Origin of the sequence: Providencia vermicola (assembly GCF_020381325.1) — a bacterium.
GTDB lineage: Bacteria > Pseudomonadota > Gammaproteobacteria > Enterobacterales > Enterobacteriaceae > Providencia > Providencia vermicola.
Genome location: NZ_JAGSPI010000002.1, coordinates 115,343 through 173,013 on the forward strand (window position 1 = coordinate 115,343; position 57,671 = coordinate 173,013).

55 protein-coding genes, 1 pseudogene and 1 riboswitch (2 of these 57 running past the window's edge) are annotated in these 57,671 nt (G+C 42.8%); of the genes and pseudogenes, 19 read left to right on the forward strand and 37 right to left on the reverse strand.

The annotated features are described in order from the left end of the window. A riboswitch (FMN riboswitch) is annotated at positions 1–78 on the reverse strand (it extends 74 nt beyond the left edge of the window). A gap of 272 nt (positions 79–350) precedes the next feature. Together KDJ85_RS03075 and ubiK are read left to right on the forward strand one after the other, a co-directional pair. Next, positions 351–1,049, forward strand: coding sequence for a DUF3592 domain-containing protein (locus tag KDJ85_RS03075; RefSeq protein ID WP_225818432.1), 699 nt, complete (start codon positions 351–353; stop codon positions 1,047–1,049). 181 nt (positions 1,050–1,230) lie between these two features. Next, positions 1,231–1,497, forward strand: coding sequence for a ubiquinone biosynthesis accessory factor UbiK (gene ubiK / locus KDJ85_RS03080; protein ID WP_206083691.1), 267 nt, complete (start codon positions 1,231–1,233; stop codon positions 1,495–1,497). Positions 1,498–1,531: 34 nt separating this feature from the next. Here the strand turns inward: ubiK and KDJ85_RS03085 are convergent, their stop codons facing one another. The 5 genes and pseudogenes from KDJ85_RS03085 to KDJ85_RS03105 form a co-directional block, all read right to left on the reverse strand. Next, positions 1,532–1,888 carry a type II toxin-antitoxin system HicB family antitoxin gene (locus tag KDJ85_RS03085; protein WP_225818433.1) on the reverse strand — a complete coding sequence of 119 codons (357 nt, stop codon included), beginning with the start codon at positions 1,886–1,888 and terminating at the stop codon, positions 1,532–1,534. After that, a pseudogene (locus KDJ85_RS03090) lies at positions 1,881–2,154 on the reverse strand (type II toxin-antitoxin system HicA family toxin). The gene KDJ85_RS03085 and the pseudogene KDJ85_RS03090 overlap by 8 nt, the downstream one beginning before the upstream one ends. Positions 2,155–2,314: 160 nt before the next feature. Continuing rightward, positions 2,315–3,742: a bifunctional D-glycero-beta-D-manno-heptose-7-phosphate kinase/D-glycero-beta-D-manno-heptose 1-phosphate adenylyltransferase HldE gene (gene hldE, locus KDJ85_RS03095; protein ID WP_225818434.1), complete on the reverse strand. Its 1,428-nt coding sequence runs from the start codon at positions 3,740–3,742 to the stop codon at positions 2,315–2,317. 90 nt (positions 3,743–3,832) lie between these two features. Then, positions 3,833–6,679 (reverse strand): bifunctional [glutamate--ammonia ligase]-adenylyl-L-tyrosine phosphorylase/[glutamate--ammonia-ligase] adenylyltransferase, encoded by a 2,847-nt coding sequence (glnE, locus tag KDJ85_RS03100; protein ID WP_225818435.1) that lies wholly within the window; start codon positions 6,677–6,679, stop codon positions 3,833–3,835. 12 nt (positions 6,680–6,691) lie between these two features. After that, entirely contained in the window at positions 6,692–7,654 is a 963-nt protein-coding gene (locus KDJ85_RS03105) for a CYTH domain-containing protein (RefSeq protein WP_225818436.1), read from the reverse strand. 280 nt (positions 7,655–7,934) lie between these two features. On the opposite strand from KDJ85_RS03105, the gene KDJ85_RS03110 reads away from it, so the two are divergent. Next, positions 7,935–8,549 (forward strand): TIGR04211 family SH3 domain-containing protein, encoded by a 615-nt coding sequence (locus tag KDJ85_RS03110; RefSeq protein ID WP_225818437.1) that lies wholly within the window; start codon positions 7,935–7,937, stop codon positions 8,547–8,549. Between the two features lie 12 nt (positions 8,550–8,561). After that, positions 8,562–9,806, forward strand: coding sequence for a multifunctional CCA addition/repair protein (locus KDJ85_RS03115; protein WP_225818438.1), 1,245 nt, complete (start codon positions 8,562–8,564; stop codon positions 9,804–9,806). Between the two features lie 40 nt (positions 9,807–9,846). On the opposite strand, the gene folB is transcribed toward KDJ85_RS03115, so the two are convergent. Then, the gene (folB, locus tag KDJ85_RS03120) at positions 9,847–10,206 is read right to left on the reverse strand and encodes a bifunctional dihydroneopterin aldolase/7,8-dihydroneopterin epimerase (protein ID WP_206083684.1); all 360 of its coding nucleotides are present in this window, start codon (positions 10,204–10,206) and stop codon (positions 9,847–9,849) included. Positions 10,207–10,313: 107 nt separating this feature from the next. On the opposite strand from folB, the gene plsY reads away from it, so the two are divergent. Together plsY and KDJ85_RS03130 are read left to right on the forward strand one after the other, a co-directional pair. Beyond that, a complete protein-coding gene (plsY, locus tag KDJ85_RS03125) occupies positions 10,314–10,970 on the forward strand; it encodes a glycerol-3-phosphate 1-O-acyltransferase PlsY (RefSeq protein WP_206083683.1) in 657 nt (218 codons plus the stop codon). 437 nt (positions 10,971–11,407) lie between these two features. Next, positions 11,408–12,940 (forward strand): methyl-accepting chemotaxis protein, encoded by a 1,533-nt coding sequence (locus KDJ85_RS03130; RefSeq protein WP_225818439.1) that lies wholly within the window; start codon positions 11,408–11,410, stop codon positions 12,938–12,940. Between the two features lie 61 nt (positions 12,941–13,001). Here KDJ85_RS03130 and tsaD read toward each other — a convergent pair whose 3' ends face one another. Further along, the gene (gene tsaD, locus KDJ85_RS03135) at positions 13,002–14,021 is read right to left on the reverse strand and encodes a tRNA (adenosine(37)-N6)-threonylcarbamoyltransferase complex transferase subunit TsaD (protein WP_225818440.1); all 1,020 of its coding nucleotides are present in this window, start codon (positions 14,019–14,021) and stop codon (positions 13,002–13,004) included. Between the two features lie 454 nt (positions 14,022–14,475). On the opposite strand from tsaD, the gene rpsU reads away from it, so the two are divergent. The 3 genes from rpsU (at position 14,476) to rpoD (ending at position 18,649) form a co-directional block, all read left to right on the forward strand. Next, positions 14,476–14,691 carry a 30S ribosomal protein S21 gene (rpsU, locus tag KDJ85_RS03140; protein WP_001144069.1) on the forward strand — a complete coding sequence of 72 codons (216 nt, stop codon included), beginning with the start codon at positions 14,476–14,478 and terminating at the stop codon, positions 14,689–14,691. Positions 14,692–14,860: 169 nt separating this feature from the next. Then, complete coding sequence (gene dnaG / locus KDJ85_RS03145; protein WP_225818441.1) at positions 14,861–16,606, forward strand: DNA primase; 1,746 nt, start codon at positions 14,861–14,863, stop codon at positions 16,604–16,606. 105 nt (positions 16,607–16,711) lie between these two features. Next, positions 16,712–18,649, forward strand: coding sequence for an RNA polymerase sigma factor RpoD (gene rpoD / locus KDJ85_RS03150; RefSeq protein WP_225818676.1), 1,938 nt, complete (start codon positions 16,712–16,714; stop codon positions 18,647–18,649). Positions 18,650–18,712: 63 nt separating this feature from the next. On the opposite strand, the gene KDJ85_RS03155 is transcribed toward rpoD, so the two are convergent. From KDJ85_RS03155 to KDJ85_RS03165, 3 genes are all read right to left on the reverse strand, one after another. Next, entirely contained in the window at positions 18,713–20,173 is a 1,461-nt protein-coding gene (locus KDJ85_RS03155; RefSeq protein WP_225818442.1) for an MFS transporter, read from the reverse strand. Positions 20,174–20,340: 167 nt separating this feature from the next. Beyond that, entirely contained in the window at positions 20,341–20,739 is a 399-nt protein-coding gene (locus KDJ85_RS03160; RefSeq protein ID WP_225818443.1) for a hypothetical protein, read from the reverse strand. After that, entirely contained in the window at positions 20,740–22,071 is a 1,332-nt protein-coding gene (locus KDJ85_RS03165; RefSeq protein WP_225818444.1) for an MFS transporter, read from the reverse strand. It lies immediately after the preceding gene. Between the two features lie 100 nt (positions 22,072–22,171). Here KDJ85_RS03165 and KDJ85_RS03170 point away from each other — a divergent pair, with 100 nt between their 5' ends. Further along, positions 22,172–23,071, forward strand: a complete 900-nt coding sequence (locus KDJ85_RS03170) for a LysR family transcriptional regulator (RefSeq protein ID WP_225818445.1) — start codon at positions 22,172–22,174, stop codon at positions 23,069–23,071. A 43-nt stretch (positions 23,072–23,114) separates the two neighbouring features. Here KDJ85_RS03170 and KDJ85_RS03175 read toward each other — a convergent pair whose 3' ends face one another. From KDJ85_RS03175 to KDJ85_RS03230, 12 genes are all read right to left on the reverse strand, one after another. Continuing rightward, positions 23,115–24,410 (reverse strand): MFS transporter, encoded by a 1,296-nt coding sequence (locus KDJ85_RS03175; protein ID WP_206083674.1) that lies wholly within the window; start codon positions 24,408–24,410, stop codon positions 23,115–23,117. Between the two features lie 91 nt (positions 24,411–24,501). Next, the gene (locus KDJ85_RS03180) at positions 24,502–24,963 is read right to left on the reverse strand and encodes a RidA family protein (protein ID WP_225818446.1); all 462 of its coding nucleotides are present in this window, start codon (positions 24,961–24,963) and stop codon (positions 24,502–24,504) included. Positions 24,964–24,972: 9 nt separating this feature from the next. After that, complete coding sequence (locus tag KDJ85_RS03185) at positions 24,973–26,133, reverse strand: M20 family metallopeptidase (protein ID WP_225818447.1); 1,161 nt, start codon at positions 26,131–26,133, stop codon at positions 24,973–24,975. Between the two features lie 15 nt (positions 26,134–26,148). After that, positions 26,149–27,216, reverse strand: a complete 1,068-nt coding sequence (locus KDJ85_RS03190) for an alanine racemase (RefSeq protein WP_225818448.1) — start codon at positions 27,214–27,216, stop codon at positions 26,149–26,151. Positions 27,217–27,227: 11 nt separating this feature from the next. Then, complete coding sequence (locus KDJ85_RS03195) at positions 27,228–27,887, reverse strand: helix-turn-helix transcriptional regulator (RefSeq protein ID WP_206083670.1); 660 nt, start codon at positions 27,885–27,887, stop codon at positions 27,228–27,230. A 265-nt stretch (positions 27,888–28,152) separates the two neighbouring features. Further along, positions 28,153–29,262 (reverse strand): ABC transporter substrate-binding protein, encoded by a 1,110-nt coding sequence (locus KDJ85_RS03200; RefSeq protein ID WP_225818449.1) that lies wholly within the window; start codon positions 29,260–29,262, stop codon positions 28,153–28,155. Between the two features lie 240 nt (positions 29,263–29,502). Then, positions 29,503–31,704 (reverse strand): TonB-dependent siderophore receptor, encoded by a 2,202-nt coding sequence (locus KDJ85_RS03205; protein ID WP_225818450.1) that lies wholly within the window; start codon positions 31,702–31,704, stop codon positions 29,503–29,505. A 228-nt stretch (positions 31,705–31,932) separates the two neighbouring features. Beyond that, complete coding sequence (locus tag KDJ85_RS03210) at positions 31,933–32,703, reverse strand: class I SAM-dependent methyltransferase (RefSeq protein WP_225818451.1); 771 nt, start codon at positions 32,701–32,703, stop codon at positions 31,933–31,935. A 14-nt stretch (positions 32,704–32,717) separates the two neighbouring features. Continuing rightward, positions 32,718–33,068, reverse strand: a complete 351-nt coding sequence (locus KDJ85_RS03215) for a cupin domain-containing protein (protein ID WP_225818452.1) — start codon at positions 33,066–33,068, stop codon at positions 32,718–32,720. 47 nt (positions 33,069–33,115) lie between these two features. Further along, on the reverse strand, positions 33,116–33,856 hold the full coding sequence (locus KDJ85_RS03220) for an ABC transporter ATP-binding protein (RefSeq protein WP_225818453.1): 741 nt from the start codon (positions 33,854–33,856) through the stop codon (positions 33,116–33,118). Next, entirely contained in the window at positions 33,853–34,872 is a 1,020-nt protein-coding gene (locus KDJ85_RS03225) for a FecCD family ABC transporter permease (RefSeq protein WP_225818454.1), read from the reverse strand. The genes KDJ85_RS03220 and KDJ85_RS03225 overlap by 4 nt, the downstream gene beginning before the upstream one ends. Continuing rightward, complete coding sequence (locus KDJ85_RS03230) at positions 34,865–35,953, reverse strand: ABC transporter substrate-binding protein (RefSeq protein WP_225818455.1); 1,089 nt, start codon at positions 35,951–35,953, stop codon at positions 34,865–34,867. The genes KDJ85_RS03225 and KDJ85_RS03230 overlap by 8 nt, the downstream gene beginning before the upstream one ends. 95 nt (positions 35,954–36,048) lie before the next feature. Here KDJ85_RS03230 and KDJ85_RS03235 point away from each other — a divergent pair, with 95 nt between their 5' ends. Next, the gene (locus KDJ85_RS03235; RefSeq protein ID WP_225818456.1) at positions 36,049–36,765 is read left to right on the forward strand and encodes a Crp/Fnr family transcriptional regulator; all 717 of its coding nucleotides are present in this window, start codon (positions 36,049–36,051) and stop codon (positions 36,763–36,765) included. Between the two features lie 281 nt (positions 36,766–37,046). Here KDJ85_RS03235 and KDJ85_RS03240 read toward each other — a convergent pair whose 3' ends face one another. Continuing rightward, complete coding sequence (locus tag KDJ85_RS03240) at positions 37,047–39,101, reverse strand: TonB-dependent receptor family protein (RefSeq protein ID WP_225818457.1); 2,055 nt, start codon at positions 39,099–39,101, stop codon at positions 37,047–37,049. A 265-nt stretch (positions 39,102–39,366) separates the two neighbouring features. Between KDJ85_RS03240 and KDJ85_RS03245 the strand changes: the two genes are divergently transcribed. Beyond that, positions 39,367–40,929, forward strand: a complete 1,563-nt coding sequence (locus KDJ85_RS03245; RefSeq protein ID WP_225818458.1) for a S8 family serine peptidase — start codon at positions 39,367–39,369, stop codon at positions 40,927–40,929. 26 nt (positions 40,930–40,955) lie between these two features. On the opposite strand, the gene KDJ85_RS03250 is transcribed toward KDJ85_RS03245, so the two are convergent. The 6 genes from KDJ85_RS03250 to KDJ85_RS03275 all read right to left on the reverse strand — a co-directional run bounded on the left by KDJ85_RS03250 (position 40,956) and on the right by KDJ85_RS03275 (position 46,844). Continuing rightward, a complete protein-coding gene (locus KDJ85_RS03250) occupies positions 40,956–41,582 on the reverse strand; it encodes an ATP-binding cassette domain-containing protein (RefSeq protein ID WP_377210622.1) in 627 nt (208 codons plus the stop codon). Beyond that, positions 41,579–42,355, reverse strand: coding sequence for an ATP-binding cassette domain-containing protein (locus tag KDJ85_RS03255; protein ID WP_225818459.1), 777 nt, complete (start codon positions 42,353–42,355; stop codon positions 41,579–41,581). The genes KDJ85_RS03250 and KDJ85_RS03255 overlap by 4 nt, the downstream gene beginning before the upstream one ends. Further along, entirely contained in the window at positions 42,349–43,161 is an 813-nt protein-coding gene (locus tag KDJ85_RS03260) for an ABC transporter permease (protein ID WP_225818460.1), read from the reverse strand. Before KDJ85_RS03260 ends, KDJ85_RS03255 begins: the two co-directional genes overlap by 7 nt. Beyond that, positions 43,158–44,141: an ABC transporter permease gene (locus KDJ85_RS03265; RefSeq protein ID WP_377210618.1), complete on the reverse strand. Its 984-nt coding sequence runs from the start codon at positions 44,139–44,141 to the stop codon at positions 43,158–43,160. Before KDJ85_RS03265 ends, KDJ85_RS03260 begins: the two co-directional genes overlap by 4 nt. After that, complete coding sequence (locus KDJ85_RS03270) at positions 44,126–45,679, reverse strand: ABC transporter substrate-binding protein (protein ID WP_225818678.1); 1,554 nt, start codon at positions 45,677–45,679, stop codon at positions 44,126–44,128. Before KDJ85_RS03270 ends, KDJ85_RS03265 begins: the two co-directional genes overlap by 16 nt. A gap of 277 nt (positions 45,680–45,956) precedes the next feature. After that, complete coding sequence (locus tag KDJ85_RS03275; protein WP_225818462.1) at positions 45,957–46,844, reverse strand: helix-turn-helix transcriptional regulator; 888 nt, start codon at positions 46,842–46,844, stop codon at positions 45,957–45,959. 452 nt (positions 46,845–47,296) lie between these two features. On the opposite strand from KDJ85_RS03275, the gene KDJ85_RS03280 reads away from it, so the two are divergent. The 7 genes from KDJ85_RS03280 to ureG are packed head-to-tail and all read left to right on the forward strand — an operon-like array spanning position 47,297 to position 52,320. Continuing rightward, a complete protein-coding gene (locus KDJ85_RS03280) occupies positions 47,297–48,133 on the forward strand; it encodes an urease accessory protein UreD (RefSeq protein ID WP_225818463.1) in 837 nt (278 codons plus the stop codon). A 22-nt stretch (positions 48,134–48,155) separates the two neighbouring features. Then, positions 48,156–48,458: an urease subunit gamma gene (locus tag KDJ85_RS03285; protein WP_206083661.1), complete on the forward strand. Its 303-nt coding sequence runs from the start codon at positions 48,156–48,158 to the stop codon at positions 48,456–48,458. Between the two features lie 8 nt (positions 48,459–48,466). After that, on the forward strand, positions 48,467–48,790 hold the full coding sequence (locus KDJ85_RS03290; RefSeq protein ID WP_219244484.1) for an urease subunit beta: 324 nt from the start codon (positions 48,467–48,469) through the stop codon (positions 48,788–48,790). Between the two features lie 2 nt (positions 48,791–48,792). Continuing rightward, entirely contained in the window at positions 48,793–50,496 is a 1,704-nt protein-coding gene (gene ureC, locus KDJ85_RS03295) for an urease subunit alpha (protein ID WP_225818464.1), read from the forward strand. A gap of 22 nt (positions 50,497–50,518) precedes the next feature. Beyond that, a complete protein-coding gene (gene ureE / locus KDJ85_RS03300; RefSeq protein WP_225818465.1) occupies positions 50,519–51,004 on the forward strand; it encodes an urease accessory protein UreE in 486 nt (161 codons plus the stop codon). Between the two features lie 21 nt (positions 51,005–51,025). Then, positions 51,026–51,691, forward strand: a complete 666-nt coding sequence (locus KDJ85_RS03305) for an urease accessory protein UreF (RefSeq protein ID WP_225818466.1) — start codon at positions 51,026–51,028, stop codon at positions 51,689–51,691. 11 nt (positions 51,692–51,702) lie between these two features. Next, positions 51,703–52,320 carry an urease accessory protein UreG gene (ureG, locus tag KDJ85_RS03310; protein WP_004908472.1) on the forward strand — a complete coding sequence of 206 codons (618 nt, stop codon included), beginning with the start codon at positions 51,703–51,705 and terminating at the stop codon, positions 52,318–52,320. A 44-nt stretch (positions 52,321–52,364) separates the two neighbouring features. On the opposite strand, the gene hypE is transcribed toward ureG, so the two are convergent. The 8 genes from hypE to hybC form a co-directional block, all read right to left on the reverse strand. After that, entirely contained in the window at positions 52,365–53,390 is a 1,026-nt protein-coding gene (hypE, locus tag KDJ85_RS03315; protein WP_225818467.1) for a hydrogenase expression/formation protein HypE, read from the reverse strand. Next, on the reverse strand, positions 53,391–54,503 hold the full coding sequence (gene hypD / locus KDJ85_RS03320; protein ID WP_225818468.1) for a hydrogenase formation protein HypD: 1,113 nt from the start codon (positions 54,501–54,503) through the stop codon (positions 53,391–53,393). Next, a complete protein-coding gene (hybG, locus tag KDJ85_RS03325; RefSeq protein WP_225818679.1) occupies positions 54,487–54,783 on the reverse strand; it encodes a hydrogenase maturation factor HybG in 297 nt (98 codons plus the stop codon). The genes hypD and hybG overlap by 17 nt, the downstream gene beginning before the upstream one ends. Further along, the gene (gene hypB / locus KDJ85_RS03330) at positions 54,774–55,853 is read right to left on the reverse strand and encodes a hydrogenase nickel incorporation protein HypB (protein WP_225818469.1); all 1,080 of its coding nucleotides are present in this window, start codon (positions 55,851–55,853) and stop codon (positions 54,774–54,776) included. The genes hybG and hypB overlap by 10 nt, the downstream gene beginning before the upstream one ends. An 89-nt stretch (positions 55,854–55,942) precedes the next feature. Next, entirely contained in the window at positions 55,943–56,284 is a 342-nt protein-coding gene (gene hypA, locus KDJ85_RS03335; protein ID WP_225818470.1) for a hydrogenase maturation nickel metallochaperone HypA, read from the reverse strand. Further along, positions 56,284–56,769 carry a hydrogenase-2 assembly chaperone gene (gene hybE / locus KDJ85_RS03340; RefSeq protein WP_225818471.1) on the reverse strand — a complete coding sequence of 162 codons (486 nt, stop codon included), beginning with the start codon at positions 56,767–56,769 and terminating at the stop codon, positions 56,284–56,286. Before hybE ends, hypA begins: the two co-directional genes overlap by 1 nt. Beyond that, positions 56,762–57,256: a HyaD/HybD family hydrogenase maturation endopeptidase gene (locus KDJ85_RS03345; protein ID WP_225818472.1), complete on the reverse strand. Its 495-nt coding sequence runs from the start codon at positions 57,254–57,256 to the stop codon at positions 56,762–56,764. Before KDJ85_RS03345 ends, hybE begins: the two co-directional genes overlap by 8 nt. Next, on the reverse strand, positions 57,256–57,671 hold the final stretch of the coding sequence (gene hybC, locus KDJ85_RS03350; RefSeq protein WP_225818473.1) for a hydrogenase 2 large subunit. The gene runs 1,288 nt beyond the window's last position; 416 of the gene's 1,704 nt are visible here — the last part of the coding sequence; its start codon lies off the right edge, out of view; its stop codon occupies positions 57,256–57,258. Before hybC ends, KDJ85_RS03345 begins: the two co-directional genes overlap by 1 nt.

Below are 57,671 nucleotides of genomic sequence, written 5' to 3' on the forward strand. Positions count from 1 at the left end.
ATGATAAAGCGCTCGCGGGCTTCATGCGCGTTGCATGTTACCGCCGGTGGGGACTTTCACCCCGCCCTGAGATAAACGCAATTAATATAACGCCAATAATTCAACTACGCAACGGTGTCTTTCAAAACTGGCGAGCCTCTCACACTTTTGGCCAAAAAACATGAATAAAAACCTATAGTTATCAGGGGTAATTAAAATGTAGGCATAACCTGTTACCACCAAGGCATAAAAAATCGCAATAAGACGTAAATTGTCCTAAATATCAGTCTAAAAATCACACTTAACTAAAATAATTTATTGACTTGTATAATAATAACCAGCAAGAAAAATATCATTAAAGGAATACTAGGGTGAAAAAGTACCGTTTTATCTTTCCCATCTTTTTAGTCATCGGCCTCTTATTTTTGGTCGGAACTGCTTTTGCGCTTTATTCTGGTATGGATATGGCAAAAAATGGTATTAAAACAACAGGAATAGTCACCGATCTCGACATTAGTGTTTCGGAAGATAAATCAAAAACCTATTTTCCCATTATCGAGTTTACGACCCTAGAAAATCAACAAATTGAGTTTCGCTCGTCAATGGGGAGTAGCAGTTATCGAAACAGCATCGGTCAATCCATTGATGTACTTTATAATCCAACAAATCCACAAGATGCCATCATTGATTCACTCTTTGGTGTATATGGACTGAGTATCATTTTAGGTATTTTCGGCGGTGTATTTACATTAATTGGTGGCGTTCCTGTTATGTTCGGCATCACCAATAAGAAAAAAAGTACCCGTTTATTGCGCGAAGGTACGCCAATTCAAGTAAAAATCACAGGTGTTGAAGAAAATACTATGATCCAAGTGAATAGACGTTCTCCTTATCAAATTATTGCGGATGTCCATGATAAAGATACAAATACAATTAAGCGTTATAAAAGTGAGAATATTTATTTTGACCCATCCCCTTATATTGATAGGGAAAATGTGACTATTTATCTCGATAGAAGTAATGCCAATAAATATTATATGGACATCCGTTTTTTACCTGAATTGAAATAACGTTAAATTGACCATCTTGGGTAATTCCGCCCTTAAGGTGGTCATTTCTCCTTCAGTCTCATTCCCCCTTGCCTCCTTGTGCGCCAAGTATCATAAGGAAACAGGAAAAGAGTTTATTACCGCGACAAGAGGTATTACACTACCCCCAACTCATTTCTCAAAAAAATTTAAGGACCCGCGAATGCTCGATCCGAAAAAACTTGAACAAGTTGCTCGTCAAATTCAAGGTGCTTTACCCCAAGGCGTACGTGATTTAGGTGAAGATTTTGATAAAAAACTGCGCTCACTGTTACAGTCACAGCTTGGCAAATTAGACTTAGTCAGTCGCGAAGAGTTTGATATTCAAACTCAAGTGTTGTTACGCACTCGCGAAAAATTAGCCAAAATGGAACAACGCATTAGCGCCCTTGAAGCCAGCCTAAGTACTGAAGAAAAAACAGCTGAGTAAACCGAACAGTGACGCCCTAATTGGCGTCACATTTTTATTTATTAGACACTAACTCGCGTTCTAATAACTGTACGATATACTGGTTTTTAGAGATATTATGCGCGGTTGTCGCCGCATTTAAATAAGCTTCCAAACGGCTAGGGTAGCGTAACGTAAATGACTTCACCGTGCCTTCATCTTTAAATGGCGGTATTCCTTCCTCACGACAGCTTTCAATATAATCACTTAATGAGATTTGCCCTTCTTTTTTCAGCCCTTCAATGCTATCGGAAACAAAATCGCAATAACCGCTCACATCCAAAAACTGGCCACGAAAGGCTTTAATGTCTGCTTCATAGGTGACAGAAGCAGGATGCCCATTAATTGTCATGACATTACCGCCTTTAATCATATTCTACCCCTATTATATTTTCTAACCATTCACGTAACCCATTAACAGCGCCCTTATCCATCGTATTACCTGGATGAGGTTGATGTGTCAGAAGCAGTGAACCAAATAAACTTGCGCCGTGATCCATTGCCATTTTTAATTTTACCGCCTAGATGATTGATTAAACTGATCACCTCATCCCATCTAATGGCCGATTTAGGTGGGATAGTCAGTATATCAACCATGGTTTTACGGTGCTTAGCACTCAATTCCCTGATTTTGATCATCGGCTATTCCATGACGTCATTAACTGATATCAAATTAAAATAAAAAAACAATGACGTCAACGTGTGACGTCACTGTTTTTTAAACGTTGAATAATAAAAAACCCAGCTTTAGCAATATCACCAAAGCTGGGTTATCAATAATTAACAAACTAATCAGTAATTAGCTGGTTTTCATAATATTTTTAATAATGTTCGTCGTTGAAATGCCATCTTCGAAATTAAGCACTTTAACTTCACCACCCGCAGCCCAAACCTCAGCACTGCCTGCAATGTCTTCAGGGCGGTAATCACCACCTTTAACCAGAATGTCAGGGAGAACTTCTGCAATTAAACGTTGCGGGGTATCCTCTTCGAAAGCGACGACCCAATCCACCGCACCTAGTGCACCTAAAACTGTCATGCGCTGCTCTAATGGGTTTACAGGACGTGTTTCACCTTTAAGTCGACGAGTTGATGCATCGCTATTTACCGCAACAATCAGTCTATCACCCAATTTACGTGCATTGGCTAAATAGGAAACATGGCCTGCGTGCAGAATGTCAAAACATCCGTTAGTCATCACTACGCGCTCACCACGTTGCCTTGCGTTGGCAACTGCTTGTTTGAGTTCGCTTTCGGTCATAACACCAAAACCCGTATCCGCACGGCCACGGATCGCGTTTTCCAATTCAATTGGAGAAACAGTGGATGTCCCTAATTTGCCGACAACAACACCAGCGGCGGCATTCGCTAGTGCACACGCTTCATGTAGCGGACGACCAGAAGCAATTGATGCCGCTAATACACCAATCACCGTATCACCTGCACCTGTCACATCAAACACTTCTTGTGCCTGTGTAGGTAAATGTAATGGCGCTTCATCACGGCGAATAAGGCTCATGCCTTGCTCTGAGCGCGTAATTAATAATGCTTTTAATTCCAAGGTATTTAGTAACGCTATCCCTTTTTCTTCAACATCTTGATTTGTCTTGCAAGGCCCAACGATGGCCTCAAATTCAGACATATTTGGCGTCAATAACGTGGCACCACGGTAGCGTTCAAAATTGTTCCCTTTAGGGTCAATCAATACGGGCACCCCCGCTTTGTTCGCTAGCGCGATCATTTTTTCAACGTGAGTTAATGCCCCTTTTGCATAGTCAGATAGCACTAATGCACCGATATGCGGCAACGCTTGCTCGATACGCTCTAAAACGGGTGCCACATCGACATTGTCGAAACCTTCTTCAAAATCAAGACGGATCAGTTGCTGGTTACGAGACAGAACGCGTAATTTTGTAATCGTTGGATGCGTTGGAATAGCAACAAAATCGCAGCGGACTTGCACGGCATTTAAGTTTTCTGTCAATGCTTTCGCCGCATCATCAATCCCTGTTAAGCCGACAAGACGGGAATTTGCACCTAGTGATGCAATATTCATCGCAACGTTCGCTGCTCCGCCTGGACGCTCTTCAACCATCGTTACTTTAACCACTGGTACAGGGGCTTCAGGAGAAATACGGTTTGCGGGGCCATGCCAATAACGGTCTAACATCACGTCGCCAACCACCAGCACACCGGCTTTTTTGTAATCCGGAAGAGTTACTTTCATCCTGCACTCCAGTTTTAAAAAGGAAATTTGATCATAATTAGCGAAATATTAGCATATTGCACTAATTAGCTAAATAAAATACGTTTTAACTCATTCACCAAGCCATTTTTTCCAGCTAGATAACACTTGCTCACGTTGCGGCGCAAATTGGCGTATATCCACGCGACTTGGTAATGATTGCAAGGCTAAGTGATGAAGTTCATTGCGCATGGCGACGTATGCTTGGGTTAATGCGTTGGCTTCTTCTTCCGACATAAAATCGTACTGTGCCATCAGTTCAAAAATCCGTACGTTATCTGACCAGCGTGTTAACGCCTTGTTTTGCGAAGCAAAACGTAATACTAAATATTGCGCAATAAACTCAATATCCGTGATCCCACCAGGGTCAGCCTTTAAATCAAACTCATTAGCTTGGTGGCTACCTAAATGCTGGTGCATTTTCACTCGCATATCCCGCACTTGCTGTTGCAGTGTGTGTGCATCTCTCGGCAAGCACAAGGTTTCATGGCGAATTCGAGTAAATTGCTGTTGTAATTCAGCGTCGCCAAACACCATCCGAGCACGAATAAGTGCTTGGTGCTCCCACGTCCATGCATCATTTTTTTGGTAATCATCAAAAGATTGAATGGTGCTGACCAACATCCCTGATTCCCCCGATGGCCTTAAGCGAGCATCCACTTCATACAAAATCCCTGATGCCGTACGCGTACTGAATAAGTGAATAATGCGCTGCGCAACACGCAAATAAAACTGCCTTGCATCAATAGCGCGTTCACCATTAGTGACCACATTTAAAGGGCAGTCAAACAGAAAAACCAGATCTAAATCAGAGCTATAACCTAGCTCCCAGCCACCTAACTTGCCGTAGCCTAATACAGCAAACCCATATTGCTTGCTATCACCCTGCGCTAAATGGGCCGGTTCACCGTAGCGTTTCACCATTTTTTGCCAAGCCTGATGAACAACGGCATCAATAATGGCTTCTGCAAGGTAGGTTAGGTGGTCACTCACTTTCATGACAGGCAGTACACCTGAAATATCTTCTGCCGCAATACGTAAAAGCTGCGCCTGTTTAAATTGACGCAATGCTTCCAATTGTTGCTCTTCATCTTCTTCTGGTACACGCATCAAATATTGGCGTAATTCATCGCGGTAAGCCGTTAATGGAAGAGGCTGATAAAGCGATTTCGGGTCGAGAAGTTCATCAAGAAGTAATGGGTGACGAGATAGCTGCTCGGCAATCATTGGAGAGGCAGCACACAAACGGATAACGTGGGTCAGTACCTCGTCAAATTCAAGCATCAACTCAAGGTAAGTCGTTCTACTCACGATGCTCAGCAGTAGCGGTGTAATACGCTCAAGAACTTGCCCTGCATCATCTCGCTCACCAATTTTCGCCAATAATTTCGGCATGAGCTCATCAAGCACATCGCGCCCTCTTGGCCCGATGGTTCGCTTGTTCAGGTCATGGCGAAACATTAAAATGCCATGAATTATCCGCTGTGCAATGTCTTCATCCTGAGAGGGTAAATAAGCGGCAAGTTCTTCTTTAGACAGGTCGCTTTGCCATAACGTGATGTAAATTTCATCGAAGTTATCTGCATCTTCGTCATCATCATCTTGCCCAATTTGCTCAGCAAATATTTGGTGGACAGCCGCCATTTTTTGGCTTAAAGACGCGTAAAAATCCGCCCAGCAGGCAAAATTCATCCCCCATGCTAAACGCGTTTGGTTGAGCGGATCATCAGGGAGAGTCTGGGTTTGTTGATCGTCGATACTTTGCAATAAGTTTTCTATTCTACGCAGGAAAATGTAGCTATCTTGTAGAATATCGAGCTGATTATCGGGTAATAAAGCGAGTTCGCGGATCCCCTGAAACGTGGTAAACAGCGATTGTGATTGTAAAACGGGCTCTCGCCCCCCACGGATCAGCTGAAAAACTTGGGAGATAAATTCGATCTCACGGATCCCTCCTGCGCCCAGTTTGATGTTATTCACCAAACCACGACGGCGAACCTCTCGCTCAATCATATTTTTCATATTGCGCAGAGACTGAATCACACTAAAATCAATATAGCGGCGATAGACAAACGGGCGCAGTAATTTGCGTAGACTTTCAGCGTAATGCAGGCTATCGGGCCCCATAATCCTCGCTTTAACCATCGCATAACGTTCCCAATCGCGTCCTTGCTCTTGGTAATAATCTTCCAACGCAGAAAAACTAAATACTAGCGGACCACTGTCGCCAAAAGGCCGTAAACGCATGTCCACCCGATAAACAAAGCCATGGACAGTGACTTGATCGAGCATGCGAATCAGTTTTTGCCCTAAACGAGTAAAGAATTGAGCGTTATCCAATTCTTTACGGCCGCCTTGTGTGACACCGTTTTCAGGGTAAGCAAAAATCAGGTCAATATCGGAAGAAAAATTCAGCTCTCTTCCTCCCAGTTTCCCCATCCCTAGCACCAATAGCGGTTGTGGTTTTCCTTCGTGATTACAAGGGGTTCCCCACTGCTGACTATATTCCTGATATAGCCAGTCCCTTGCAGCAACAATCAAGGTTTCTGCTAACACACTCAGTTGATAAATGGTGTCTTGTTGCGAACACACTGCCAATACTTGCATCCACGTACAGCGCACCAACATTTGGTGACGAAACGTGCGTAGCACCTGCATTAAATGATCTTCGTTTGAAACAGATGAAACACACTCCGCAAGCCAAGTTGCATAATGTTGCCACTCGTCGGCCTTTGGTGGATCCGTGCGGATATCCAATAAAAACCGTGAATGGGCAAGAACCTGTTTAAGTGCAAAATCACTAAAAGAGAGTACTTGGGCTTCATCTTCACTCAAAGGCAATAAGTCAAGCGCTTGGCTAGCTAACTGATTTAAAACACGTTCTTTTTGGGCTTGCAGTAAATCAGGCAGTGGATGCATGTTGTTTAAATCCTAGTGAGCTTCTTGGTAGGTTAATGCACTTAACCATTGAATAAAGGCCAGCTTACATTTTAACCACTGGCTGCTATAACAAAAATCATCCGCACTTATGTTTTCATTAGCAATATCTAACCGTAATTGGTCTAACGGCGTATCATGAATAAAATGTGGGGCAGAGTTTTGATAATGCACCAAAAAGGCTTGAACAAAACGTAGGAACTCGACAAAACCTTGGCGCGCATCATTTGCCCCTGCTAACCAATAGGTTTCATGTTGTTGGCACAGCAACTGCATATGCGTCAGCGATTTTTCAATCGGCTGCTCTTCGTAATCAAATAACGAATCAGGGCGAGTTAATGGTGTTTTAGTTGGTGAAAGTAGGGAATAACCCCGAGCGGCTTTACTTAGGGAAGATAGATACAGCCCATCAATATCTGCAAACTTTTTCGCTAAATTAAGAACATCCGCAATAAAACCTTTTTTCAGTTCTAATTCAAACTCTTGAATAGGTAAATCTTTTGCACCCGCAGAAATTTCACCTTGGTCAAGCACCACCTCAATTTCGCTATCTTCAAAAGTCACTAACCATTTTTCACGGGTAAAATTGGTGCTAAACAATACGCTCAATTCAGATTGTAATGCCGTAATATCAGTGCCTTCTGGCCAAATGTCTTCAGGAAAAGCGGCAAGGTTCAGTTCAGGGGAATCAATGTCAACATTGTATTCAGGCCTCTGATGTAAACCACTAATTGTCTGCCCCGCCGTTTTCATCGTCATTTCATAGTGCCCATCACAGCCACGAATACGCAGCCCCATATCCCATTGACGTAATTGTCTATGCGGCGTATCAAAATAAATATTCGTTAGCTTTGTTGGCTCACTATATTGATGGGGCAATGTCGATATACTCTGACGAACAGCCTCTATGGCCTCACTTTTAGCGGCTAATTTGAGTTCAACCTCGACGTGGCTCATACATATCCTTATTTGATAATTTCACTGTACTCATCTTACCCCAATCAAGCGATGCTGAGAAAAGAATCTGTATTGAAATCAAAAATTCTCTCTGTCAGATTTCTTTTAGAGAGTTATCTTGAAAAAAGGGTAAAAATAAGGGTAATTTAGGCAGTTAGGATAGTTCTCATTATCCTTTAGAGAACCAGGACATCGGTGTTTAGGGTTTGCACCCTGCCACTTTACTTATTAGTATTCAATGAATACCACATTCATTCACCACCAAAAGACTGTAAATACCATGCGAAAAATTCCATTATTATTAATTTCAATCATGGGGCTAGGCCTTTCCTTAAACACACAAGCAGCAGAAAAGCGTTATGTTTCAGATGACTTATCAACATATGTTCATAGCGGCCCAGGCACAAAATATCGTATCGTAGGAACGCTCAATGCAGGGGACGAAGTTGAACTGATTTCCACTGACAATAAATTTGCTCAGGTACGTGATGATAAAGGCAGAGCAGTTTGGCTACCTGTTGACCAGCTTAGCAATAAGCAAAGCATGAAAACCCGTATTCCAGAGCTTGAAGCCGAAAATCAAAAGCTCCGCCAGCAGCTCGATAATATTGATGGTACGTGGAACACACGCACTGCCGATATGCAGCAAAAAGTGGCAGACAACGACAATCTTGTTCGCCAACTGAAAGCAGAAAATGAAAAATTAAAGAATGAATTAATCAAATCAGGTAAAAAACTCGAAATTGCTGAGGTGAACCTTGATGATCGCCGCCGTGAACTGATTTTACAATGGTTTATGTATGGTGGTGGTGTGGCGGGTGCTGGCTTAATTTTAGGGTTAATTTTACCACACCTCATTCCGCGCCGTAAAAAACGTAATGATGGCTGGGCATAATAAGGTTATTCGATGAAAGTGTATCTGGTCGGTGGTGCCGTCCGTGACCAACTCCTAGGACTGCCTATTTCTGATAGGGATTTTGTGGTCGTTGGCACAACGCCTGAAGCTATGCAGGCAGAGGGTTTTCAACAAGTTGGAAAAGATTTTCCTGTCTTTTTACACCCGAAAACCCATGAGGAATACGCATTAGCCCGAACAGAACGCAAAATCGGGGTGGGCTATACTGGGTTTAACTGCTATAGCGCCCCAGATGTCACTATCGAAGATGACTTATTACGTCGCGATCTCACCATTAATGCCATCGCACAAAATGATTCAGGGGAGATTATCGACCCGTTCAATGGCGTAAATGACCTCGAAAAACGGGTTCTACGCCACGTTTCAGATGCGTTTGCAGAAGACCCATTACGGGTTTTACGAGTCGCACGCTTTGCCGCACGTTTTTATGAACAAGGCTTTACAATCGCCCCTGAGACACTGGCGCTAATGCAGTCAATGGCGATGACGGGAGAGTTATCGCACCTAACAGCAGAGCGCGTTTGGGTTGAAACTGAAAAGGCTCTTAAATCAACCGCACCGCAAGTTTATTTCGAGGTTTTACGCCAATGCGGTGCGCTCGCAGTGCTGTTCCCAGAAATTGATAATTTATTTGGCGTTCCCGCCCCTGAAAAGTGGCACCCTGAAATCGACACAGGGGTTCACACTTTGATGGTGATGAAAGTGATTGCTACGCTGTCTAATGATGTGAATATTCGTTTTGCAGCATTATGCCATGATCTGGGCAAAGCCCTTACTCCACCAGATGTGTGGCCAAGCCATCCTAATCATGGGGAGGCAGGTATCCCACTTATTGAGCAGCTTTGTACTCGCCTTCGAGTCCCGATAGATGCGCGAGATTTAGCATATTTAGCGGCACGATATCATGATAAAATTCACGTAATCAATCGGTTATCGGCTAGTGATTTAGTCGCTATTTTTGATGGTTTAGATAGCTGGCGCAAGCCAGAACGTATTATACAACTCAGTTTAATCAGCGAAGCCGATGCCAGAGGTCGACTTGGCCTTGAACAGCACGCCTATCCACAAGGTGAGTTTCTGCGCCAAGCATTTGCTATCGCGCAGTCTGTCGCGGTAAAACCCATTGTTGAGCAAGGGTTTAAAGGGGCTGAAATTCGCCAAGAATTGACACGCCAGCGTATTGAGCGCATCGCTTGCTGGCAACAACAGCAGCAAATTATTGATATGAACCTATAGATATGGCTGATACTGGCGATAAAACACCGCCAGCCATCTTTTAAGCCGTTTTTGTGCCTCTTTCGATTACAACACCGACTTGGTGAGCGCGTGCAACTGCGCCTGGTTTAGCGACTTTAATGCGTACCCATGGACTATTGAATTTTGTCATTAAAAGTTGGGCGACTTCTTCAGCAACACGTTCAACTAAACCAAATTTATTTGTTTCTAAATGGTTGATGAGAGTTTGGCTAACCTGAGCATAATCTAAGCAATGTTCAACATTATCGCTCAAAGACGCGCGCTTGTTATCCCATCCCATTTCGATATCGAGCACTAATTTCTGCTCAATAGTTTGTTCCCAGTCATATACACCAATCGTGGTGATGACTGATAATTGTTCAATAAATACGATATCCATCACGTCATTTTCTCGTTTATGTACTGAATTAATACCACTTCAGCAAAAATATGCGTATTATCCAAGACTGAAGTGAATATATGGTCTCAATCGTTTTGGAGTTAGCTATGAGTGCAACCGCGCTTGGCATGATAATCTTCGCTTATCTTTGTGGATCAGTTTCCAGTGCAATACTGATCTGCCGTATAGCGAGACTACCCGATCCCCGTCAACACGGCTCTGGTAACCCTGGTGCAACTAACGTCTTACGCGTTGGAGGTAAAGCCGCCGCCGCCGCAGTACTACTTTGCGACGTTTTAAAAGGGATGATCCCCGTTTGGCTGGCTTATTACCTCAATGTACAACCATTCTATCTTGGCTTTGTCGCAATTGCAGCCTGCCTTGGGCATATTTATCCTGTTTTCTTTCATTTCAAAGGGGGAAAAGGGGTAGCAACTGCATTCGGTTCTATCGCAGCTATTGGCTGGGATCTTTCAGGATTAGTCGCAGGAACATGGTTACTCACTGTCCTACTCAGTGGTTATTCATCTCTTGGGGCGATTGTTAGTGCACTCTTAGCCCCCTTTTACGTTTGGTGGTTTAAGCCTGAATTTACCTTTCCTGTCGCCATGTTATCGTGCTTAGTGTTAGTTCGTCACCACGGTAATATTCAACGTCTATGGCGCGGGCAAGAAAGTCGTATTTGGCAGAAATTGAAAAACAAAAAGCAAAAAACGAACAAAGAGATTGCTCAAGAAACCAAAGAACAAGAACTCGACGACTAAATATTCATTCCCACTTCCTTTAAAAGAGCTGAAATCAGCTCTTAGGTTGTTGACAAAGCAGGATAAAAGCGTGGTTTTTCCTGCTTTGTGTTATCAGCCGAAAATCAATAAATTGATTTTCCTCGTCTATTTTCAAAACCTATCCAACCTGCCGCCAAACCTAATCGGCTTGTCAGCAGTCTGAGAGCTGAAAATCAGCTCTTTTTTTATACCTAATACTTGCTCAAAGTTTCCTAAAAAACACCGTAAAAATAACAGCAGCGTAAAATCCCTCCCTAAAACTGTACTAGTAGCAATTTGTGCTGTTGTTACATTTTCACTTTAGCTAGCGCACACTTTTAAAAAAAAGTTAATTTATTGCAAATTTATTACTAATGAATATTTAAAAGCTGTCGACTATATAAAAGGAAAACTAAACAATAATAATGGTATTTATCATGAGCAGAACTCCTTATATCACTCAAAATGAACATATCTTAGATGAAGATATTACTCTAATGACAACTAGCGACCTGCAAGGAAACATTGTTCACGCTAATGATTTCTTTGTTCAAGTTAGTGGTTATGAATTAGATGAATTATTAACACAACCCCATAATATTATCCGACATCCTGACATGCCTAAACAGGCTTTTGCAGATATGTGGGCAACACTCAAACAAGGTGAACCGTGGACGGGGATTGTCAAAAACAGACGGAAAAATGGTGACCATTATTGGGTTAGAGCCAATATTATTCCTATGGAGCGCAAAGGCGTTATTACGGGTTATATGTCGATTCGAACTCGTGCTACCCGCCAAGAAATCGCTGCTGTTGAACCCCTGTATGCAGCAATGAATGAAAATAGGAGCCAAAAAAAAATCTTTAAGGGCATTGTGCTTTCCAAAAAGTGGCCTTTTCACCTATCAACTCTCTCAACGCGGTGGCGAATTCGGCTCACCATAAGCATATTATTTGCGTTTTGGATGGCGATAGCGAGCTTAGCTGGGTTGCAAACCCTCCCATTACTCATTGCAAGCTTGTGTACCTTTGCCACCTTGTTAATTGGGAATATTATCCTTGAACGAATATTGGCCACTCCCCTTGAAAACATTATGACTCAAGCACTCGGTATCGCTCGCGGTAACCGTCACAGCGTCAATCATATGCAACGCACAGATGAAATTGGCCAGCTATTACGCTCTGTTGGGCAACTTGGCTTGGTCTGTCGTTGGCTAATAAAAGATGTGTCAGAACAGGTGGATAACGTCCGCAAAGGTAGCCAATCTTTAGTTGCTGACTGCAATGAGCTAGATACACACACACTGCGCACGGTGGGTTATATGCAACAAACAGTCGCAACAATGAACCAAATGGCTGTTTCTGTAAAAATGAATGCAGACAATACCATTCAGGTTGACCAACTGTCGAATGCAACCAGTGAAACTGCAGTGAGTGGAGGCGCGATGATGGAGGCCGTCGTTGGCACCATGGATGAGATTGTTCATAGCACTAGTAAAATTAATTCAATCACTGATGTCATTAAAGACATTGCCTTTCAAACCAACATATTAGCATTAAATGCTGCCGTCGAAGCTGCCCGTGCAGGAGAGCAAGGCAAAGGGTTTGCGGTGGTAGCTAATGAAGTTCGCAGCTTAGCCAGCCGCAGTGCTAGTGCCGTCAATGATATCCGTGAATTAATTAATGACTGCGAGAAAAAAGTGAATTCTGGAAAAAATCAGGTACATACTGCGGGGAACACAATGAGAAATATTGTAGACCAAGTGCAAAATGTGACCCAGCTAATCACGCATATTAGCCAAGCAACATCTGAACAAGCGGCGGGTATTTCTGATATCACCCAAGCGGTGAGCGAATTAGAAACGATTACACAGCAAAGCACGCTACTGGTTGAACAAAGCACAGAGACATCTAATATGGTAAAAGACCGTTCGATACGCCTTGAAGAGGCGGTGATTGTTCTACATTAATTTTTGACTTCTATAAAAAAGGGCTGTTTAATCACAGCCCTTTATTTTGATATGCTGTACTCTATTTTTCTAACGGCGGTAATTCAGCCAGCGGCCAACGTGGGCGCACTGTCACACCTAAACCTGTCGTTGTACCACCCTTAAGACGAATAAGCCCTGCAAGCGCAATCATCGCGCCATTATCGGTACAAAATTCAGGGCGCGCGTAAAATACTTCCCCACCACGTTGCTTCAGCACTTCTTCCATTTTAGCACGAAGAGCACGGTTAGCGCTGACTCCCCCCGCCATCACAAGACGCTTAAAGCCCGTTTGCTCAAGCGCACGTTTACATTTGATGGCAAGCGTGTCAACCACAGCATCTTCAAACGCACGCGCGATATCCGCGCGAGTTTGGTCGTCATCTGCATTTTCACGAATGGTATTCGCTGCGAAGGTTTTTAGGCCAGAAAAGCTGAAGTCTAAACCTGGCCTATCCGTCATGGGCCTTGGGAAAACAAAACGCCCTGCGGTGCCTTGCTGCGCCATACGAGATAAAACTGGGCCACCAGGGTAGTCTAACCCTAACAATTTTGCCGTTTTATCGAAGGCTTCCCCTGCCGCATCATCGATGGATTCGCCTAATAGTTCATATTCACCAATACCTGTCACACTAATTAATTGAGTATGACCACCAGAAACCAGCAATGCGACAAATGGAAATTCGGGGCTCTTTTCTTCCAACATCGGCGCCAATAAGTGCCCTTCCATATGATGAACAGCGACAGCGGGGACATTCCAAGCAAATGCCAGAGAGCGACCAACGGTTGCGCCAACCATCAAAGCCCCCACCAGACCAGGACCTGCTGTGTAAGCAACTGCATCGATGTCTTCACGGGTTAAATTAGCTTCTTTCAGCGCCGCTTGAATCAATGGCACCGTTTTGCGAATATGATCACGAGATGCCAGTTCAGGCACCACTCCGCCATAATCTGCATGGACTTTAATTTGGCTATATAATTGGTTGGCGAGTAAGCCAAGTTCGTCGTCATAAATTGCGATACCCGTCTCATCGCAAGAAGTTTCGATACCTAAAACACGCATTCCACTACCCTTGTTTATTTCATAGTCACAAGTCTATCACTATTTTCAATCTATACTCCAAATAATTCGAGTTGCAGGTAGGCGACAAGGGAAGATATCCCGATGAGCGTACAAAAGTACGTGACTCGGGTAGCTGAGCGCAGTCAACACCCCTGCAATTTGAAGAATTGCGAGTATATCGCGTAATTTATGTTGCCAAAAGGCTGACTTTCCTTGTTGTATAGTCTATAATCAACCCCCTGTAATAAAAATTTCGTGTGGCTAATTCTCATTATTGTCTGGTTTTGTTTGCTTTTTCATCGAACGAGCTACAAATCAGGTGATCTTGTGTGATTCAATTTTATACGGCACTTTACAAACCCGTACTCATTGAAGTAAAATTCCGCACCATTTTAAATGAAGGCTGGTGAATCCATACCAGCAACAAACCGATTTCTATCGAGGTGAGAGGCACATGCCGGTAATTAAAGTACGTGAAAACGAGCCATTCGACGTTGCACTGCGTCGTTTCAAACGTTCCTGTGAAAAAGCAGGTGTTTTAGCTGAAGTTCGTCGTCGTGAATTCTATGAAAAACCAACGACTGAACGTAAACGCGCTAAAGCATCAGCTGTTAAGCGTCACGCTAAGAAACTGGCTCGCGAAAACGCACGCCGTACTCGTCTGTACTAATTGACTGCGGTGTTAACCGCATTCATGACAGACGATAGCTAATACAAGAATTAAGTCACTCTTATCGTTATTTTTTTCTTGTAGTAGTCATAGCTAAGCAGTTAAAGGCCGTGCTTTCCTAAAGGAAGCGCGGCTTATTATCGTTCATCAACAGGCGAAAAAGAGGCTTATGGCTGGACGAATTCCGCGTTCATTTATCAATGACTTGTTAGCAAGAACTGACATCATTGATTTAGTCGATGCAAAAGTCCCGTTAAAAAAACAGGGTAAAAACCATCACGCTTGCTGTCCGTTTCATAATGAAAAAACGCCTTCTTTTACCGTTAACGGTGAAAGGCAGTTTTATTATTGTTTTGGCTGTGGTGCTCACGGTAACGCTATCGATTTTTTGATGAATTACGACAAACTTGATTTTGTCGAAGCAATTGAAGAGCTTTCTGCATTACATGGCCTTGACGTTCCGTATGAAAAAGGAACAGGTACAAGCCAAATAGAATTACATCAACGGCAAAACTTGTATCAGTTGATGGAAAAAATTAACCAATTTTACTGCGCTGCCTTAAATCATCCCTCGGCAAATAAAGCCAAAGATTATTTAAGCCAACGTGGTTTAAGCGCAGAAATTATTGAGCATTTCTCTATTGGTTTTGCCCCTGCTGGCTGGGACAATTTGCTCAAGAAATTCGCAGTAAACCCCGACAGTCGCAAACAGCTTGATGATGCAGGCATGTTAGTGACCAATGATAATGGCCGTGTCTATGACCGCTTTAGAGAGCGCGTGATGTTTCCCATTCGGGATAGACGAGGTCGAGTTATCGCCTTTGGTGGGCGTGTATTAGGGGATACGTTACCCAAATATTTGAACTCACCAGAAACAGATATTTTCCATAAAGGTCGTCAGTTATTCGGTCTTTATGAAGCAACACAAAACAGTAGTGAATTAGCGAAGTTACTCGTTGTCGAAGGTTATATGGATGTGGTGGCATTGGCTCAGTATGATATCCGCTATGCGGTAGCATCACTAGGCACCTCAACCACCTCAGAACACATTCAGTTACTTTATCGTTCTACAGACACTGTGATCTGTTGTTATGATGGAGACCGCGCTGGCAGAGAAGCGGCATGGCGAGCATTAGAAACCGCGTTGCCTTATTTAACCGATGGCCGCCAACTACGCTTTATGTTTTTGCCTGATGGTGAAGACCCTGATTCACTGGTACGCAAAGAAGGTAAAGAAGCCTTTGAGCAACGCATGCAAACAGCACAAACGCTATCAGGCTTTTTATTTGATTCACTCGTACCACAAGTTGATTTAACCACCCAAGAAGGGAAAGCAAAATTTAGTAAGCTTGCTATCCCTTTGATTAAACAGATACCGGGTGAAACCTTGCGCCTTTATATGGCACAAGAGCTAGGAAATTTTATTGGTATACCAGATATTTCTCAGGTTCTTGCTATTATTGATAGAGAGAACACCGAGCAAGTTAATTATCAGGCGCCAAAATTAAAACCCACAACAATGCGAATTCTTATCGCACTGTTAGTGCAAAATCCGAACTTTTCGGAGCTTGTTCCCTCGTTAGAGGGAATTGCCCATATCCAAATGCCAGGGCTTTCTCTGTTTCAGGAATTGGTCGATGTATGCCGTTCCACCCCTGGAATGACGACTGGGCAGTTGCTAGAGCGTTATCGAGATAATAATTTTTCGAAACAGCTTGAAAAACTAGCAACATGGAACGATATAGAAATAGAGGAGATAGCGGAAAATACCTTTATAGATGCACTAAATCATCTATTTAATAGCGCACTTAGCGAACGTTTCGACTATTTAATGGCGAAAGCTCGCACACAAAGTCTGACCCCGCAGGAGCGCGAAGAGGTGCACTTAATTACGCTATCGCGAGTAAAAACATAACGCAAACCCAAAACAGAATTAGTATATAAAACGGCTTAAGTGCCGCTAAACACAAGGCAGATGCCTGTAAAATGCTGCGAAAATAAAGGGCGTAGCAAATAATAAATATTTCCCTTTGTATGTTCTTGTTGGCCGAATGTTTCGCCGACCGACACCAATCTAAATACTCAGAAGTGTGGATACCGTCTTATGGAGCAAAACCCGCAGTCGCAGCTTAAGCTACTCGTCACCAAGGGTAAAGAGCAAGGTTACTTAACCTATGCTGAGGTCAACGACCATCTGCCGGAAGATATCGTCGATTCAGATCAAATTGAAGATATCATTCAGATGATTAATGACATGGGCATCCAGGTCATGGAAGAAGCACCTGATGCCGATGATTTGATTTTGGCTGAGAATACTTCCGATACGGATGAAGATGCAGCAGAGGCCGCTGCACAAGTTTTATCCAGTGTTGAGAGTGAAATTGGCCGTACTACTGACCCTGTTCGCATGTATATGCGTGAAATGGGGACTGTCGAACTTCTCACCCGTGAAGGTGAAATCGACATCGCAAAACGTATCGAAGATGGGATTAATCAGGTTCAGTGCTCTGTTGCTGAATACCCTGAGGCTATCACTTATCTTCTCGAGCAATACGACCGTGTTGAAGCAGGTGAAAGCCGTCTATCTGACTTGATTACTGGCTTTGTTGACCCTAATGCGGAAGAAGATCTTGCCCCTACTGCCACCCACGTCGGCTCTGAATTACCACAAGAAGAGTTGGATAAAGACGACGATGAAGATGAAGAAGATGAAGACGGCGATGACAGCGATAGCGATGACGATAATAGCATCGATCCTGAATTAGCACGCCAGAAATTCTCTGATCTTCGTGAACAGTATGAAAGCACGCGTCAACATATCAAACAATATGGACGCAGCGATGCAAAAACCGCCGCTGCAATTGAACAACTTTCCGAAGTGTTCAAAGAGTTCCGTTTAGTACCGAAGCAATTTGACTATCTGGTCAATAACATGCGTGAAATGATGGATCGCGTTCGTTTACAAGAACGTACTATCATGAAACTGTGTGTTGAACAGTGCAAAATGCCGAAGAAAAACTTCATCACCTTATTCAGCGGTAATGAAACCAGCGAGACTTGGTTAACAGCAGCAAAAGCGATGAACAAGCCATGGTCTGAAAAACTGCTTGAAGTTGAAGAAGAAATTCTGCGTTGCCTACAAAGACTACGTCAAATTGAAGAAGAAACTGGCCTGACAATCGAACAAGTTAAAGATATCAACCGTCGTATGTCTATCGGTGAAGCGAAAGCTCGCCGTGCGAAAAAAGAAATGGTTGAAGCGAACTTGCGTCTGGTTATTTCTATCGCGAAGAAATACACCAACCGTGGCTTGCAATTCCTTGACCTGATCCAAGAAGGTAATATCGGTCTGATGAAAGCCGTTGATAAGTTTGAATACCGCCGTGGTTATAAGTTCTCAACTTATGCAACTTGGTGGATCCGTCAGGCTATCACGCGTTCAATCGCTGACCAAGCACGTACAATTCGTATTCCGGTTCACATGATTGAAACCATCAATAAACTGAACCGTATCTCTCGTCAAATGCTGCAAGAAATGGGCCGTGAGCCATCGCCAGAAGAACTGGCTGAACGCATGCTAATGCCAGAAGATAAAATACGTAAAGTTCTGAAGATTGCAAAAGAGCCAATCTCAATGGAAACCCCTATCGGTGATGATGAAGATTCACATTTAGGCGATTTCATTGAAGATACGACTTTAGAGCTGCCTTTAGACTCAGCAACGTCAGAAAGCTTACGCTCTGCAACTCACGAAGTGTTAGCAGGCTTAACAGCACGTGAAGCGAAAGTTCTGCGCATGCGTTTTGGTATCGACATGAATACTGACCATACTCTTGAAGAAGTGGGTAAACAGTTTGATGTTACCCGTGAACGTATTCGTCAGATTGAAGCGAAAGCACTACGTAAACTGCGTCACCCAAGCCGCTCAGAAGTTCTGCGCAGCTTCCTTGATGAATAAGAACACGTTATTCGAATAGACAAAAACACCTGCCTTGGCAGGTGTTTTTTTATCGGCGCAATTTCATTTCATCATTTTATTTTTCATCATTAAGCATAACGTTGCCATAATCGCGATTGCACCACCAAACATTGCCACATTGAACCCTGAAACAAAAGCAGAACGCGTTAGTTGTTCAACCAGCAACGATGGCATAGAACCAGAACTATGAATTAAACGTTCGATTTCTTGAGAAGACATCGCGCTATTTAACCTATCATCATGGAGTAATTGGCTTACCGCACGATGAGTCATTAATGTGCCTAATAGCGCTATCCCTAGCGTCATCCCTGTCTGTCTTAACGCATTCATTATCGCTGATGCAATGCCTGAATAAGCTTTTTCAACACTCGCCATCACTAAAGCACCAATTGCAGGCGTCGACATCCCCATTCCTGCGCCTAAAACGAATAATATCAATGCAATAGGCAGATAATTCGTTTCAGAATTTACCTGCGTAAATAACAATGACGCACTCGCGATTAAAATAAATCCAACAATCATTAAATGACGTACACTTAAAAAACGGGATAATTTGCCAAATGAAAATGAAAATATCGCCATCGCGATAAATTCTGGCGCCATACGGATCCCTGCTTCAAAAGCCCCCCACCCTTGGCCTTTTTGTAAGAATAGCGCGATAAAAAACACATTGCTGTAGGTGGCAAAACCTAGCGCAAAAGAGGCCATATTATATTGAAAGAAAAAAGGGTTTGTTTTAAAAAGGAAAAAAGGAAGCAATGGTTTCTCCACTCGCTTCTCTACCCAAATAAAGACTAAAGCCGCTACTGTAAAAATAGCTAATCCACTTAGCGTGAAATAATTTCCCCAGCCTTTATCCCCCGCTTCAATTAAAGCAAAAGTAACGCTACCTAACGTTACAATACTCAATAGTTGCCCCAAAGGATCAAAAGCGGCTTTCTCAGGATCGGCACTTTCATTGATCCCAATCCACCCTAGCAATAGGGTCAGTAAACCAATTGGAATGTTGATTAAAAAAATCGTCATCCAATCAAAGGTATCAACCAAAAAGCCCCCTAATATTGGGCCAATAATTAATGAAAGCGCGCTAACTGCTGACCAAATTCCAATAATTTTAATCCGTTCAATATCGTTGCTAAAGGCTTGAGTAATAATTGAAAGCGCACCAGGAATCAATGCTGCAGCTGCTATCCCTTGAATAACTCGGCCAATAATTAGCATCTGAGAAGATACTGAAAATGCACAAATTGCAGAGCCTAAAGTAAAGATCACAATTCCCATTAACCACACTTTTTTGCGCCCATAGCGATCACTGATAGGGCCAACAGAAAGGATCAATGCAGATAGACATAGCGCATATGCATCAATAATCCACTGTAACATCGACAGACTCGCCCCAAGATCTTCACCAATTGCAGGGAGTGCCACATTCACAATGCTGATATCCAATGTTGCCATAAATGTGCCTAAACACACGGCAACGATCAAAAATAATCGTCTCATTTCATCTACCTCATCTTCGTTATGGCAACATCATAAAATTTGACCGACCGACAGTCAACTAAAAATGAGAATGAATATCATTACTTATAAAATAGGCGAGCAAAATATTTTCTACCAAACATAAAAAAACGGCCTAATCAGCCGTTGTTTATTAATAAAGGGAAAAACTAGTTATTTAAAACGGGGGTTTCATGCAGATATTCCCAATAGCATTGGTTATCGACAACTCGAATACAGACTGTAGATGTCCTTAATGTTGTGATCCCTTCATTTTCTTGTCGTTCCTGATATTGAATCCAACACCGCTCGCCAGCTTCAAATAACGGAATAACCTCAAATGGTACTGTCAGAAATGAGGGTTTTGCACCGACATTTTGGCTAAATAGCCCTGTCACCTCAGCTAAGCCAATTCGCTGCCCACCGATGGTGACCATTTTAAAGTTTTCAGTAAAACTGGCTAATAATGGAGCAACACTTTTATCACTATTGCGACCCGTGAAAACATCTTCAATTAACACATGTATATCGACAACACTTTGCAGTGCCTTTTGCATTGAATCACGCATTTATTTTTCCTTACTGACTGAAATTAATGAAAATAGCCCAAGAATAGAAGCAATTAAAAAAGTATATTGGTAGTTAGATAGCTGATCCGAAGATGGCATTAGGCTAAATATGGAAATTAAAACAACAGCACCTACGCTGAAAGCGACTTGGCGATTGATATTCCACAACACACTTCCTTGCAATAAATCTTTATCTTTAAAATCCATTAATGAACTAATTTGGGCTATATTCGCACTTAATCCGCCCCCCATGCCCATGAATAAATATGCCATCACCAATAAATTTAATTGTGCGGAACTGGATACCCAATAAAGTAAAAATATTCCCAAGCTATGCAATACAATACCGAGAACAAATAAGCACTTTTTCCCTATACGAAAATAAAGACGCCCGCCAGAAACCATCGAGATAACAGCACCAGCAGCATACAAAATCATAAATAACCCTGTTTGCCCTGCATTAAAGCCCAAATTAATTTGTAAGTTAAAAATATTGAGCAAATTTACCCCAGTAAAAATACCAGGCACTGCGTAATAAACAATAAAGGCATTACGCAAGTTACTATTTTTTAATAACTGAAAATTTAAAATAGGTTCGCGGCATTTTTTGGCATAACTAAGGTAAAAAATAAACACCACAACTGAGCTAAAAAAACTGGAAAGAGCCAATACCACACTGTGATAATCGTTATACAGCGAAAAAGACAATAACAAACAAAGTAAACTGATACTGACCATTATCAGGCCGAAAATATCTGGTTTTTCTCGTGATACTTGTCCATCATTTTTTATCCACCCCCAAGCAAGTACTGCCGTTAATAAAGAAAATGGGATATTAGAATAAAAAATCCAATGCCAAGATAACGCATCAATAATTACGCCACCAATCGCTGGCGAAAAAGCAGGAGCAATGAGCGCCACCGTCATAATTAATGTCGATATACGTTGGCGATCGTTATTGGGAAATAACGCAAAAACAAGTGCTTGTCCTACAGGAATTAATAACCCACCAGCCATTCCTTGGACGAAACGCCAAAAAATCAAACTATAAATAGACTGGCTTGAACCGCTTAGCCACACTGCAAGTGTGAAAAGTAGCATTGAATAACACAGTAGTTTTTGATTACCAAACCGCCCTGCTAGCCACAAGCTAATCGGCATCACTAGCACTAGTCCTAAAATATACGCATTCGCAACCCATGCCACCTGTGATTGGCTAGCCGAAAATGATGATGCGATATCAGGCAATGCAATCGCCGACATAAAAATATTAATACAATCAATAAAGAAACCGAGTAAAAACACGGTCGCAATTTTATAACGATAAGACATATCCCCCCCTATAGCGGCAAAGAGTAAGGATTACTCCTTTCCTTGTCGATATAAGAGAAGTAAAATCATTGTTTAATAAAACAGAACAATAAAAACCATTATGCAAAAAAATTTAAAAAAAATTATCAGTTTTCTTCAGGTCGTAGATTCAGGCTCTTTCACCAAAGCTGCGGATATCTTAGGGCTAAGTCGCTCAATGATCAGTGTTGACATAAAGCAATTAGAAACTGAGTTAAATGTGAGTTTACTAACGCGAAATACCCGTAATATTGCCCTAACCGAGGTTGGGAAACATTTTTACGAAGACTTTAAACATATTCAAAGTCAAATTAATGAGGCCTTTGAAAAGAGCCAGAATTTAGGTACCAATATTTCAGGCTTATTACGCTTTTCATCAACAAGTGAATTTGGTCAACGCTTTATTCTTCCCTTGCTTCCTGAATTTTGCCGCCTTTATCCTAAGTTAAAATTACAATATTCCGTCAATTCATCTCTAGATGATTTAATTACAGAAAAACTTGATGTCTCCATTCGCCTTGGTAATTTAAAAAGCTCATCACTCAAAATGAAAAAATTAGGTAACTACAATATTTATTTGGTTGCTAGCCCTAAATTTGTTCAAAAATACCCGATTAATCAGGTTTCTGACCTTGCACACGTACCTTGGGTGAACCATTCGCTGTTAAATTGGCAAGATAACCAATATGTTATGCAAAATAACCGCGGAGAAAACTTTAGTATCCCCTCAATAACAAGCCAATATGAGTCCAACTCCGCTGCAGTGATCCACCAAATGGTATTAGCCTCTTTAGGTATCGCTATTTGCCCCGCTTGGCTGGTGAATGAGGATTTAAACGCTAAACGTTTAGTCCGCGTTCTTCCTGAATACCATTTACCCAAGCAAAACATTCAACTACTTTACCCAAGCACTTCTGTTTTACCCGCTAAGACGCGAACTTTTATTGATTATTTGGCATCCAACATTCGAATTGAATCGTAAAAAAACCACCGATATTGGTGGTTTTTAAATTTATAACTAACACTTAAGCATTCTGTAGCTGCATCTCAGCTGGATCTTTAATAGGTTCATTCACAAAGAAGAAATAAACCAACGATGCTAAAAATGCCACTGTTGCACATACAACTAATGCCAGCGTAAATGAGTGTGTTTGGTCAACAATAATACCAGTGACAATCGGTGCAAATGAACCACCAATAAAGCCACCAAAATTCTGAATCCCACTAACAGAAGTAATTAGACGTGAAGGAACTGAAACTAAAATAAGTCCCCACGCAGATGTCCCTGCAAAGTGAATAGAAAACAGTGCCATACTAATGCATGCAACTGCTGAGAAAGTGCTGTCTGTATATGCCGCGGGTAATGTAAATATTGCTGCAGATAATAGCCCTAAACAAATCATCCATTTACGGCTTTTCATTTTATCCGCGCCACGTTTGACAACATAGTCTGCAACAACACCATTCACTAACATGCCTAATGCACCAAATAAAAACGGTATAGCAGCAACCCAACCTGTTTTTTCTAGGCTTAAGCCACGTGAACTCTCTAAATATGCAGGTAACCAAGTTAAATATAACCAAACCATGTAACCCACACCATTAAAACCAATAATCATTCCCCATAATGAGCGTTGTTTAAATAAGGATGCCCATTCTTTAAAAGAAACTTTATTGGATGATGAAGGTGGAGCCCCATCATTTAAATAACTTAATTCTTCTTCAGTTAAATCTAATTGCTCACGGTTACGATAGAAAATGAACCATAGGATTGAAAGAATGATACCGCTAATACCAATAATAATAAACATGGTACGCCACCCAAACGCTAGCATTAACGCAATTAATAATGGTGGAGCTAATGCTTGTGCGAGTGTAGAGGACATATTAACAATCCCCATTGGTAGGCCACGCTCACGAATATTATACCAGTCATTAACGACTTTAACGCCTGTCGGCAGATGAGGGGCTTCACCAATACCTAAGAAAACACGCGCAATAATTAAGTGAGTAAATGATGATAATAAGCCCGTAACAGTCTGAGCTAACGACCATAAAAATAAGCCAAAACCATAGATTTTTTTAACACCAAAACGTTCCATGACCATGCCTATTGGCAACTGGCATAATGCATAACCAAACGAGAAGACTGACAATAACAGCCCCATTTGTGTTGCACTAAACCCTAATTCTTTACTTATTGTAGAGTTTGCAATAGAAAGGGATGCTCTATCTAAAAAGTTAATAATACCTGCTATCAGCAAGAATGTGAGCGCAATAAATTGCCAGCGCTTTAGTCTTTTACTCGCATGTAGTGACATAATTAAGTACCTTTAAGACGTAATAGGATCCTGCGGAATAAACGATATTCCGCAGATTTATATTATTAATAATGTTTAATTTTTATTTGTATTACGATTTTAGTTTTATTATCAATTCAATTTCCACTGGCGTATCAAAAGGCAATGTATTTGTACCTATTGCTGAACGCGCATGCTTACCTTTATCTCCAAGTATTTCAATTAAAAAATCTGAAGCACCATTCATAACTTGAGGCTGGTTTTTAAAATCATCAGTGCTTTGTACAAATCCGAGTAACTTAATACATTCATCAATTTTATCTAGATCACCTAAATAAGCTTTCAGTGATGAAAATATATTGATAATACATTGCTTAGCAGCTTCTTTTCCTTCCTCCACTGAGAGATCTTTTCCCAGCACTCCTGAATAAAGTAATTTACCCTCTTTTTGACAGTCATGCCCTGATGTATAAAGTAAATCGCCATATTGCTTAATTGAGACATATGAAAACTTAGGAGCCCCCGGTGTGGCTAATGTAATTCCTTTTTCTTCTAGTTTCTTTTCAATATTCATTAATTATTCCTATTTATTTAGCAATATATTTGCCATGTCATAATAAATTTCTGCTGCAAGATACAATTCGCTTATTTCAACAAACTCATCCTTAACATGTGCTTGAGCTAAGCCTCCAGGCCCCATAATTAGTGTTGGAATTTTGCTCGTCACAGAGAAAAAAGGGGCTTCACATGTTGCTTCAAATATCTGTGGCTGTACTGTTTTTTCTGCAAAACGACTGACTGTATCTAAAGCCACCTGAGTGAGTTCATGGTCAACAGGAATATCTGATGCAGGAATAAACAAGTAATTATCTAAATGATATTCAATTTCTTCACCTTGGTTATATTCCGCAATTGCTTGGTGAATTCTTTGTTCAATCTTATGTTTATCTTCTCCTGGAACTAAACGCCTATCAATTTCAATATCACAATGTTGAGGTACAATATTTGGTGCTGTTCCCCCATTGATTGTGGTAATAATCATGGAAGCCTTACCTAACAATTTATGCTCTATTTCTTCAACAGAAGCACGATGTTGTTCTAATGCTGGTAGTATCTTTGCCATTTTAGAAATTGCACTATCTGGATACCGTGTTTTTGCTGCATGCCCCGCAGTTCCTTTCGTGCTCAGGTTATAACGGCTGACTCCTTTATGCGCAATACAAACATCAAGGGAGGTTGGCTCGCCAATAATGGCGTAATCAGCACTAATTCCATCTTTAATATAGTGCAACATGCCCAGATTAATTCTTTCTTCGTCAACATTAAAAACTAACGTTAAATCCCCTGAAAATGCATCTTGGTTGCGCTTTAATAAAGTTGCAGCGTACATCATAGCGGCAACCCCTGATTTCATATCAGCGGCACCACGACCAAATACTTTGCCATCTTTAATTACGGGTTCAAAAGGTTCAGTACTCCAACCACAGCCACAAGGAACCACATCAATATGTCCGTTAAATAAAAGATGTTTCCCTTTTCCTGTTCCCTTCAAATAAGCAATAACATTTGGCCTACCAGAAGCAACCTCTTGCATCTCAACATCAATATTTTCTTGCTTAAAATAATGATATATAAATTCAGCAACCTGCTGTTCTTCCCCTGGTGGATTTTCAGACTTATGCTGAATTAAGGCGCAAAGAAGCTCAAGCAACTCATTTTGTTGCTCACTATTTAATTTATACATTTTATTCTCCGATAATTAATATCGTGCGTCTGGTGTAATAATATGGTCTATTTCATTATTATTTAATGCGTATATTTTATTTGTTAAGTTTGGAATAACACAGCTATGGTTTGGAATAATATTTAATATATCTCCAATATTTAATTTTACTGTTTCTGGATCATAACGAAGATAACCATGCTCTTCATTGAGTTTAACTAATTTAATATTTTGGTCTTCTACAATATAACCAAACCCAGCTTCTGCAGATTGATCTGAAGTTAATGTTTTCGTTCCTGCATCAACTGTTGCATAACCAGGAACAGGAATACTAACTATTGTTGTTCGGATGGTTAATGCACAATCTTTCGGTGTATAAATTCCCCCATAAATCGCATTCATATCACCGAAAATAAAATTACCCGCTCTCGATTCTGTAATCCCTTTTAATTCATCTGCATAAAAAGATGAGAGCGTTGAACCACCGGATGTACGTTGAATATCAATACCAATCGCTTCTAGCCTTTTTTGACATAATAACAGAAGCTCAGCTTCCGCTTTTGCAGCTTTGCGAATTTCAGGTTCTGTGCGATATTGGTAAATAGTACCCGCATAAGTAAACACGCCTATTATTTTTAAATTGGATAATTTTTGTATTTCTAATGCAAATGGCTCTAAATCTTCAAGTTGGATACCTTCACGATGTGCACCATAATCTACCGCAATATAAACTTCGACAATTTCATTTCCTTGAGTCGCCGCGGATGATAATTGCTTCGCACCTTTTACACTATCAACAATAGTCCTTAAATTAACGTACTTTGCTAACTCAACAAATTGTTGGCATTTGTCTTCCCCAACCATGGGGTAAGCTAAAAGAATATTTTCTATCCCACCTTTTGCCATGATGGTTGCTTCATGCAATGTGGCACAGGTTATCCCTTTAGCGCCACATTGTATTTCAAACTTAGCCAACTCTACTGATTTGTGTGTTTTAATATGTGGCCAATGTTCGATTCCCTGCTGTGTTAACTTGCCTGTCATGCCCCTGACATTTTTTTCAAGTTGCTGTAAATCCAACGCAACATAAGGCGTAATTGGCATAAAAACCTCTCTTATTCTTCATTATTGTCTTCCCCTTTTAATTCACCCAAATAGGTATAAAGGGTATATTTGGAAATATTTAAAAACTCACAAATTTTCTCGCCTGCTTTTTTAATTAAAAAAGCCCCCCTATCATCAAAGAACTTAATGGCATCCATTTTTTCTTTTTTCGTCATATTGATAACAGGCACTTTTATAACTTGCATGCATTCCTGAATTAGATGATCCAAAATTTCATTTACGTCTGTCACAAACACTTCTTTGATTGGATCTTGCTCAACACTGTTTCTCTGGGTGATCCCCTGAATGGCTTTTTCCGCAGCAATAAACTCTGATATATCTTGGTTAATGCAAAGAGCACCAGACACTTTGCCATTTTCGTCACGTAAATAGATGGATGTTGAACGTAACATTTTCCCGTCTTTTGTTTGGGTGAAATAATTGTACTTATCACCATCCACATCCGTTCCACGTAAAACTTCAAGCCCTAAATTACTACTTGGGTCGCCCACTTTTCGCTTAGTGACATGCCCATTGATAATCGCAACGATACTGCTTTCAAGACCTTTACTATGGTCATGCAATACCACCTCACAATTCTCACCAAATTGGCCTGCAATACCTTTCATAACAGCCAATAACATTTCAAAGTTGTCTTGGATTATTTTCATTTTCTACCAAACTTATTTTAAGCCTAACTAAATATTAGTTAGATCATTATAGAGACTCAATCGAGATTTGATTAATTTGTGATCTACATCTTGATTTTAGCTAACAAAAATTCTGCTACTTTTTCTAACAGAAATAATAGCATTTTAAGGAATATTACGGGAGGCTTGATACTACAAGGATTTTAAAGGAAAAATAACCTAGAAATAATAAAGTTCTGAATCTAACTTTTTGTTAGCTAACTGCACCAACAAAAAGTTAGGATATTTATTTTAACGGCAATGTCACCCAAAACACACCGTCTGTGCGCAACTGGGTAAATTGCTGTTGGAAATCAGTTAAGTTTTGTTCAGGGTTTAATGTACTGAACCTCTCGGGGTGCATAAATTTTGCCATAGCTTCAACGGCAAATATGTTCATTGGGTTATTATAAAAATTATGGTAAATCGCCATTACACGCTTTTCTTTTACCGATGTTAATGAAGAGATCCCTTGCCTATCTAATAATACCGCCAGTTGCTTCTGTGAATCAGATTTGTTTGCACGGTATCCTAACCTGACAGCAATTGAACGGCGGTTAAAATTCTGCCAATCAGCCCCAGTTAAAAAATAAAACTCAGGGTTTAATGTAATAATATTCTCAATCGAACTTTCAGCCCCTTTTGCAGGGAAACTGTCTGCTACAAGGTTATTTCCCCCTGCTAAAGACGCTAAAACACCATAACCTGAACGCCCATATAATTGGCAACAGTTGTCTGCAAATAAGCCCGCATTGGCTTCAATGAGTACAGAAGGAAATGGCTCTGTCAGTTGGGATTCTATCGCTGACAATTTTTCTTGGTATAGCGCCGCAAACTGTGCGGAACGTTCTTGTGTACCTAATAGCTCCCCCAATAACAAAATACTTTTTGGGGTGTTTTTGACAATATCCATGCGAAAATCGATAAATATCACCTGAATTCCTGCCGCCTCAAGCTGCGGTAGAATTTGGCTATCACGCATCGCACCGTAATTAGCTTTATGCATAATAATCACTTCAGGAGCAAGCTCAATTAGCTTTTCAACTTGCAACCCTGCTTCACGGGTTTTCTTCAAAGTTGGTATTTTTTCTAATTCAGGCAATACACTAAAATAGGCTTCTTTTAAATCAGGGGCATATTGTGTCAGTGAATCACTCCATCCCGTAATGCGAGAAATCCCCGATTTACCCGCGGCGATATCCACCGATAATATGTCTCGACTATCCACTAAAAATAATTTTTCAACGGGAAGATTTACCGTAACTTCACGGCCTTGCAGGTCAGTGATCACTGTTGGCGTTTTTGCCTGTACCCAGAAGCTCAGTAAGCACAATAACCCTGTGAGAAATAATTTCATGGGGTACCCTTTACGTTAAATTTAATTAATTCTGAATAAATAAAGCCACTGTTAAGTGGCTCAGACTGCTGATAAACCGATTCGGCTTATCAGCAGTCTGGATTGGTTTTGAAAATAGACGAGGAAAATCAATTCATTGATTTTCGGCTGATAACACAAAGCAGGAAAAACCACGCTTTTATCCTGCTTTGTCAACAACCTAAGCCACGGTTAAGTGGCTTTGTCATCGACTAAGTCAAATTAGAACGTCACACTGTAGTTAAGTGCAAAGGTTCTACCGCGCCCTTTATAGTCATATAGGTTTGGTGCACCGTATTTCGGGCTATATAAACCTTGTGCGCGCTGCCCCCAAATGGTGGAGTAGTTTTTATCCAGTAAGTTTTCAACTGCAAAACTCACTTTACCAACAGGTAACATGTAACTACCTAATAAATCAACGGTATTATAGCCATCCAGTTTTTTCCCCGCAGCATCAGTTAAGTTAAATGTTTGCTGGCTCTGTAAGCGGAGCGACCAATCATTTGGCTCCCAACCCACATAAGCGTTAACTTTAGATGGGCTGGCAAAGTCCACGCTCCATTTTTCCCAGCTACCATTAACTTTGGTTTCCGATTTTTGCAGGTTGAAGTTACTCCCCACATTCCAGTCGGAGTCGTCAAAGAAGTAATCAATAGCACCTTCTACCCCATAAATACGGCGCTTATCGGTCTTCATGTAAATGGTCATGTCATCTTTATTAATACCGTAGCTTCTATCAGATAAGGAATAATAGGTAGCAACTTGTGTGCGCAGGTTCTCACCTGTATAGCGCCAACCTAACTCAAAGGAGTTAACTTTGATCCCTTTGACTTTAGTATCATTGATATTCACGCTATTTTCTAAATTCCAATGGCCATTCGCATCTGGAGTCGGGGAATATTTACCTGTCCCGTAGTATTTCGCAATATCAGGGATTTCAAAACCTTGGGAGAAATTAAACCACGTTTGTTGCTCTTCAGTTAGGTTAACCAACAACCCTGCATTAAACAGTAAATTGTTATAATCAGTTTTCCCTCCAGGTACAGCGTCTGCAGATTTACCATTGCCGTTAGCTATCGCTTCTTGCTGCGCATAACCAACAAAATCATCCACTTTGTTTTCAGTATATTGATAACGCACACCACCGCTTAAAGTGAACATCGGCGTGATGTCATAGCTGCTTTGTAAGAATGTCGCCATATTTGTGGTGGTATAGCTTGGGTAGCGGCCAATTTGGAACGCTTTAGTGAGATCCATTCCCCCTGATTCTTTTGCACGATCCAAATCAAAAAACATTTGGTTTGCACGGAATTGCTCGTGCTCCGCATCCACACCATAAGTTAACGTCAATTCATCAAGGGGCTGGCTATTAAATGTTAGCTTAGTGCCATAGAAATTGGTTTGTTGGTCAGAGGAACTGATACTCGAAACCTCTTTTTCTGTTAACGTTGGGAACGGATAAAACTTTTGTGATTCATCACGGTAGTAGACCTGAGCAACAAAATCTTGCCCAAACATATCTGCATTTGAATACTGTAAATTAAGCAAGTTACGCTCAGTGCCTGGTAAGCGGTCTGAACTTAATTTACCGCTGTTATAAGCCTTCCCATCCCCCTTCACTGCAGAAAAATCTTTGCCTAAATATAGGCCATGCTTACCATCAGACTCACTTTTATAATGCTGATAGGTCGCTTGAATCTGTTGTGTTTCATTTATTTTTACGGTGCCTGATGCCATCACATCGAGACGGTCGGAAAACTGTAACCCTGTTTGGGTGTTATCAATATTAATCGCGTCGCCTTTACCATCATACCAGCCACCATAACGTTGATAGGCGACAGAAATACGACCATGCGCGTTTTCATTACCACCGCTCACTGCTGCCGCGACATTTTCATCATGATCTTTCCCGTTATTAAAACCTGTTTTCCCACCTAATTGCAGGGAAACTTGTTTTTCTTCTTGGCCTTTTTTTGTCACGATATTAATTAAACCACCGCTACTGCCGCCACCGTACATCGCAGTCGCACCAGAAATGACTTCAATATGGTTAATATTAAAAGGATCAATCGAATCTAACTGGCGACTGTCACTACGTGAGGAGTTAAGGCGTACCCCGTCCACCATCACTATCATTGAGCGACCACGCATATTCATACCGTAGTTTGTACGGCCTTGACCGCTCACGCTCATTCCTGGAATTAACTGCGATAAAATATCCTTTAACTCTTTCCCGCCCTCTGCTTGCTGCTCAATTTCGGCGTTATCAATGACCCAAGTGGTTTGTGCCATTTCTGAAACTGATTTGTAGCCACGAGTTGCAGAGACTGTAATTTTTTCTTCTTTGTTATCAGCGGCCAATACCGAGGGGGATATAAAAGGTAGCAAACAAGGGGAGAGAATAAAAAGGTGCTTTATTTTCATTGAGTTAAAACCTTTAAATATAATTATTGATACCATCGTTATCAGCGCCAGAACCAATAACGACACATGATTAAATCACCGCTAACTATATTGCGGGAAAATTATTCGCAATAGTAACTGATAATCACGTTAGATATAATAATTATTATCATTACAGTAATGAATTAAAAGGTTATTTGTGTTAGGTATCATTTTCAGCGCATCCTTGCGCATATGAATGTGCCTTCCTTATTTCACACTGACCACGGCAATGTAATTTAGCTTTCCACGGTTTTGTCGAAAATGGCGGAACATGCGTAAAAATTGCGGGCGATTTTCTTTTTTTAATGCATTACGAATAATTTTCATTGCCCCCAATAAACCTTCATCATAAATCAACCCTTTTGGGGATAATAAAGTCATCGGCCCTGTGCTGGACATCACATGCTGAAAGCCTGCTTGCTTAAATAAATCAATCCATTGCGCATGGGGTAATGGCTGAGCTTTAACATGGATAGCTTGATGCATTTGCGATGCAATATCTTGCGGGTTTTCTGCATTTTTAAATGCAATATCGTGGGTTAATAAGCAGCCCCCTGGTTTCAATACGCGGTAATATTCCTGTAGTAACTTCCCTTTGGCTTTATCCCCATACATCGTGAGCATCGCTTCGTTAATTACTACATCAAAGCTGTTATCTGCAAAAGGCAATTTTGAGGCATCTGCCATTTGAATGGTAATTAAATCACTTAAATCGTGCTGTGCCACATTCTTTTTTGCTTTCTCCAGTGCCTGTTTATCCATATCAATACCCGTGATATGGCAGCGAAATTGTGAAGCGATTTCGATTGCAGTCGTACCCATATTACAGGCAATTTCAAGCACTTGACTGTCTTTGTGTAAGCCAGACTGGTTCAATAACCACTGAGTTGCAATTTTTCCACCAGGTCGTAAGCGTTTTTTCCCAAGGCGAGCTAAGAATTTGTGCCCCGCTTCGTGTGCTGTAAATGATTGTTCCATACATAACCTCCGAGCTAATGACCGCACTCATGATTAGGTTCGCGTAACATCACCAGTAGCATTTTAGCAGGCTCTGGTGCATCAACAGCATGGGGAATATTGGCTGGCATTCTCACAATTTCACCGGGTTTTGCCGTAACAGGCTTGCCATCAATTGTGAGTAGTAAACTCCCCTCTGCCACCATCACGATGGCATCAAAAGGGGCACTGTGTTCAGATAGTGCCTGTCCTTTATCAAAGGCAAACAATGTGATGTTTCCACCGCCATTTTTAGCGAGCACTCTGCTAGCAATGCCTTGTTCGGTATAATGAATTAGTGTGCTGATGTTAAGCGCTTCAGCTGGCGTAATCGTGTTATCGCTCATAATTTAATATTCCTTAACTCAATGAGTTCAATGTATTAATTCAAAAATTATCTAAATAGAGGAATGACCCCTTGTGTTTGGCGACTTTGTTCCGAAATTGGTGTAATAGCGACGGGTAACTGGTAAAGGTGCGCAAGGTTTTCTTCGGTTAACATTTGCGGTGAGCCGCCAAATAAATAGTGCCCTTCGTTAAACAGTAACAGCGAGTGGTCAGCAATATGCAGCGCATGTTGTGGGTAATGGCTGGTAAATAACACAGTAATTTCCCGTTGTTGAGCTAAATCGCGCAGCACGCTGAGCACATTGTCTTGATTGGCCAAATCAAGTGCAGAGGTCGGCTCATCGAGCACCAAAATTTTCGGTTCGCTCGCCAGTGCTCTGGCAATCATGACCATTTGCTTCTCGCCACCACTAAGTCGGTTAAATGGTTGATCAGCAAAACGAGTTAAACCCAAATAATCCAAGCATTGCGCTACAATTTGCTGGTCATTTTTATTCAAAGAAGCATACCAAGGTAGATGTCGGATCCGCCCTAAGCTCACCATCGTACGAACGGAATAGTGAAATAGTGAACCGCTAAGCTGTGGTACATAAGCCACTGGGGCATTTAACGAGACTTGCCCTTTTGCCCCTTTTTGTAACCCCAGCAATAGCCGTAATAAGGTTGTTTTTCCCCTACCATTTGGCCCTAAAATAGCGCCGATGCTGCCTTTCGGTTGTCTGAAGCTTAAGTTAGTGAATAACTGACGCTGGCCAATTGAAAAATTAAGCTGTTCTACATGGATCATAAGTCAGCCACCTTTTTATTCAGCGTGTGGATCAGAAGCGCAAAAATAGGTGCTCCAATCAATGCAGTGATGACGCTAAGAGGTATTTCTGCATTCGTGATACTGCGTGCAAAGGTATCAACAGCAATCATATAAATTCCACCGATCACGGCACTGGCAGGGAGTAAAATGCGATGGTCGTGCCCCACAACAATACGTGCAATATGCGGCACAATTAACCCAACCCAGCCAATCGTGCCTGATACCGCGACTGTGGCGCTGGTGATCAAGGTGACGCTAAGTAACACTGCCCAGCGTGTTCGATTTATTTTCATCCCTAGTGCCTGTGCATTTTCTTCCCCGAGTGACAGTACATTGATGCGAAAACGTAGCGCAAAAATCACCAATACTGAGATTAAAACGACAGGAAAAACAATGGATAACTTTAAATAGGATGCGCTGGCAAAGCTCCCCATCAACCAAAATACAATAGTTTGCAGTGTGTTATTTGGGTCTGCAAAATAGGTGATTAACGAAATAAGCGCAGCAAAAAAAGCGTTAATAATCACCCCAGCGAGGATCAGCATCAGTAGCTGACTTCCTTGACGGTTTAAACCCAGCAGGAAAACAAAAATAATCGCAACTAACCCACCAATAAAAGCAAATGAGATGGTAACCAGTAATGATGAAAATAATAAAATAGCTAAGGCACCGCCCAATGCAGCACCAGAGGAAACACCAATAATTTGAGGGCCAACCAATGGATTACGGAAAATTCCTTGTAACGCGGCCCCTGCTACAGCAAGCCCTGCACCTGCTATCCCTGCAATTAAGATGCGCGGTAAACGCACGTTTAGCACCACATTTTGTTCGGTACGGCTATAACTCAGCCCCGCCTCATTCCCCAGCGTCGCATCATGAAGAATATGAAATACTGACGAAAATGAAACGGGATAGCGCCCGAAACTGAGTGCTAATAAAAGCGTGAACACTAAGCCAACCGTAAAAATCACCCAAAGTAGACTCGGCCTATGCATTCGGTTTCCCCATTAACTGCAAATAATGCTGGCTATTTTTGTTCAGTTCAATTTGCAATATGCCATCAATTTCAGCTTCCGTGACGTCATAACCATAAAGCTGCTGGTAACGCTGGCGAATTTCTTCTCGTAAAGGAATATTGCTGGCCTCTGGATGAAATACCATCGATAACCACTGCCAATATAATGGTGTTTCTTGGTTAGGCGCATCCCAAATAAACCCACCAATGGGTAACTTGTATACTCGCTGATTTTTAACTGCAGCAACATCACTCAACATTGGGTGATGGTATACATCCGCAGGGACTAGGCCCTCTTCGAAATTACCCAATAAAATAATTTCAGGATCCCACAATAAGATTTGCTCAATATTTAGCGTCCTTGGCCCTGTTAAATTACGATTTAAGCTCAGTCCACCAGCTAATGCAAAATCTGCATTATTGTGTGATGTTGAACCAAATGTTTGAATACTTTGATTAAAGTGTGAAAGATAAAGGACTTTAGGTTGCTCTGATTCAGGGATTTTTGCCGTCGTGGCAGAAAGCGTTTCCACCACGTGTTGGCGCCATTGGATCATTTGATTGGCTTTTTCATTATGGCCTAATGTTTTCCCCATCAAGCGGATCCACTCTTGTGTATAGCTTTCCTGCCCATAACCCAGTGTCGCAACGGTTAGCCCTGCATCACGCATGGGAGAGATAATATCATCGCCACGATGCCCCCACTGCCACACCAAATCAGGTTCAACATTCAGCAGTGCTTCTATATTGGGGGTGAAATTATTCCCGACAACATGAGAATTAACCTGCAGTACCGAGGGGAACATTTTTCCCAGCATCCCATCCCGCGCTGCGACTTTCGCAAAAGGGTGCATCCCCACGAGTTTTTCGCTACTTTCATCCATTCCCACAAGCATGGATGCCGCAGGAATTGGGATCACGACAATGCGTTTAGCAGGGGCGGAAAGATGAATGTCATCACCCGACATATCCGTAAAATCAACCGCTTGAGATGCACTCACACTTGCCATCATCCCCAGAGTACACGCGGTGACTGCAACCTTAAAAACATTATTTATCATAGGGTTATTTAACACTCCGCCAATAACTTAATTGATAATGTGTATGATTATCATTTATACTCAAGCTATTCTAAGGTGCCCGAAGAGGATGACCTATGACATTTGTCAAAAACGTTTTTCCCTACATTCAATCAATCAACGCGCTAAAACAGTGCCCATTATTTTCAGGCATTGAAGAAAAAAATTTAGCGTTATTACTTGAAAACTGTGGCTATATTCAATTTAAAAGTGGCGAAATTGTAAACCATGAGGGAGAGCCTTTTAAACACTGCCCTTTAATGATAAACGGCCAAATGGAGGTATATCGCCATACTTACTTAGGCGAAGAGAAAATTTTTGGTTTATTTGCTGAAGGTGAAATTGTTGCGATCGCCGCCGTGTTTATGCCCCATAACCGCTATCCCATGAACTTACGGGCAAAAACAGAGGGTGACGCATTGCTCCTTGATAAACGCGATATTTTGCGCCTTTGTCACACCTGCCCGCAGATTATGGAAAAACTACTCATGCGCTTTAGCGCTAAGCTGTATGAAAATATTAACCACATCGATTGGCTGACATCTAGCTCCGCAGAGCAACGGCTTGCTGCTTATATACTTGATTTAAAAAACAAACAACTCACCCCTAATATTATTTTACCGTTATCTCGCGGGCAACTAGCCGCAAAACTGGGGATGCGGTATGAAACTTTGAGCCGACTCGTTTCAGGCTGGCGCCAAAAAGGATTTATTAATATCGAAAAAGACACTGTGCATATTTATAACGAAAGCTATCTGACTGAACTTTCTATTTCTGCACAGCGCCCCTTTTAGCCCTAAGGGCTGTTTATCTTTGATGGTCAATTTTCATTCGAATTAAAACCATTTTAGGCAAAGCAAGAGCCTCTTAACACAGCATTAAATGAGTGAAATGCGCTCTAACCGAACCCGTAGGGCAGCATTTAAGTACAAAACTTAACTCAAATAACAAGCCAGCTTGATTGACACATTTATCTATTTTTGAATTGTTTTTTAACCTTTTTTAGCTGTAAAAATCAGTCACGAAGATAAACAGCCCCTCGTACATTACAGTTAAATAATGCGCTAATTATCAATTAGAAATTAAAGGTCACTCCCCCATTCACATTAAAGCCCATTCCAGGGAATAATGTACTGTCTTTGGCGGTTACTGTTTGGTTAGCCACTGACGTTGTTGCATAACGTTCATCCGTTAAGTTATCCATCGATAAATAAAGAGACCATTGGTCTGTCGGTTGGTAGCTACCTTTTACCCCTAATACCGCGTAATGCTTGCGTTTTTGAATATCAAGGTTGTTTTGGTGGTCAACTGCCATATCCGTTGGGGCCCAATGAATATTTGGCCCGAAGCGCCAATCTCCTAACTCGTACAGCACTTCAGCCGCCACAATGTTACGTGGAATACCTGCGATGTAATTCCCCTTGTACTCGCCCCCCATAAAGCGGAAGTCATTGTATGTCCAAGAGACACGATAATTCACATCACCAGGGCCCGCACCAATCCGCCCTGCAAGCCCAGCTTCTAACCCTTGATGACGCGTTTTTGCACCATAATTAAAGACCCCAACGACTGTGCCTGCGCTATCATACGTGGTGATGTATTCATCTTTAATTTGACTACGATATAACGCAAGGTTCCATTTTAGCCCCTCAGTCACATCACCTTCACCGCCAATTTCATAGGTGATGGCTTTTTGTGGGGAAAGTTTGGTGAGTTTACCATCACTTGAGTTGATAATTTCCCAGAATGTTGCGGGTTCTTCGCTTGAACTGATATTGGCAAAATAACGTTGGCTTTCTGTCGGCCGCCAAATAACCCCTGCTTTCGGTGTCCAGAATGTCCAGTTTTGGTCTAATGACACAGAACTTTGACGTTTTTCTACATCACGGCGTGCGTGAGTCGCTTTCACATCAAGGTTCACTGTGACCGTTGGCGTAACATGCAGATCAACGCCTACGCTGCCGTACACGTTCTCTGCTCGCCCATCATATTTGCCTATTTTTTTCTTATCCGCGGGCGTCCCTTTACGGTTTTGCATTAATTCCGTTTGCAATGTCATTTGATCCCACGCCACTGCCGTTCGATAAGTCACAGGTTCCGTTTCAATGCTATAAGTCAGCATCCCCCCTTCACTGTGGCTGCGGCTAAAGCGGTAGTATGCAGGCGTCGTGAAGTTATCGTGAGTGCGAATATGCCATAGCCCCGCACCAATTGATTGGTTACCAACCTGCCAATCAGAGCGGTTTGCGATACGAAACTGTTCCACATTACGGTGTGGGTCACGTAGCCATACCATTGGATAAACATCCGTTGGGTTATTGTTCAATACCTCTTCAGAAACGGGCCCTGCGACATCAAAACGTAAATCGGTCCAATTTAACCAAGTACGATTTTCAAAATTATCCGTGATATAGCCGAAATTGCTACGCAATGTTTTTCGTTGAGAAGCAGAATGTTTGCGGTAACCATCAAAATGGTCATAAGTAAAATTTACTCGACCATCAAATAACCCGTCATCAGAAACACCACCGAACGCAGTTTGTAACCCTTCACGGCCATAGGAGCCATACTCATAGCGCAACCGCCCTTGTTCATTTCGCCCTGTATACGACAACACATCGAGCTCACCACCTAAGCTGTTACTTTGTGGGTTCAAACTATTTGCCCCACGCCGAACGCTCACCATTCTGACATCGCGCATTTCCAAGGTACTAATATGAAAGCTGCCATCTGCATCGGTTGCAGGTAAACCATCTTGTAATAATAAAACCCCTCGAGCTAACGGCGCACTCTGCACCCCCGAACCCCGAATATTTAAACGCGGCTGGTCAATACCACCAAAAAAGTTTTGAATGACCAGTCCTGGTTGATAATCCAACGCATCTTGCAATGTGGCAAGGCGTGTATCCTTTTCCATTACAACTAAGTTTGTACCTCCCGCCACTTTTTCGAGCTTTTCTTTTTCCTGTTGTTCCGTTGGGGTTAAGCGACTCTGCCCTGACGTAGAGGTGACAACCAGAGTATCGTGCACCGTTAATGTTTGCGCTGCCACTGCGTGAGCCAAAGGCCCTAATCCCAAAATCAGTGTGATGCAATGAGCTAATTTATGCCGTTTTAGTGGATAAGACATACATTCACCTTATTGATAGTAATGGTTATCATTTTCATTTGAATATATAAAATAGGTGAAAATAAATCGTTTCCCTATGACATTTGTCAAAACTGAAAATAAATTGAGCCTTATTCAAAATATAAATATTAATTTATATTAAATTCAATCCAATTATTAATATTGTCCTAAATGCCATTTTTATTTTAAATAATCATTCGCATTTAAATACATTCTATTTAAAAAATAATTCATTCCATACACTAATTTATCCAAAAGAGAAACTATGAATATTAAAATTTTCAAATTCATTGATATTTATACCAATGGAATTTTTGTTGAATTCAATAATAAATTAAATGAACTATTATCAATTCATTTAATTTTAAATGATGAAATTATAGCAAAAGCTGAAACCACGGATGGGAACTATTTGTTTTCTATTGATAAATCAGGAAATTACCGTATAGAAATCATCCAAGAATCCAATAACACAACGAAATATCAATCAAAAGAAATTTATTTTCACTTTAGTAATGAAGAAAGAAAATATGAAATAAAACCTACAATTAAAGAAAAAACAATCCATAAAAAAATAGATGGGATCTCTCATTACTTCTTAGACATAAAAATCAAAAAAAACAATGATGATTTAATCAAAAAAGATTTGGCTTTTTATTCAAACCACCCAAGTTTAGAATTAAAAAAATCATTTATTCATGATGTTTTAAATCAATATGACTACTTTACTTTCCATGAAGAAAGCCAATTTGAGGCCTTAGTTGAACTTGCCGAACAAATAGAGCACTTAGACTATGTGGAATATTGCGCCGTCGCCCCAGATACTACAGGGTATTTGGCACCAAAACTTCCTTTAAATCCAGAGCAAGTTAGCGAATTTGAAGACGACGTTGATGATGATTTTTCAACCCCTGATTTTACCTCTAAGCAAACTTACCTTGATGCACCTAAAGGGATGAATGTCCGAGATGCATGGGAAAAAGATATTCGAGGATCATCAGCAGTGGTACGTCACTTAGACTTTGGGCTCTACCGAAACCATGAGGATTTAATCGACTCAAATATCATTGTAGTGAATAGTCGCTCTGAAGATGAAGACTGTAATCATGGCACTGCATCAACAGGCTGTATCGTGGCAACCCTCAATGAATTTGGCGTTACAGGCATTGCTCATCACTGCCAGTTTTATTTCTATGACACAGGCGATCTAGATTTAATCGTTAAGCATGCACAACCTGGTGATATTGTCAGCCTAGATGTTCAATTCAGTATCAGTGGCAAGCTGCTCCCTGCTACTGCTGTACATACTTGGTGGGAACGGATTAAAATGATCGTGGATAAAGGCGCAACCGTGCTCCTTGCAGCAGGTAATGGCGGATTAGATTTAAGCCAACCAGACATTATGGAGGATTTTGGTGACAGTGGCGGTATTTTAGTTGGCGCTTGTAACCACCAAGACGGAGCACGAGCTTATTTCTCGAACTACAATCCTGAAGTTGCCTTTGTGAATTCTTGGGGGAACTGGAGTGTCACCACGACAGGTTATGGTTCATTGCAAAAACTACCAGGAAATAACCGCAATTATTCAAATAATTATTCGGGTACATCCAGTGCGACACCATTATGCTCAGGTGCATTAGCGTTAATTCAAGATTACGCGAAAAAACAGGGTGTGATTTTATCTCCTTGGCAAATGCGTACCGTCATTGCTGCATCAAATTATACGGAAGGCGTAGTATACGGTATTGGCTATCGCCCAAATGTCGATTATTTATTTGATGTCGTTGATAACATCATCCACTCCTCAGACTTCCCTGAAAGCGCATAACCATCCTATTTTCAAGCCGTCGCCTATCACGCGGCGGTATTTTCTGTCTTCAAGGTTAAGACTGATGTGCATACCTTTTCAAGTAACGCTCTGTTATGACTAAAAATAATCATGCCTAGAGGGCGCTTCTCTGAAAGCTGAATTAAAAATCGCCAAATCTCTTTTTGTAAATGAGCATCTAATTGAGCCGTAATTTCATCCGCGATTAATATTTTTGTTCGTGGGTCAAGAGCACGTAACAACGCGATCCGTGCCAATTCCCCCCCTGATAACTCATTAGGCCGCCTTTCTAACCACTGTGGTTTGATGGCAAACCGTTCAAGCCAGTCTGAGTCAGGTTGCCAAGCATCACGTAAACTCGCCCCTACCGTCCGATAGGGATTAAAACTTTTTTCAGGATGCTGGGGAACGAGCTGGATTGGACAATAACCTTGCTTCGGGAGTGCTTGACCCGCGAATAAAATCGAGCCGTTAGTGGGAGTTTGCCACTGCGCTAAAACACGGCCAAGCGTTGTTTTCCCAAAGCCACTAGGCGCTGAGATCCCAAGGCGTTCATTAGGTGTAAGGGAAAAACTGAAGTCTTGCCAAAGGGTTTTTCCCCCTTGCTCAACTCGCAAGTTTTTTACCGCTAAAATAGGTTCGATATCACTCATTTCATTGCCATAAATTGATGTTCTGGCAGTGAATTCCATAAGGATTGCAGCCATTTTCCCCCACCGCCTTGCTTTAAGGTTTGGCTACTTAACACATCTTCTAACGCGCCATTACGCAACAGCGCAATACGATCAGCAAAACGTACTGCCATGGATAAATCATGAGTTACCCATAAAATACCTCGCCCATCACGGCACAGGGATTTCATATTTTCAAGCAGTTGCAGCGCATGTTCATCATCCAACCAAGACGAAATCTCATCCGCAAGGATATATTGTGCACGGGACAATGTTGCACTGCTTGCCAGTACTCGCTTTGCCATTCCTCCAGATAACTGGCTTGGGTAGCTATTCACCAAATTTTCTTGCAAGTTATATTGCTGAAGATGGCGCGCCACATCGTGCATTTTAATATGTTGGCCGCTGAGTACTGCGGCCCTTTCAAGCTGAGGGCCAATTTGGATCAAGGGATTTAAAGCACTAACCCCTTGAGGTATATAACATAACGAGTTGCCCCGGTGCTGTGCTTTGTTTTCCTCTGTCAATGCATTGCCATTCAGACTGATATTTCCTTGGCTGCGCATATTATCTGGCAACAAGCCCAGAACACTTTGTAATAAAAGGCTTTTTCCTTCCCCGCTTCCACCAATCAAAGCAACCATTTCCCCTGGCTGAATATCGAGTGAAATGTCTTGCAGTAGTGGTGCCCATCGTTTACGCCCTAACCAACGAAATTTTGCAACATCGATAGTCAGCTTATCTAAGCTCAACATGTTGCCCCCCTCAGCCATAGCTGCGCTACGGCTTTTGCAAACTGGTCAAATAATAACACTAACCCCATCAAAGCAACACCGGGAAACACCACCAGCCACCATGCACCTGTACTGAGGTAACGTAGTGCATCTGACAATAAAATACCCAATGAAGGTTCATGTGGCGATAGCCCAAAGCCAAGGAAACTCAGTGCCGCACTGTGAAGTACAGCGTGAGGGAACATCAACAACGTACCGACCATCCATTGTGGTAAGATCATCGGTAAATAGTGATAGCGCCAACGATAAACGGCGCTATTGCCAATACGTTGGGATAGCATGATGTAATCCGCTTGCTTCACTCGCAGTAACTCGGAACGTAAAATCAGGGTAAGTTTAGGCCAATGCGTAAGGGCTACCGCCCAAATTACCCCCATTTTACCGCCCCCCAAGGTAAAACAAATCAGCACCAGCAGCAAAAGATGTGGCAATGCCAATAATGCATCAATGACGCCGCGTACCGCGTAATCCATTACCTTACTTACAGAAGACAATCCCGCCATCACTAAAGCGATAAAGCCACTGGATACCGCCGCAATCAAACCAATTTGCAAACTAGTTGCTACACCTTGAAATGTTCTTTCGAAGAGGTCACGACCTAAATTATCAGTGCCAAATAAGTGCTCCCAAGAGGGCGCAAGCCGCCTATCTAATAAGTTAATTTCAATGTCGTTTGATGACAACCATACTGCATAACTCGCTAAAATAACCAATAAAATTAGTGAGATGATTAATTTAAATAAGGCGCTATTTGGGTTGTAGGTCATGCGTCTCTTATCACTCCCTTGTTCACCTTCTTCAGCAAAATATCTGCAACCGTATTACTAAAAAAAATCAAAGTGGCACACAGCATCACAATGCCCATCAACAATGGAATATCCCCCCGCAAGCCCGCGTCGATAGTCGCTTGCCCCAGCCCAGGATACGCAAACACTTTTTCTGCCAGTAAAGCCCCACTAAGTAACTCACCCACTGAAGCGAACTGTAAACAAATGGCAGGAGTGATGGCGTGTTTAAGCACATGAAAACCTATCATTGACCAACCTTTATCCCCTTGCGCTTGAGCGTAATGAATAAACTCGCTGTTCATCACTTCCATTACTTTTACTCGAGTGTGTAAGGCAATATTCCCTACGCCCAACATTCCTAAAGCGGTTACAGGTAAAATAAGGTGATGAAGTTTTTGGGAAAATGTCGCCGTTTCTTCGTCTAGACCAATGGGCCATGCACAGCAAATCGGTGCCCATTGCAGTGACACCGCAAACAACGAAAGCAGCAATAATCCGACCCAAAATACAGGGATAGATGCTAATAGGTAACTGAAGGTTGAAATCAGCTTATCTGGCCAGCGATTGAGGTAACGCCCTGCGACTAAGCCCAACACAAATCCAACAATACCCGAGAAAAGCCAAGAACAGATAAGCAGTGCTAACGAGGGAACAAGGCGATCCGCTATCACTTGCACAACGGGGGTGTTGTACAACATGGAATAGCCCATATCCCCTTGTAACATTTGTGAAAACCAGCGCCAAAACTGAACCCATAGCGGTTGGTCAAGCCCCCAACGAGCCGCAATTAATGCATACTGCTCGGGGGGAACATGTAATAGGTCATTACCAATATAGGCTTTTATTGGGTCGATAGGTGAATAGCTTAATAGGATAAAGATCCCTGCCGCTGTCACAGTCAACAAACAGATAAAACGCAATAAAAGCCCGAGAGTGGTTCGCATTACTGGCAAGTCCATGCCCATTCATCAACGTTATTTAATACTGACCAAGAGCCGTGAATTTCAGGCGCACTGGTGCCTAAATCCACACAATTATTCAGTAAATAAATATGTTGTAAGTTCATCAACCAAGCCCAAGCGGCATCTCCTTTGATGCCCACGCCTGTTGTGCCATTCCAATCCACTTTTTGCCATAACGGGATGGCCGCATTTTGGTCTGGTTGGCGCAGTCCTTCTTCAATTAACTCATCAACCGCTGAATTTTTATAATAACCAGGATTGTAGAAACCTACTCCCGCCGCTTTGCTGCTGTAGTTATGAACAATTTCCATCGGGTCTAAACTCCCCCAGCCAAACAAGGTTGGGTTAGCGTGCATATGGCGCTCAACGGTTTCCCAACTGCCCGATTTTAAATCCATTTCGATGCCGATAGGTTTTAAGCTTGAACGAATAGCTTGGGCTAAATCACGGCGTGTGGTGTCACCGCTAGCATACCAAAGCGTCAATTTGGCCACTTTACCGTCTTTTTCACGTAGACCGTCTTTATTTAGCTTCCAGCCCGCCTCTTCTAAGATGGCTTTAGCTTTTTCGATGTCACCATCTTTGAATGCTGAATCTGGGCTGTTCCATGGTAACCCTGCTACGCCGGTATAAGCAGGGACAGCGAAACCTTCAAGAACAGATGCGGCTAATAGTTTTCGATCAAAAGCGTAGTTAATTGCCTTACGCACCGCAATATCAGAGGTAATATCATTCCCCACAGGGTTCCCCTGTGCATCTTTTCCACCAGCAGGTGGAATTGGGAATGAAATACCCCGGTTTTCCACGCTATAACGCTCCACCAGTTTCATGTTTTTAACATTATTCGCATTAGCTGCCACTGCTGCGGGAATGCGAACAATTTCCAGTTGGCTACTTTGCGCCGCAGCAAATGCGGCATCTTCATCAAGGAAAACGAAAACCATTTTGTTGAAATCGTTTTTCGGCCCCGCGTAATACGGGTTTTGCTCAACAATTAATTGTTGCCCCGGCTGGAAAGCCACTAAGCGGTACGGGCCTGCACCAATTGGGTTATGCGCATAGGTTTTTGCATCGTATTTATCGGCGCAGACAATCCCAAGAGAGCCTAATACATTGATAAAAGTACTTTGTGGGGAAGATAAGGTGATTTTAACGGTCAATGGGTCTATTTCCTCTGCTTTTGCAAAGTTGCCCATATCCACTTTCCCCCCACTCGCAGCGGCATTATTGTAGGTAAATACCACATCTTTAGCGGTTAACGGCGAGCCATCTGAAAATTTTAGGCCTTTTTTTAATGTTAATGTCCACTCTTTCCCATCAGCATTATGTTGATAGTTTTCCAGCATATAGCTGTGCCATGAAAGGTCGGCTTTTTGTTTAAGTAATGGGCTGTGTAGCAGAAGATAGCTACCGTGGCTCCATCCTAGCATCGGGTCAAAACCTTCTGTCGGTTCTGCGCCAATAGCTAAACGTAATGTTTGTGAGTGAGCCGGTTCTGCGGCGTGTGATGGTAGCGTCAGCCCCATGAAACACATGGCCGCAATGATATTTTTAATCATACATCCCTCGATAGTTTGGTTTTATTTTTATCACTAAATAAAAATGAAACATCATCAGGCAGTTAATGGTGGTCATTATCATTAATTGCCGCTATTGGTGAGATATTCACTGTGCGTAGAGTAACAATATTCAGTTATATTAAATTTTAAACCACGCTTTCTACGTTCTATATCAATAGAACTTCGAATTTAATGAATAATTCGTAAAAACTCAGCCTCTCTTTGATTTGTCTTAATAAATTAAAAAGTAATTTTACTCTTCTGCGTCTTTATCAAATTCAATAGAGGCTGAATTTAACGATAAATTGGTAATAAAAGACGAGTCATTAGATTGCCTTGATTGCAACCGAAACTGTGATGGTGTCATGGCATATTTTTTCTTAAATACATCGCAAAAATAAGCATTGCTACCAAACCCACAGCGATGACTAATTTGAAAAACAGAGTAATTCGAGAAGGTTAAATAATTCAGCGCCATTCCCATTCGCACATCCAATAATAATTGGCGGAATGAGACCCCTTCTCGATTAAGGTGCCTGCGCAATGTCGATGGTGTGGTAAATAATGCCTTCGCCACATCCTCTAAATGCCATTTTTTCTGCGGTTCTTGGGTAATTAAATGAGTAATGGCTTGGTTTTTCGGCTCATCATAATTGAAGCGGAAAATATTGAGAATATCGACGCCCGCTTGGTATATCGCCAGTAAAATAAAGTACAGGCTTTGCTTCATTAACAATGCTTCTTGGGGCTGGCTTTGTTTTTTTAATGGCAAACATTGTTTGAGCAAACTGAAATTATCACTGACCGTTTCAGGGGTTAATACCTGAAACGCAGGCACATGGCTCGTCAACGGCGCACCTGACTTCATTAAGGTCTTTAATAATAAAAAGACCGATTCTAACTCTGAGTCCGCAATCGACAGTGTATGCAGCTCAATCGATTGATCAGATGCACACTCCATATTGCAGGAGACTTGGCTGTATTTTGGAATAATGAGTGTCAAATTAGACTGAACATCAATAGATTGGCCATTAATCACCACATTTCCTTTCGCCCCTTGCAACATGGCTATCATCGCGCTTTCAATGTAAAACGCTTTTAACACCATTTGGCTTGATGAAAGAAAATATTTATATTCCATAATCTCAATAAACTTTGGTCAAAGTCAGAAATCACCCGCTAGAAAAAGCAGGTTGATGGGCAGACAAAAATACAGCCATTCAGATAAATAGCAAATAATTACGCTAGTTAATGGCTTCCTCTACCTTGCTAGAATGCGGCTCAGAATATAGTCCTGTTAGGTAAAAATCGCAATATAGAGATCCGCTCATTTTTTACTGTTATTTTATGCATTGTTCGTTTTTCTAAATAAATTGCTATTTAATTGAAAGGCAATTTTCGATAGAAGGTGTAAAATCGCGCGGCAGATGAATGCGAACCTATAACGCATCATTACAGATAATTATTTTTTTGTGTTCATACACATCCTACCCTACTTGCATTAGCTTATACGGCCTAAAACCCAAACCATTCGGTGAGGGGTATAACTAAACATGTTCGCGTATTATTTGTTGCCTGATTGCAGGAGAAAGTATGTCTGAGTTTTCAGGATCAGGTTGGTTAGCTGAGATTTTTTTACGCTATGAACTCAAACGGGGTACAACACGCCTGACCGATAAACAACATATCGGCCCTTTAATGGTGCAAAGGCCATTTTACCCCGAACCAGGGGTTGCTCACACCTATTTACTTCATCCCCCAGGTGGTGTGGTGGGCGGAGATAAACTTCTGATTAATATTGACGTTCAGCCGCACGCCCATTCGCTGCTGACCACCCCAGGTGCGACCAAATTTTATCGCAGCGCAGGCGGTATTGCCCGCCAAGTACAGAATTTAACGGTTGCCGATGACGGTTTTTTAGAGTGGCTGCCGCAGGAAAATATTTTTTTCCCTGATGCACAGGTTCGGCTCGAAACCCATATTAATGTCGCTGCGTCATCAAAATTTATCGGCTGGGAAATCCAATGTTTAGGCCGCCCTGTTTTGGGGGAATGGTTTGAAAATGGCGATGTGCGTGGACGCTTTAATTTTTACATTAATGGCACCCTCACGCTCACCGAATCCCTGTTTATCGATGGCACACAAAAACAGTCTGCTGTCATGCGTGAGTTTCCCATGATGGGATCGATGTATATCTACCCTGCCAGTGATGAATTAAAAGATAAAATTCAGCAACATTTAAGTGATTTTTTATCCCCAACGGAGAGCCCTATTGAGTACGGTTTAACGGATGTGGATAGCATTTTAGTCTTGCGATTATTAGGCTCGCAAACTGAGCCAATGATGGCGTGTTTTGCCCATATTTGGCAAGTCACGCGGCAGTATTGGCTAGGTTATTGCCCTGAACCTCCCCGTATTTGGGCAACATAAATTTTTCGTTTTAGGAGCAAAAATGGAACTCACCCCAAGAGAAAAAGATAAGTTATTGCTTTTTACCGCAGGCCTTGTCGCTGAAAGGCGCTTAGCCCGTGGGTTAAAACTGAATTACCCAGAAGCCGTTGCCCTAATAAGCTGCGCCATTATGGAAGGCGCACGTGACGGAAAAACGGTCGCCCAACTGATGAGTGAAGGCAGAACGGTGCTCAGTGCGGAGCAAGTCATGGAAGGCGTACCTGAAATGATCAAAGACATTCAAGTGGAATGCACATTCCCTGACGGCACAAAACTTGTGTCCATTCACGACCCAATTGTATAGGTGGCAATATGATCCCCGGTGAAATTAAAGTGAATCAGGCTTTAGGCGACATCGAACTGAACGCGGGTCGTGAAACCAAAACCATTCAAGTGGCGAATCATGGTGATAGACCGATTCAAGTCGGCTCCCATTACCACTTTTATGAAGTGAATGATTTTTTGAAATTTGAACGAGACGGCACGCTGGGTTTTCGTTTAAACATCCCTGCAGGCATGGCGGTGCGTTTTGAACCCGGCCAAAGCCGCACGGTGGAATTGGTGGCATTTAGCGGTAAACGAGAAATTTACGGATTCCATGGCAAAGTCATGGGTAAATTAGAGAGTGAGAAATAACCATGAAAACCATCTCACGGCAAGCGTATGCGGATATGTTTGGGCCAACCCAAGGCGACCGTGTACGCCTAGCAGATACAGAACTGTTTTTAGAAATTGAAAAAGACTTCACCACCTATGGGGAAGAAGTCAAATTTGGTGGCGGTAAAGTCATTCGCGACGGCATGGGGCAAAGCCAAGTCACCAGCGATAAATGTGTTGATGTGCTGATCACTAACGCTATTATTTTAGACCATTGGGGCATTGTTAAAGCTGATATCGGTATCAAAAATGGCCGTATTGCAGGTATTGGTAAAGCGGGTAACCCTGATGTACAGCCGAATGTGGATATCGTAGTCGGCCCTGGTACAGAAGTCGTCGCGGGTGAAGGCAAAATTGTCACCGCAGGTGGTGTCGATACCCATATTCATTTTATTTGCCCACAGCAAGCTGAAGAAGGCTTAGTTTCTGGTGTCACCACCTTTATTGGTGGCGGGACAGGCCCTGTCGCGGGTACTAACGCCACAACGGTCACACCAGGTATTTGGAATATGTACCGCATGTTAGAGGCCGTGGACGAGCTGCCAATTAACGTGGGGCTATTTGGTAAAGGGTGTGTGAGCCAGCCTGAAGCCATTCGTGAGCAAGTTACCGCAGGCGCAATTGGCCTGAAAATTCACGAAGACTGGGGCGCAACCCCGATGGCAATCCACAACTGCTTGAATGTTGCCGATGAAATGGACGTGCAAGTGGCAATTCACTCCGACACCTTAAACGAAGGCGGCTTCTACGAAGAAACAGTAAAAGCCATCGGCGGTCGTGTGATCCACGTATTCCATACCGAGGGAGCCGGTGGCGGCCATGCTCCTGACGTGATCAAATCCGTAGGGGAACCGAATATTTTACCTGCCTCAACCAACCCGACAATGCCGTACACCATTAATACAGTGGACGAACATTTGGATATGTTGATGGTGTGTCATCACCTTGACCCGTCCATTCCTGAGGATGTGGCCTTTGCTGAGTCACGTATTCGCCGTGAAACCATTGCCGCAGAAGACATTTTGCATGATATGGGCGCAATTTCCGTGATGTCCTCCGATTCCCAAGCCATGGGGCGCGTTGGCGAAGTGATTATGCGCACATGGCAATGTGCCCACAAAATGAAATTACAACGCGGCATAATGGAAGGCGATACCCCAGACAGCGATAACAACCGTATTAAGCGCTACGTGGCGAAATACACGATAAACCCTGCGTTAGCCCATGGTATTGCTCATGAAGTAGGGTCGATAGAGAAAGGCAAATTAGCCGATATTATCCTGTGGGACCCCGCCTTTTTTGGCATAAAACCTGCGCTTATCATGAAAGGTGGCCTTGTGGCGTATGCGCCAATGGGGGATATCAACGCCGCCATTCCAACGCCGCAACCTGTGCATTACCGCCCAATGTATGGGGCGCTCGGTAAAGCAAAGTACCAAACCTCGATGATTTTTATGTCAAAAGCAGGGATTGAGGCGGGAGTGCCCGAAAAGCTTGGCTTACAAAGCTTAATCGGCCGTGTTGAGGGTTGCCGCAATATCAGTAAGGCCTCAATGGTGCACAACAGCTATGTGCCGCATATTGAGCTAGACCCTCAAACCTATATTGTTAAAGCCGATGGCGTGCCGCTGGTGTGTGAACCAGCCACTGAATTGCCAATGGCACAACGTTACTTTTTATTCTGACCCCTGATTAAGAAGCCTGAAAATGAAAAAATTTATTCACGTCGTTCCACCAGAACAACAAACAGGCACTGAATTGTCCCTGTGCTTAACCATGGACGAACGTACCAAAAGCCGCTTAAAAGTCACCTTAAGTGATGGGCAAGATGCAGGGTTATTTTTACCCCGCGGCACCATTTTAAAGGAAGGGGATATTTTAGCGACAGAAGACGGTGAACGAGTTACGGTTATCGCGGCAAAAGAGCAAGTTTCCACCGTTTACAGCGATGACCCTCTGTTACTTGCACGGGTTTGCTACCACTTAGGTAACCGCCATGTCCCTCTGCAAATTGAAGCAGGCTGGTGCCGTTATTTTCACGACCATGTTTTAGACGATATGGCACGTGGATTAGGCGCAACGGTCAGCGTGGGTCTTGAAAAATACCAACCTGAGCCGGGCGCTTACGGCGGTTCATCGGGTGGTCATCATCACCACCACCATGACCACGATGATCACCATCACCACCACTAATCAGATTCAGGGAGTGTATCGATGCTAGCGGATTTGCGTTTATACCAATTAGTCAGCCCGTCCTTACCTGTGGGGTCATTTACCTATTCCCAAGGGCTAGAGTGGGCGATTGAAAAAGGTTGGGTGACAACGCCAGACACCCTCGCCAATTGGCTAACAGCACAAATGACCCACGCAATCGCAACATTGGAACTCCCTGTTCTGCGGCAAATTCACGCCAATCTTGCACGCTCTGATTGGCAGCAAGTGACTTATTGGTGTGACTTTATTATTGCCAGCCGTGAAACCAAAGAGCTTCGCCAAGAAGAGCGCCAGCGAGGCATTGCCTTTGCCCGTTTGCTCCCCCAACTGGCGATTGAGCTTGATACCACGGCATCAGTGTGCGTGAAAAAAACACAATTAATGGCTTTTGCCCTTGCCGCCACGCATTGGGATATTGACGTTGAAAAGCTGTGCACCGCCTACGCGTGGGGCTGGCTTGAAAACACCGTGATGTCTGGCGTGAAATTAATTCCACTGGGTCAAAGTGCAGGACAGCATATTTTGTTTACTCTTGCCGAACGTATTCCTGAGATTGTGGCGCAATCTGCCACATGGCCAGTTGACGATATCGGCAGTTTTACCCCTGCACAAATCATTGCCAGCAGTCGGCATGAAACCCAATACACTCGACTTTTCCGTTCATGAGAAAACACACAATGCAAGAATATAACCAACCCCTGCGAATTGGTGTCGGTGGCCCTGTTGGTTCAGGGAAAACCGCCCTATTAGAAGTTTTATGTAAAGCGATGCGCGATACCTACCAAATTGCCGTCGTGACCAATGATATCTATACCCAAGAAGATGCCAAGATCCTCACCCGTGCTGAAGCATTAGATGCTGACCGCATTATTGGTGTGGAAACAGGCGGCTGCCCGCACACTGCTATTCGTGAAGATGCCTCCATGAATCTTGCGGCGGTTGAAGAGCTGGCAATGCGCCACAAAAATCTGGATATCGTGTTTGTGGAAAGCGGTGGTGATAACCTGAGCGCCACATTCAGCCCAGAACTGGCGGACTTAACCATTTATGTTATCGACGTCGCAGAAGGCGAAAAAATCCCACGTAAAGGCGGCCCAGGGATCACCCATTCTGATTTACTGGTGATCAATAAAATCGACCTTGCCCCGTATGTCGGTGCCTCTTTAGAAGTAATGGAAGCAGACACTGCCAGAATGCGCCCTGTGAAACCCTATGTTTTCACTAACTTAAAGAAAAAAGTCGGCTTAGAAACCATTATCGAGTTTATTATCGATAAAGGCATGTTAAGGCGTTAATCAATTAAATTCCCCTATCGGTTTTAGCCAATAGGGGGATAACATCAACAAATGCGTGGTAATGGTTCACTGTGCGGTAAATCTAATAACCTTGATGTCCCGAAGATCCCAACTAATTTGACTTGTTTTTGCTCTGTCACACAACCAATCGTAGTGGCACTTTGGCCTAATGGATGGTTGCGTAATGCGGCTAACACTGCGCTTTCCGCTTCGGGTTTTACCACAATCACTAATTTACCTTCATTAGCAAAGTTAAGCGGTTCAAGACCAAGCAATTCACATACCCCCCTGACTGCAGACGTAACAGGTAAATCGACCTCATTGATGGCCATTCCGCAGCCGCTTGCCTGTGCAAACTCATGCAAAATCGCGGTCACACCGCCGCGTGTGGCATCCCGCAATGCACGCACGCCCTCAATATTACGTAGTGGTTCAATTAATGGCGTCAATACCGCACAATCGCTGCTAAGCTGCGCTTCTAAACCAAGCTGCTCGCGCAGGTTTAAAATGGTTGCACCGTGGTCGCCTAACGTACCGCTGACGATCACTTTGTCACCCGCTTGAATTTGCTGAGCTCCCCACTGAATTTCGCTTGGGATAACCCCGATACCTGCTGTGTTGATAAACACTTTATCCGCAGCACCGCGCTGCACCACTTTGGTGTCACCCGTGACAATCTGCACCCCAGCCGCTGCAGCCGTTGCTGCCATTGATTCGACGATGGTGGCGAGTTCGGCTAACGGAAAACCTTCCTCTAAAATAAACCCACAAGACAGATACTTAGGGACTGCACCACTGACAGCAACATCATTCACCGTACCGCAAACCGCTAATTTACCGATATTTCCACCTGGGAAAAAAACTGGGTCAATCACATAGCTGTCGGTGCTGAACGCAAGGCGATCCCCTAACGTGGTGAGTTCCGCCAACGAAAGTCGTGCTTGGTCTTCGCGCTCATTCAACGCTTGGTTAGCGAATGCTTTTAAAAATAGTTGTTCAATTAACTGTTGCATGGCTTGCCCACCGCTGCCGTGGGCCATCAATACCACATTGTTCGCATCAGTGCTCATTTATGCCTCCCGACGATATTGATAATAAGCCGCACAAGCCCCTTCCGAAGATACCATTAAGGCACCAAAAGCGGTTTGTGGTGTACAACGTGTACCAAATAGTGGGCATTCATTGGGTTTACAGCGCCCCGTCAACACATCGCCACACCGTGCTTGCGGGTCATCCGCCACTTGATGTGGTTGTACGTGAAAACGACGTTCGGCGTCAAAGGATTGATAAGCGGCACTGAGCTGTACCCCCGAGCCTGCAATTTCCCCTAAACCACGCCATTCGCTGGTTTCTTTCAACTCAAACACCTCATCTAATGCCTTGAGTGCTAACGTGTTGCCTTGGTCAGCGACAATGCGCTTATATTGGTTTTCCACCTCACAACGTCCATCCGCTATCTGATTCACTAGCATAGATATAGACTGCAAAATATCCAACGGTTCGAACCCCGTTACCACCAGCGGTTTATGGAAATCTTCGGTAATGAACTGGTAAGGATGTGCCCCAATCACCATACTGACATGCCCCGGCGCTAAAAAGCCGTCGATACGCACATCTGGCTGTTCTAATAGGCTTTTTAAAGTTGGGATGATGGTGATATGTTGGCAAAATACCGTGAAATTGTTCAGTTGGCGGCGTTTAGCTTGTTGCAAGGTAATCGCCGTACTTGGCATCGTAGTTTCAAACCCCAAACCAAAGAAAACAATTTGTTTGTCAGGGTGTTGCTCTGCTATCCCGAGGGCATCCAAAGGAGAATAGACAATCCGCACATCCGCGCCACGGCGTTTGGCATCAAGCAAAGAGCCATTTTTGCCGGGAACACGCATCGCATCTCCATAGGTACAAAAAATCACATTCGGCTGCTCTGCAATTTCTATACAGCCATCAATGCGCCCCATCGGTAACACACAAACAGGGCAACCTGGCCCATGGACAAATTCGATTTCTGGCGGTAAAAGTTGGTCGATACCAAATTTAAAAATAGCATGGGTGTGCCCACCACACACTTCCATTAACTGCAATGGACGCTGCTTAGCCCGTGGAATTTCATTCACACGTTGGCGAATATTCGTCAATAACACTTTTGCTAAAGCAGGGTCACGAAATTCATCGACGTACTGCATCTGTCGCCCCTGCATTTAAACCACTAAAATCGCCAACCTCGTGGTCAAGCTGGCTCATCGCCGCTAAGGCGTCTAATGTCGACTGCGCTTCTTCTTCGTTGATGATACTCATGGCAAAGCCCACGTGAACCAGCACCCATTGACCCAATAATTCGCGGGTTTCCCCCTCACAAATCAGGCCAATGTTAACGTCCCGCTTCACACCACAGACATCCACTTGTGCCAGTTGGTGGATATCCTCCCCCACTGACACGATTTTTCCTGGAATGCCTAAGCACATAGCTGAGTCTCCAACCATGCTAACCATGCGTCCATACCATCCCCTTGTGTTGCAGAAACCTTAATCACTTGGATGTTTGGATTGATGTGTTTGGCATTAGCAATGCAGGCGTCCACGTCAAAATGCAGGTACGGTAGTAAGTCGATTTTATTGAGCAACATAATGTCTGCCGCGGCAAACATATGCGGGTATTTTAAGGGTTTGTCTTCCCCTTCGGTCACGGACAAAACAGCCACTTTGTGGCGCTCGCCTAAATCAAAGCTTGCAGGGCACACTAGGTTTCCCACATTTTCGATGAATAACAAGCTGTTATCATCTAAACCTAAGCGTGAGACCGCATCGTGTATCATCTGCGCATCCAAGTGGCAGCCTTTACCTGTGTTCACTTGAATAGCAGGTACCCCCGTTTCGCGAATACGCTGGGCATCGTTGGTGGTTTGTTGGTCGCCTTCCACCACCGCACAATTGATTTTATCGCGCAAGCGAAGCAAGGTTTCCGTTAATAAGGTGGTTTTCCCAGAACCTGGGCTAGAAACGAGATTTAACGCTAAAATATTTTTTTCTGCAAATGCCTCACGGTTATGTTCCGCTAAGTGATTGTTTTTATCTAAAACGTCCATCTCAATTTGCAGCATACGTTTTTGGCTGATCCCTGGCGCATGTGTGCCAGCTTCACCCTGTCCGTAATCCAAATCATGGTGTTCACCCACAGGTTTAAAGCTATTTTCCGCCATGGCGTAAACGTGTTTATGCTTATGTTTGTGTTTCTGTTTTTTGGCTTTACCCTCAATAGGTGCGGGGTCATATTGATGATAGTGATTATGCACATCGCCTTGATGGTAATAGTGGTGATGAATAATGACGGTTTGGCCTTGGTTTTCATGATCATGATGGTCGTGATCGTGGTGGTGATCGTGTCCATGATGATGGTCATGTGCATGTTCATGATCGTGATGATGATCATGGCCGTGATGGTGGTCATGGTCGTGATGATGGTCATGGTGATGATGACTGTGCTCATCACCCTCGATTCTGCGCTCTCCCGATGCGCATCCACACGTACTACACATAAATTTCACTCCCAACCGCTAAATAGTTAAATTAGATTAATACATAATCAAAATCGCAAGGTTGATACACCTCAAAGTCACTTTGAAAACTATTCGACTTCTAATTCTTTAATGCGCAAGCTATCGCCACTTTCTACGTTTAAATTCAGACTTTGGCATTGTGGGCAAACAGACTGATGGCTATCAATTTCCACCATTTCACTGCAATCCCAGCACCACGCTTGTGCGGGGCGATGCACTACATGCAATTGGCAACCTTGCGCGACAGTACCGCGACAGGCGATATCAAAACAAAAGCGAAATGCGCTTTCTTCAACACAGGAAAGCGCCCCTATTTCTAACCAAACTGCCGTGACTTTCTTCACGGCATTTCGCTTGGCTTGTTCTTCAATAATCTCAAGTGTGCTTTGGCACAATGAAACTTCATGCATTATGCCTCCTTCAAGTGACGCGCAAATAACGCGCGGCGCGCTGGCGACTGCGGCACATTTGGGTCACTCACTGGCAGCGACAACAAAATACGGCGGCAATCATCCGCAAGGTGAATACCTTGCTCAGGACTCAAGCTTTTATCTAATGGCGACATCAATGAACAGGCAAAATATTGTGTTAGTCCGTCAAGTTCTCCAACGGTATAGGTCATTTCCCCATAAGGTAAAATCAAGCCAATTTTGTCGCCGACAGTACGCTGCTCCCAATACTGGTCAGGCCCAGGTAAAATGAGGGCGCTGAGCATCCACGGGGTGATAACCGCACCAACCCATTGATTTTCAAACAAAGCAAACTCACTGGCATAGACCGGCATCGCGGGGTGGAGGAAAGACAAATCGTGCATCGATTGCTCCGCCACCCGTTGAAATGCGGCCTCAACGAGAGTTCGTGGGTTACTTTGATAACCTTTAATGTCATCAGGCATGTAAACGCTCTTCTTTTGCCGTAATTTCCAAACCTTCACTGCGCAGCACATCTACCACTTTTTGCAACGCAGGCTCTAACGCCGCTTGCCCTATTGCGGTTAAACCGATGTGCGGCTCTAAGGACTCAGGTACGACGCCCACTAAGGTCAAACGCTGAGGAAATTCATCCGTTAAATGCAGAGCAGATAACACATCAGATAATCCTAGCTGATGAGGGGAAATTTTACGGGTAAACAACGCAGGCACCTCATCATCACGTAGCACTAATAGCGAGCCAGGTTGCTGGCTCGATAACACCACATCCGCAATGATTAAGTGGTCACGGGAGGCCATTGGGCCGATCAATTCCATTCCCGCGGTACCGCCATCGAGAACTTCCACACATTCAGGCAAGTGATAGCGTTCTTCCAACGCTTCAACAATGCGCACGCCAATCCCTTCATCGCTCAGCAAAATATTGCCAACGCCTAAGACTAAAATTCGCATTACAACACCTTAACCTTAGTGACTTCCCCACCTTCAGGATCCACAATGTGCACCGCACAAGACATGCAAGGGTCAAATGAGTGGATGGTTCTCACTACCTCAAGTGGTTTAGTTGGGTCAGCAACAGGCGTTCCTACCAACGCTTGCTCGTAAGGGCCTGGTTCGTCATTGAAATTACGTGGGCCAGAGTTCCATGTAGAGGGCACAACAGCCTGATAGTTTTCAATTTTACCGTCTTTAATGACCACCCAATGCGATAGCAAGCCACGCGGCACTTCCCCAAAACCCACGCCTTTAATCGTTGCGTTTTCTGGGAAGTTTGGTTTTACAAAGGTAGTAAAGTCGCCCTTACCAATATTATCCACCAGCGCTTGCCACTGAATTGACAGTGTTTCATTCAGAACACAGCAACGCA

What these genes read in the sequence shown, in the direction of transcription:
- ubiK (WP_206083691.1), top strand. Translation starts at nt 1,231, where the DNA reads ATGCTCGATCCGAAAAAACTTGAACAAGTTGCTCGTCAAATTCAAGGT.
- KDJ85_RS03085 (WP_225818433.1), bottom strand. Translation starts at nt 1,888, where the DNA reads ATGATTAAAGGCGGTAATGTCATGACAATTAATGGGCATCCTGCTTCT.
- hldE (WP_225818434.1), bottom strand. Translation starts at nt 3,742, where the DNA reads ATGAAAGTAACTCTTCCGGATTACAAAAAAGCCGGTGTGCTGGTGGTT.
- glnE (WP_225818435.1), bottom strand. Translation starts at nt 6,679, where the DNA reads ATGCATCCACTGCCTGATTTACTGCAAGCCCAAAAAGAACGTGTTTTA.
- KDJ85_RS03105 (WP_225818436.1), bottom strand. Translation starts at nt 7,654, where the DNA reads ATGAGCCACGTCGAGGTTGAACTCAAATTAGCCGCTAAAAGTGAGGCC.
- KDJ85_RS03110 (WP_225818437.1), top strand. Translation starts at nt 7,935, where the DNA reads ATGCGAAAAATTCCATTATTATTAATTTCAATCATGGGGCTAGGCCTT.
- KDJ85_RS03115 (WP_225818438.1), top strand. Translation starts at nt 8,562, where the DNA reads ATGAAAGTGTATCTGGTCGGTGGTGCCGTCCGTGACCAACTCCTAGGA.
- folB (WP_206083684.1), bottom strand. Translation starts at nt 10,206, where the DNA reads ATGGATATCGTATTTATTGAACAATTATCAGTCATCACCACGATTGGT.
- plsY (WP_206083683.1), top strand. Translation starts at nt 10,314, where the DNA reads ATGAGTGCAACCGCGCTTGGCATGATAATCTTCGCTTATCTTTGTGGA.
- KDJ85_RS03130 (WP_225818439.1), top strand. Translation starts at nt 11,408, where the DNA reads ATGAGCAGAACTCCTTATATCACTCAAAATGAACATATCTTAGATGAA.
- tsaD (WP_225818440.1), bottom strand. Translation starts at nt 14,021, where the DNA reads ATGCGTGTTTTAGGTATCGAAACTTCTTGCGATGAGACGGGTATCGCA.
- rpsU (WP_001144069.1), top strand. Translation starts at nt 14,476, where the DNA reads ATGCCGGTAATTAAAGTACGTGAAAACGAGCCATTCGACGTTGCACTG.
- dnaG (WP_225818441.1), top strand. Translation starts at nt 14,861, where the DNA reads ATGGCTGGACGAATTCCGCGTTCATTTATCAATGACTTGTTAGCAAGA.
- KDJ85_RS03155 (WP_225818442.1), bottom strand. Translation starts at nt 20,173, where the DNA reads ATGAGACGATTATTTTTGATCGTTGCCGTGTGTTTAGGCACATTTATG.
- KDJ85_RS03160 (WP_225818443.1), bottom strand. Translation starts at nt 20,739, where the DNA reads ATGCGTGATTCAATGCAAAAGGCACTGCAAAGTGTTGTCGATATACAT.
- KDJ85_RS03165 (WP_225818444.1), bottom strand. Translation starts at nt 22,071, where the DNA reads ATGTCTTATCGTTATAAAATTGCGACCGTGTTTTTACTCGGTTTCTTT.
- KDJ85_RS03170 (WP_225818445.1), top strand. Translation starts at nt 22,172, where the DNA reads ATGCAAAAAAATTTAAAAAAAATTATCAGTTTTCTTCAGGTCGTAGAT.
- KDJ85_RS03175 (WP_206083674.1), bottom strand. Translation starts at nt 24,410, where the DNA reads ATGTCACTACATGCGAGTAAAAGACTAAAGCGCTGGCAATTTATTGCG.
- KDJ85_RS03180 (WP_225818446.1), bottom strand. Translation starts at nt 24,963, where the DNA reads ATGAATATTGAAAAGAAACTAGAAGAAAAAGGAATTACATTAGCCACA.
- KDJ85_RS03185 (WP_225818447.1), bottom strand. Translation starts at nt 26,133, where the DNA reads ATGTATAAATTAAATAGTGAGCAACAAAATGAGTTGCTTGAGCTTCTT.
- KDJ85_RS03190 (WP_225818448.1), bottom strand. Translation starts at nt 27,216, where the DNA reads ATGCCAATTACGCCTTATGTTGCGTTGGATTTACAGCAACTTGAAAAA.
- KDJ85_RS03195 (WP_206083670.1), bottom strand. Translation starts at nt 27,887, where the DNA reads ATGAAAATAATCCAAGACAACTTTGAAATGTTATTGGCTGTTATGAAA.
- KDJ85_RS03200 (WP_225818449.1), bottom strand. Translation starts at nt 29,262, where the DNA reads ATGAAATTATTTCTCACAGGGTTATTGTGCTTACTGAGCTTCTGGGTA.
- KDJ85_RS03205 (WP_225818450.1), bottom strand. Translation starts at nt 31,704, where the DNA reads ATGAAAATAAAGCACCTTTTTATTCTCTCCCCTTGTTTGCTACCTTTT.
- KDJ85_RS03210 (WP_225818451.1), bottom strand. Translation starts at nt 32,703, where the DNA reads ATGGAACAATCATTTACAGCACACGAAGCGGGGCACAAATTCTTAGCT.
- KDJ85_RS03215 (WP_225818452.1), bottom strand. Translation starts at nt 33,068, where the DNA reads ATGAGCGATAACACGATTACGCCAGCTGAAGCGCTTAACATCAGCACA.
- KDJ85_RS03220 (WP_225818453.1), bottom strand. Translation starts at nt 33,856, where the DNA reads ATGATCCATGTAGAACAGCTTAATTTTTCAATTGGCCAGCGTCAGTTA.
- KDJ85_RS03225 (WP_225818454.1), bottom strand. Translation starts at nt 34,872, where the DNA reads ATGCATAGGCCGAGTCTACTTTGGGTGATTTTTACGGTTGGCTTAGTG.
- KDJ85_RS03230 (WP_225818455.1), bottom strand. Translation starts at nt 35,953, where the DNA reads ATGATAAATAATGTTTTTAAGGTTGCAGTCACCGCGTGTACTCTGGGG.
- KDJ85_RS03235 (WP_225818456.1), top strand. Translation starts at nt 36,049, where the DNA reads ATGACATTTGTCAAAAACGTTTTTCCCTACATTCAATCAATCAACGCG.
- KDJ85_RS03240 (WP_225818457.1), bottom strand. Translation starts at nt 39,101, where the DNA reads ATGTCTTATCCACTAAAACGGCATAAATTAGCTCATTGCATCACACTG.
- KDJ85_RS03245 (WP_225818458.1), top strand. Translation starts at nt 39,367, where the DNA reads ATGAATATTAAAATTTTCAAATTCATTGATATTTATACCAATGGAATT.
- KDJ85_RS03250 (WP_377210622.1), bottom strand. Translation starts at nt 41,582, where the DNA reads ATGAGTGATATCGAACCTATTTTAGCGGTAAAAAACTTGCGAGTTGAG.
- KDJ85_RS03255 (WP_225818459.1), bottom strand. Translation starts at nt 42,355, where the DNA reads ATGTTGAGCTTAGATAAGCTGACTATCGATGTTGCAAAATTTCGTTGG.
- KDJ85_RS03260 (WP_225818460.1), bottom strand. Translation starts at nt 43,161, where the DNA reads ATGACCTACAACCCAAATAGCGCCTTATTTAAATTAATCATCTCACTA.
- KDJ85_RS03265 (WP_377210618.1), bottom strand. Translation starts at nt 44,141, where the DNA reads ATGGACTTGCCAGTAATGCGAACCACTCTCGGGCTTTTATTGCGTTTT.
- KDJ85_RS03270 (WP_225818678.1), bottom strand. Translation starts at nt 45,679, where the DNA reads ATGTGTTTCATGGGGCTGACGCTACCATCACACGCCGCAGAACCGGCT.
- KDJ85_RS03275 (WP_225818462.1), bottom strand. Translation starts at nt 46,844, where the DNA reads ATGGAATATAAATATTTTCTTTCATCAAGCCAAATGGTGTTAAAAGCG.
- KDJ85_RS03280 (WP_225818463.1), top strand. Translation starts at nt 47,297, where the DNA reads ATGTCTGAGTTTTCAGGATCAGGTTGGTTAGCTGAGATTTTTTTACGC.
- KDJ85_RS03285 (WP_206083661.1), top strand. Translation starts at nt 48,156, where the DNA reads ATGGAACTCACCCCAAGAGAAAAAGATAAGTTATTGCTTTTTACCGCA.
- KDJ85_RS03290 (WP_219244484.1), top strand. Translation starts at nt 48,467, where the DNA reads ATGATCCCCGGTGAAATTAAAGTGAATCAGGCTTTAGGCGACATCGAA.
- ureC (WP_225818464.1), top strand. Translation starts at nt 48,793, where the DNA reads ATGAAAACCATCTCACGGCAAGCGTATGCGGATATGTTTGGGCCAACC.
- ureE (WP_225818465.1), top strand. Translation starts at nt 50,519, where the DNA reads ATGAAAAAATTTATTCACGTCGTTCCACCAGAACAACAAACAGGCACT.
- KDJ85_RS03305 (WP_225818466.1), top strand. Translation starts at nt 51,026, where the DNA reads ATGCTAGCGGATTTGCGTTTATACCAATTAGTCAGCCCGTCCTTACCT.
- ureG (WP_004908472.1), top strand. Translation starts at nt 51,703, where the DNA reads ATGCAAGAATATAACCAACCCCTGCGAATTGGTGTCGGTGGCCCTGTT.
- hypE (WP_225818467.1), bottom strand. Translation starts at nt 53,390, where the DNA reads ATGAGCACTGATGCGAACAATGTGGTATTGATGGCCCACGGCAGCGGT.
- hypD (WP_225818468.1), bottom strand. Translation starts at nt 54,503, where the DNA reads ATGCAGTACGTCGATGAATTTCGTGACCCTGCTTTAGCAAAAGTGTTA.
- hybG (WP_225818679.1), bottom strand. Translation starts at nt 54,783, where the DNA reads ATGTGCTTAGGCATTCCAGGAAAAATCGTGTCAGTGGGGGAGGATATC.
- hypB (WP_225818469.1), bottom strand. Translation starts at nt 55,853, where the DNA reads ATGTGTAGTACGTGTGGATGCGCATCGGGAGAGCGCAGAATCGAGGGT.
- hypA (WP_225818470.1), bottom strand. Translation starts at nt 56,284, where the DNA reads ATGCATGAAGTTTCATTGTGCCAAAGCACACTTGAGATTATTGAAGAA.
- hybE (WP_225818471.1), bottom strand. Translation starts at nt 56,769, where the DNA reads ATGCCTGATGACATTAAAGGTTATCAAAGTAACCCACGAACTCTCGTT.
- KDJ85_RS03345 (WP_225818472.1), bottom strand. Translation starts at nt 57,256, where the DNA reads ATGCGAATTTTAGTCTTAGGCGTTGGCAATATTTTGCTGAGCGATGAA.